General features: G+C 61.7%; 55 protein-coding genes (1 of these 55 cut by a window edge). 29 read left to right on the forward strand and 26 right to left on the reverse strand.

The window, feature by feature from the left end; genetic code table 11:
- Positions 1–47: 47 nt before the first annotated feature.
- Positions 48–533: a GFA family protein gene (locus HYE77_RS27715; RefSeq protein WP_177070006.1), complete on the reverse strand. Its 486-nt coding sequence runs from the start codon at positions 531–533 to the stop codon at positions 48–50.
- 34 nt (positions 534–567) lie between these two features.
- Positions 568–1,479 carry a LysR family transcriptional regulator gene (locus tag HYE77_RS27720; protein WP_177029124.1) on the reverse strand — a complete coding sequence of 304 codons (912 nt, stop codon included), beginning with the start codon at positions 1,477–1,479 and terminating at the stop codon, positions 568–570.
- Positions 1,480–1,681: 202 nt separating this feature from the next.
- On the opposite strand from HYE77_RS27720, the gene HYE77_RS27725 reads away from it, so the two are divergent.
- The 8 genes from HYE77_RS27725 (at position 1,682) to dctM (ending at position 10,385) form a co-directional block, all read left to right on the forward strand.
- Positions 1,682–2,500 carry a MaoC family dehydratase N-terminal domain-containing protein gene (locus HYE77_RS27725; protein ID WP_177070008.1) on the forward strand — a complete coding sequence of 273 codons (819 nt, stop codon included), beginning with the start codon at positions 1,682–1,684 and terminating at the stop codon, positions 2,498–2,500.
- A gap of 31 nt (positions 2,501–2,531) precedes the next feature.
- Entirely contained in the window at positions 2,532–3,695 is a 1,164-nt protein-coding gene (locus HYE77_RS27730; protein WP_177042153.1) for an acyl-CoA dehydrogenase family protein, read from the forward strand.
- A 10-nt stretch (positions 3,696–3,705) separates the two neighbouring features.
- Positions 3,706–5,055, forward strand: a complete 1,350-nt coding sequence (locus tag HYE77_RS27735) for an MmgE/PrpD family protein (protein WP_177070010.1) — start codon at positions 3,706–3,708, stop codon at positions 5,053–5,055.
- Positions 5,056–5,064: 9 nt separating this feature from the next.
- A complete protein-coding gene (locus HYE77_RS27740) occupies positions 5,065–6,261 on the forward strand; it encodes a CaiB/BaiF CoA-transferase family protein (RefSeq protein WP_177070011.1) in 1,197 nt (398 codons plus the stop codon).
- Positions 6,262–6,275: 14 nt separating this feature from the next.
- Complete coding sequence (locus tag HYE77_RS27745; RefSeq protein WP_003215055.1) at positions 6,276–7,091, forward strand: CoA ester lyase; 816 nt, start codon at positions 6,276–6,278, stop codon at positions 7,089–7,091.
- 222 nt (positions 7,092–7,313) lie between these two features.
- Positions 7,314–8,297, forward strand: coding sequence for a C4-dicarboxylate TRAP substrate-binding protein DctP (dctP, locus tag HYE77_RS27750; RefSeq protein WP_003215057.1), 984 nt, complete (start codon positions 7,314–7,316; stop codon positions 8,295–8,297).
- 175 nt (positions 8,298–8,472) lie between these two features.
- The gene (locus tag HYE77_RS27755; protein WP_003215060.1) at positions 8,473–9,105 is read left to right on the forward strand and encodes a TRAP transporter small permease; all 633 of its coding nucleotides are present in this window, start codon (positions 8,473–8,475) and stop codon (positions 9,103–9,105) included.
- On the forward strand, positions 9,105–10,385 hold the full coding sequence (gene dctM, locus HYE77_RS27760) for a C4-dicarboxylate TRAP transporter large permease protein DctM (RefSeq protein ID WP_003215062.1): 1,281 nt from the start codon (positions 9,105–9,107) through the stop codon (positions 10,383–10,385). Before HYE77_RS27755 ends, dctM begins: the two co-directional genes overlap by 1 nt.
- Before the next feature lie 74 nt (positions 10,386–10,459).
- Here the strand turns inward: dctM and ampC are convergent, their stop codons facing one another.
- Positions 10,460–11,614, reverse strand: a complete 1,155-nt coding sequence (gene ampC, locus HYE77_RS27765) for a class C beta-lactamase (RefSeq protein ID WP_008436247.1) — start codon at positions 11,612–11,614, stop codon at positions 10,460–10,462.
- Positions 11,615–11,747: 133 nt separating this feature from the next.
- On the opposite strand from ampC, the gene HYE77_RS27770 reads away from it, so the two are divergent.
- Together HYE77_RS27770 and HYE77_RS27775 are read left to right on the forward strand one after the other, a co-directional pair.
- Entirely contained in the window at positions 11,748–12,623 is an 876-nt protein-coding gene (locus HYE77_RS27770) for a LysR family transcriptional regulator (RefSeq protein WP_177009468.1), read from the forward strand.
- A 191-nt stretch (positions 12,624–12,814) separates the two neighbouring features.
- Positions 12,815–13,708 carry a LysR family transcriptional regulator gene (locus tag HYE77_RS27775; protein WP_177070013.1) on the forward strand — a complete coding sequence of 298 codons (894 nt, stop codon included), beginning with the start codon at positions 12,815–12,817 and terminating at the stop codon, positions 13,706–13,708.
- Here the strand turns inward: HYE77_RS27775 and HYE77_RS27780 are convergent, their stop codons facing one another.
- The 3 genes from HYE77_RS27780 to HYE77_RS27790 form a co-directional block, all read right to left on the reverse strand.
- Positions 13,709–14,284, reverse strand: coding sequence for a DUF1349 domain-containing protein (locus HYE77_RS27780; RefSeq protein ID WP_177042158.1), 576 nt, complete (start codon positions 14,282–14,284; stop codon positions 13,709–13,711).
- A 72-nt stretch (positions 14,285–14,356) separates the two neighbouring features.
- On the reverse strand, positions 14,357–15,859 hold the full coding sequence (locus HYE77_RS27785) for an APC family permease (protein ID WP_087695002.1): 1,503 nt from the start codon (positions 15,857–15,859) through the stop codon (positions 14,357–14,359).
- A complete protein-coding gene (locus HYE77_RS27790; protein ID WP_087695004.1) occupies positions 15,856–17,118 on the reverse strand; it encodes an aspartate aminotransferase family protein in 1,263 nt (420 codons plus the stop codon). The genes HYE77_RS27785 and HYE77_RS27790 overlap by 4 nt, the downstream gene beginning before the upstream one ends.
- A gap of 224 nt (positions 17,119–17,342) precedes the next feature.
- Between HYE77_RS27790 and HYE77_RS27795 the strand changes: the two genes are divergently transcribed.
- Positions 17,343–18,527: a DUF2252 family protein gene (locus tag HYE77_RS27795; protein WP_102604955.1), complete on the forward strand. Its 1,185-nt coding sequence runs from the start codon at positions 17,343–17,345 to the stop codon at positions 18,525–18,527.
- Positions 18,528–18,667: 140 nt separating this feature from the next.
- Here HYE77_RS27795 and yghX read toward each other — a convergent pair whose 3' ends face one another.
- A complete protein-coding gene (gene yghX / locus HYE77_RS27800; protein WP_063029644.1) occupies positions 18,668–19,555 on the reverse strand; it encodes a YghX family hydrolase in 888 nt (295 codons plus the stop codon).
- Positions 19,556–19,599: 44 nt separating this feature from the next.
- Positions 19,600–20,094, reverse strand: a complete 495-nt coding sequence (locus HYE77_RS27805; protein ID WP_003215081.1) for a PaaI family thioesterase — start codon at positions 20,092–20,094, stop codon at positions 19,600–19,602.
- Between the two features lie 118 nt (positions 20,095–20,212).
- On the opposite strand from HYE77_RS27805, the gene HYE77_RS27810 reads away from it, so the two are divergent.
- The gene (locus HYE77_RS27810) at positions 20,213–20,767 is read left to right on the forward strand and encodes a YceI family protein (protein WP_173883028.1); all 555 of its coding nucleotides are present in this window, start codon (positions 20,213–20,215) and stop codon (positions 20,765–20,767) included.
- Between the two features lie 3 nt (positions 20,768–20,770).
- On the opposite strand, the gene HYE77_RS27815 is transcribed toward HYE77_RS27810, so the two are convergent.
- Positions 20,771–21,661 carry a DMT family transporter gene (locus HYE77_RS27815; RefSeq protein ID WP_134326757.1) on the reverse strand — a complete coding sequence of 297 codons (891 nt, stop codon included), beginning with the start codon at positions 21,659–21,661 and terminating at the stop codon, positions 20,771–20,773.
- Positions 21,662–21,752: 91 nt separating this feature from the next.
- Here HYE77_RS27815 and HYE77_RS27820 point away from each other — a divergent pair, with 91 nt between their 5' ends.
- Positions 21,753–23,081, forward strand: a complete 1,329-nt coding sequence (locus HYE77_RS27820; protein WP_177070121.1) for a PLP-dependent aminotransferase family protein — start codon at positions 21,753–21,755, stop codon at positions 23,079–23,081.
- A 138-nt stretch (positions 23,082–23,219) separates the two neighbouring features.
- Here HYE77_RS27820 and HYE77_RS27825 read toward each other — a convergent pair whose 3' ends face one another.
- On the reverse strand, positions 23,220–23,651 hold the full coding sequence (locus HYE77_RS27825) for a nuclear transport factor 2 family protein (RefSeq protein ID WP_008436281.1): 432 nt from the start codon (positions 23,649–23,651) through the stop codon (positions 23,220–23,222).
- Positions 23,652–23,907: 256 nt separating this feature from the next.
- On the opposite strand from HYE77_RS27825, the gene HYE77_RS27830 reads away from it, so the two are divergent.
- Both HYE77_RS27830 and HYE77_RS27835 read left to right on the forward strand, forming a co-directional pair.
- Positions 23,908–24,378 (forward strand): RidA family protein, encoded by a 471-nt coding sequence (locus HYE77_RS27830; protein WP_177070015.1) that lies wholly within the window; start codon positions 23,908–23,910, stop codon positions 24,376–24,378.
- 6 nt (positions 24,379–24,384) lie between these two features.
- The gene (locus HYE77_RS27835; protein ID WP_177070017.1) at positions 24,385–25,107 is read left to right on the forward strand and encodes a CPBP family intramembrane glutamic endopeptidase; all 723 of its coding nucleotides are present in this window, start codon (positions 24,385–24,387) and stop codon (positions 25,105–25,107) included.
- Between the two features lie 22 nt (positions 25,108–25,129).
- On the opposite strand, the gene HYE77_RS27840 is transcribed toward HYE77_RS27835, so the two are convergent.
- Positions 25,130–25,933 carry a helix-turn-helix domain-containing protein gene (locus HYE77_RS27840; protein ID WP_177070019.1) on the reverse strand — a complete coding sequence of 268 codons (804 nt, stop codon included), beginning with the start codon at positions 25,931–25,933 and terminating at the stop codon, positions 25,130–25,132.
- A 116-nt stretch (positions 25,934–26,049) separates the two neighbouring features.
- Here HYE77_RS27840 and HYE77_RS27845 point away from each other — a divergent pair, with 116 nt between their 5' ends.
- Positions 26,050–26,367, forward strand: coding sequence for a DUF2834 domain-containing protein (locus tag HYE77_RS27845; RefSeq protein ID WP_003215101.1), 318 nt, complete (start codon positions 26,050–26,052; stop codon positions 26,365–26,367).
- On the forward strand, positions 26,367–26,789 hold the full coding sequence (locus HYE77_RS27850; RefSeq protein WP_003215104.1) for an MAPEG family protein: 423 nt from the start codon (positions 26,367–26,369) through the stop codon (positions 26,787–26,789). The genes HYE77_RS27845 and HYE77_RS27850 overlap by 1 nt, the downstream gene beginning before the upstream one ends.
- Here the strand turns inward: HYE77_RS27850 and HYE77_RS27855 are convergent.
- Genes HYE77_RS27855 through HYE77_RS27865 form a run of 3 tightly spaced genes read right to left on the reverse strand, consistent with a single transcriptional unit; the run spans position 26,779 to position 29,738 of the window.
- Positions 26,779–27,702 (reverse strand): substrate-binding domain-containing protein, encoded by a 924-nt coding sequence (locus tag HYE77_RS27855; protein WP_177070021.1) that lies wholly within the window; start codon positions 27,700–27,702, stop codon positions 26,779–26,781. The two genes, HYE77_RS27850 and HYE77_RS27855, sit on opposite strands and share 11 nt — an antisense overlap.
- A 48-nt stretch (positions 27,703–27,750) precedes the next feature.
- Complete coding sequence (locus HYE77_RS27860; RefSeq protein WP_003215107.1) at positions 27,751–28,893, reverse strand: phytanoyl-CoA dioxygenase family protein; 1,143 nt, start codon at positions 28,891–28,893, stop codon at positions 27,751–27,753.
- On the reverse strand, positions 28,893–29,738 hold the full coding sequence (locus HYE77_RS27865) for an SDR family oxidoreductase (protein ID WP_003215109.1): 846 nt from the start codon (positions 29,736–29,738) through the stop codon (positions 28,893–28,895). Before HYE77_RS27865 ends, HYE77_RS27860 begins: the two co-directional genes overlap by 1 nt.
- A gap of 123 nt (positions 29,739–29,861) precedes the next feature.
- Between HYE77_RS27865 and HYE77_RS27870 the strand changes: the two genes are divergently transcribed.
- Both HYE77_RS27870 and iolG read left to right on the forward strand, forming a co-directional pair.
- Positions 29,862–30,887: a LacI family DNA-binding transcriptional regulator gene (locus HYE77_RS27870; RefSeq protein ID WP_003215111.1), complete on the forward strand. Its 1,026-nt coding sequence runs from the start codon at positions 29,862–29,864 to the stop codon at positions 30,885–30,887.
- Between the two features lie 36 nt (positions 30,888–30,923).
- Positions 30,924–31,928: an inositol 2-dehydrogenase gene (gene iolG, locus HYE77_RS27875; protein WP_177050611.1), complete on the forward strand. Its 1,005-nt coding sequence runs from the start codon at positions 30,924–30,926 to the stop codon at positions 31,926–31,928.
- 42 nt (positions 31,929–31,970) lie between these two features.
- Here iolG and HYE77_RS27880 read toward each other — a convergent pair whose 3' ends face one another.
- Together HYE77_RS27880 and HYE77_RS27885 are read right to left on the reverse strand one after the other, a co-directional pair.
- The gene (locus tag HYE77_RS27880; RefSeq protein WP_008436288.1) at positions 31,971–33,137 is read right to left on the reverse strand and encodes a cystathionine gamma-synthase; all 1,167 of its coding nucleotides are present in this window, start codon (positions 33,135–33,137) and stop codon (positions 31,971–31,973) included.
- Positions 33,134–34,510, reverse strand: a complete 1,377-nt coding sequence (locus tag HYE77_RS27885; protein ID WP_177070023.1) for a cystathionine beta-synthase — start codon at positions 34,508–34,510, stop codon at positions 33,134–33,136. Before HYE77_RS27885 ends, HYE77_RS27880 begins: the two co-directional genes overlap by 4 nt.
- 264 nt (positions 34,511–34,774) lie before the next feature.
- Here HYE77_RS27885 and atzF point away from each other — a divergent pair, with 264 nt between their 5' ends.
- Positions 34,775–36,574 (forward strand): allophanate hydrolase, encoded by a 1,800-nt coding sequence (gene atzF / locus HYE77_RS27890; protein WP_177070025.1) that lies wholly within the window; start codon positions 34,775–34,777, stop codon positions 36,572–36,574.
- A gap of 2 nt (positions 36,575–36,576) precedes the next feature.
- Positions 36,577–37,263, forward strand: a complete 687-nt coding sequence (locus tag HYE77_RS27895) for a GntR family transcriptional regulator (RefSeq protein ID WP_003215120.1) — start codon at positions 36,577–36,579, stop codon at positions 37,261–37,263.
- Positions 37,264–37,411: 148 nt separating this feature from the next.
- Here the strand turns inward: HYE77_RS27895 and dapA are convergent, their stop codons facing one another.
- Together dapA and HYE77_RS27905 are read right to left on the reverse strand one after the other, a co-directional pair.
- Positions 37,412–38,275, reverse strand: coding sequence for a 4-hydroxy-tetrahydrodipicolinate synthase (gene dapA / locus HYE77_RS27900; protein WP_177070027.1), 864 nt, complete (start codon positions 38,273–38,275; stop codon positions 37,412–37,414).
- Positions 38,276–38,567: 292 nt separating this feature from the next.
- Positions 38,568–39,536: an alpha/beta hydrolase gene (locus HYE77_RS27905; protein ID WP_177070030.1), complete on the reverse strand. Its 969-nt coding sequence runs from the start codon at positions 39,534–39,536 to the stop codon at positions 38,568–38,570.
- Between the two features lie 96 nt (positions 39,537–39,632).
- On the opposite strand from HYE77_RS27905, the gene HYE77_RS27910 reads away from it, so the two are divergent.
- Positions 39,633–40,112, forward strand: coding sequence for a VOC family protein (locus HYE77_RS27910; RefSeq protein ID WP_177070032.1), 480 nt, complete (start codon positions 39,633–39,635; stop codon positions 40,110–40,112).
- 13 nt (positions 40,113–40,125) lie between these two features.
- Here HYE77_RS27910 and HYE77_RS27915 read toward each other — a convergent pair whose 3' ends face one another.
- Together HYE77_RS27915 and HYE77_RS27920 are read right to left on the reverse strand one after the other, a co-directional pair.
- Complete coding sequence (locus tag HYE77_RS27915) at positions 40,126–41,289, reverse strand: GGDEF domain-containing protein (RefSeq protein WP_008436297.1); 1,164 nt, start codon at positions 41,287–41,289, stop codon at positions 40,126–40,128.
- A gap of 70 nt (positions 41,290–41,359) precedes the next feature.
- On the reverse strand, positions 41,360–41,980 hold the full coding sequence (locus HYE77_RS27920; RefSeq protein WP_177070034.1) for a LysE family translocator: 621 nt from the start codon (positions 41,978–41,980) through the stop codon (positions 41,360–41,362).
- A 240-nt stretch (positions 41,981–42,220) separates the two neighbouring features.
- Between HYE77_RS27920 and HYE77_RS27925 the strand changes: the two genes are divergently transcribed.
- Positions 42,221–42,787, forward strand: coding sequence for a hypothetical protein (locus tag HYE77_RS27925; protein WP_003215135.1), 567 nt, complete (start codon positions 42,221–42,223; stop codon positions 42,785–42,787).
- Positions 42,788–42,962: 175 nt separating this feature from the next.
- Here the strand turns inward: HYE77_RS27925 and HYE77_RS27930 are convergent, their stop codons facing one another.
- Positions 42,963–44,108, reverse strand: a complete 1,146-nt coding sequence (locus tag HYE77_RS27930) for a serine hydrolase domain-containing protein (RefSeq protein ID WP_177050599.1) — start codon at positions 44,106–44,108, stop codon at positions 42,963–42,965.
- A 71-nt stretch (positions 44,109–44,179) separates the two neighbouring features.
- Positions 44,180–45,247, reverse strand: coding sequence for a fatty acid desaturase (locus HYE77_RS27935; protein ID WP_177022601.1), 1,068 nt, complete (start codon positions 45,245–45,247; stop codon positions 44,180–44,182).
- 315 nt (positions 45,248–45,562) lie between these two features.
- Here HYE77_RS27935 and HYE77_RS27940 point away from each other — a divergent pair, with 315 nt between their 5' ends.
- Complete coding sequence (locus HYE77_RS27940) at positions 45,563–46,126, forward strand: recombinase family protein (RefSeq protein WP_177070037.1); 564 nt, start codon at positions 45,563–45,565, stop codon at positions 46,124–46,126.
- Positions 46,127–46,284: 158 nt separating this feature from the next.
- Here the strand turns inward: HYE77_RS27940 and HYE77_RS27945 are convergent, their stop codons facing one another.
- Positions 46,285–46,821, reverse strand: a complete 537-nt coding sequence (locus HYE77_RS27945) for an AAA family ATPase (RefSeq protein WP_134326741.1) — start codon at positions 46,819–46,821, stop codon at positions 46,285–46,287.
- A 121-nt stretch (positions 46,822–46,942) separates the two neighbouring features.
- Between HYE77_RS27945 and HYE77_RS27950 the strand changes: the two genes are divergently transcribed.
- A complete protein-coding gene (locus tag HYE77_RS27950) occupies positions 46,943–47,311 on the forward strand; it encodes a hypothetical protein (protein ID WP_008436319.1) in 369 nt (122 codons plus the stop codon).
- A 16-nt stretch (positions 47,312–47,327) separates the two neighbouring features.
- Here the strand turns inward: HYE77_RS27950 and HYE77_RS27955 are convergent, their stop codons facing one another.
- On the reverse strand, positions 47,328–48,209 hold the full coding sequence (locus tag HYE77_RS27955; RefSeq protein ID WP_177070038.1) for a LysR family transcriptional regulator: 882 nt from the start codon (positions 48,207–48,209) through the stop codon (positions 47,328–47,330).
- A gap of 122 nt (positions 48,210–48,331) precedes the next feature.
- Here HYE77_RS27955 and HYE77_RS27960 point away from each other — a divergent pair, with 122 nt between their 5' ends.
- Positions 48,332–49,462 (forward strand): epoxide hydrolase family protein, encoded by a 1,131-nt coding sequence (locus tag HYE77_RS27960; protein ID WP_177070039.1) that lies wholly within the window; start codon positions 48,332–48,334, stop codon positions 49,460–49,462.
- Here HYE77_RS27960 and argC read toward each other — a convergent pair.
- Positions 49,446–50,378, reverse strand: a complete 933-nt coding sequence (argC, locus tag HYE77_RS27965; RefSeq protein ID WP_177070040.1) for an N-acetyl-gamma-glutamyl-phosphate reductase — start codon at positions 50,376–50,378, stop codon at positions 49,446–49,448. The genes HYE77_RS27960 and argC overlap by 17 nt on opposite strands.
- Positions 50,379–50,490: 112 nt before the next feature.
- Between argC and HYE77_RS27970 the strand changes: the two genes are divergently transcribed.
- From HYE77_RS27970 to HYE77_RS27980, 3 genes are all read left to right on the forward strand, one after another.
- Positions 50,491–51,300, forward strand: coding sequence for a LysR family transcriptional regulator (locus tag HYE77_RS27970; protein ID WP_177070041.1), 810 nt, complete (start codon positions 50,491–50,493; stop codon positions 51,298–51,300).
- Between the two features lie 128 nt (positions 51,301–51,428).
- Positions 51,429–52,223: an alpha/beta fold hydrolase gene (locus HYE77_RS27975; protein ID WP_177070042.1), complete on the forward strand. Its 795-nt coding sequence runs from the start codon at positions 51,429–51,431 to the stop codon at positions 52,221–52,223.
- Positions 52,224–52,324: 101 nt separating this feature from the next.
- Positions 52,325–54,520, forward strand: coding sequence for an OsmC domain/YcaO domain-containing protein (locus HYE77_RS27980; RefSeq protein WP_102369200.1), 2,196 nt, complete (start codon positions 52,325–52,327; stop codon positions 54,518–54,520).
- A gap of 155 nt (positions 54,521–54,675) precedes the next feature.
- On the opposite strand, the gene HYE77_RS27985 is transcribed toward HYE77_RS27980, so the two are convergent.
- Positions 54,676–55,237, reverse strand: the 3' portion of a protein-coding gene (locus HYE77_RS27985) for an efflux transporter outer membrane subunit (protein WP_177070043.1). Its footprint extends 860 nt past the window's final position; 562 of the gene's 1,422 nt are visible here — the last part of the coding sequence; the start codon falls outside the window, past its right edge; the stop codon is at positions 54,676–54,678.

The raw sequence follows: 55,237 nt of genomic DNA on the forward strand, positions 1-55,237 counted from the left end.
CAATCTCAGCCATCACCCAAATAACGGATATTCACTCACTTAATCAATCAACCCAGCCCCAACCGCTCATGCCACTCGGCAATCGACTCCTTTGGATACTCCTCAAACTCCAGGTCCCCCGCGCGAACACTCACCTCAACCCACGGCGCCTTCGACCCCAGCATCAAATGCGTATGCTCCGGTGGCACCGGCAACGGCGTATCAATCGCCGAAGCAAACGGATGAATCAACTCCGGCCACTGCGGACTGAACAACCACAACCCCGACCCACACTGCGAACAAAAATGCCGCTCAGCCGTACTCGCATGCGCCCGGCTATCCCCCGGCTCTTTCATCCGCGCGTGATAAATCGAAATCAACTTGCGCCCCCGCACCTTGAGGCTCCTGGCATCCCCCCCAAGGTTGATCGCATACCCGCCACCCCCCTGGGTCTTGCGACAAATCGAGCAATAACACCGCTGATAAGGGTAGGGATGCGCACTCTCAAGACTGAACGAAACCGCGCCGCAATGGCAGGAACCTTCAAGCTGCATGACCAGATCTCCTTCGCAAAAGGGCAACGTTAGCTTAGGCGCCCGGCAGCCGGGGCGGTTCCATCTCGGGCATCAAGGTCGCGATCAACGCCCGAATCGTCCCCGGCAACGCCTCCAGTTCCCGCACCAGAATACTGCGCTCGCGCACTGCCCAAACTTCATCCAGCTTCACCGTCACCAGTTGCATGGTCCGGCTGTGCCGCACGGCGGCCGACTCGGGAATGATGCCGATCCCCACGCCCGCCTCAACCATCCGGCAGATCGCCTCGAAGCTCGACATTTGAATGCGCAACGACAAGTGCTTGCCCAGCCGCTCCACATGCTCACGCAGGAAACTCAGCAACGTGCTGCCGTCATGCAAGCCGATATGTTGATAAGCCAGGGTTTGCTCCAGCGTCACCGAAGGCAGGCTCGCCAGCGGATGCCCCACCGGTACCGTCAGCACCAGGTGGTCGGTGCTGAAGTGCAGCACCTGCAAACCCGACGCTTCCACAGGCCCGGCGATGATGCCCATGTCGCTGGTGCCATCCAGCACGCCCCGCACGATGTCCCGTGACAGCCGCTCCTGCAGGTCCACCGTCACGCCGGGTCGCTGGGACAGGAAGCCGGCCAGCACCTCCGGGAGAAATTCGGTCACGGCGGTGGTGTTGGCAAAAATGCGGATATGCCCGGCCGAGTCGATGCCGTATTGGGTGAACTCGCTTTTCAGGTAATCCACCTGGCGCATGATCAGCCGCGCATGGTGCAGCAGCCGTTCGCCCGCCGGGGTAATTTCCACACCACGGCTGTCGCGGTACAACAGGCGGGTGTCGAGCTGGCCTTCCAGGGCCTTGATCCGCGCACTGGCGGCGGCCGGTGAAAGGAACGCGCGCTTGGCGCCCTGGGTCAGGCTGGGGGATTCGGCGATATGGATAAACAGGCGTAAGTCAGCCAGATCAAAGTGCATGCAAGGCTCCGGGGCAGCGACGAAGAACCCATGTGGGAGCAGGCAAGCCAGCTCCCTCATTGATCATCCGGGTTCTTGAGATCTTTTTATGGGCGATGGCGTTCAGCATAGCCGAACGCTGCTTTATTGAAATGCAAATTCTCAGAACGGCCAGGGCCCAGCATGATCCGGTTCAGATTCCCTGCCCGAGGACATGCACTTGATGAGCGCCACAGACTGGATCGGCCGTAGCGAAACAGCCCACGACCACTTGAGCCACAACCTGCTCAAACGCATCGCCGCCACCTTTGGCGAAGCGGCACCGGCAGATGGCGAGCCGGTTCCGCCCTTGTGGCAATGGTGCTTTTTCCAGGACCCGCTGCCCGAATCCGCCCTGGGCGGTGACGGTCATCCGGCCCGTGGCGGCTTCCTGCCGCCGGCCGATAATCGCAACCGCATGTGGGCCGGCGGGCGCATCGAGTTCTTCCATGCATTGCGTGCCGGTGAGGCCGCCACCCGCGTTTCGACCATCACCCGGGTGGAAGAAAAAACCGGTCGCACCGGCTCGTTGTTGTTCGTCACCGTGCGCCACGACTATTCCCAGGACGGCCGCCTGGCCCTGCGCGAAGAACAGGACATCGTCTACCGCGAACCCACGCCGCCCAAGCAGGGCAGTGGTGACGTGCTCCCCGAAGGCGCCTGGCGTGAAGCGGTCGACCCGACGCCAACCCTGTTGTTCCGCTACAGCGCCGTGACCTTCAACGGCCACCGCATTCACTACGACTACCCCTATGTCACCGGCACCGAAGGTTATTCGGGGCTGGTGGTGCACGGTCCGCTGATCGCCACCTTGAGCCTGCGCGCATTTTGCCGCGCCAACCCCGCGGCCACGTTGCGCCGTTTCTCGTATCGCGGCGTGCGCCCGTTGATTGCCCCGCAAGCCTTTGAAGTGGGCGGGCACATCACCGCGCCGGGCGTCGCGGAACTGTGGGCGGGCAACGCCGACGGCCTGGCCCAGCGCGCCGAACTGCATTTCGAATAAACCTCCAAGAACAACAGGCGGAGAGCCGTTAATGAACCCGAATGACAACGAAGAACTGAATGCCATCCGCGAAGGCGTGCGCGCACTCTGCGCCGAATTCGACGCTGCCTACTGGCGCAAGGTCGATGAAGAAAAAGGTTTCCCGGAAGCCTTCGTCAAGGCCCTGACCGACGCCGGCTGGCTGTCGGCAATGATCCCGGAAGCCTACGGCGGCTCCGGCCTGGGGCTGGCGGAAGCCTCGGTGATACTGGAGGAAGTGAACCGCTGCGGTGGCAACTCCGGCACCGTCCACGGCCAGATGTACAACATGTTCACCTTGCTGCGTCACGGCAGCGAAGCACAGAAACGCTTCTACCTGCCCAAGCTCGCCAGCGGCGAATTGCGCCTGCAGTCGATGGCCGTGACCGAGCCCACCACCGGCACCGACACCACCAAAATCAAGACCACCGCAGTCAAGCGCGGCGACAAGTACGTGATCAATGGCCAGAAAGTCTGGATCTCGCGGGTGCAGCATTCCGACCTGATGATCCTGCTGGCCCGCACCACGCCGTTGGCCGAGGTGAAGAAAAAATCCGAAGGCATGTCGATCTTCCTGGTGGACTTGCGGGAAGCCATCGGCAACGGCCTGACCGTGCAGCCCATCGCCAACATGGTCAACCACGAGACCAACGAACTGTTCTTCGACAACCTGGAGTTGCCGCTGGACAGCCTGATTGGCGAGGAGGGCAAGGGCTTCCGCTACATCCTCGACGGCTTGAATGCCGAGCGGACGCTGATTGCCGCCGAGTGCATCGGCGATGGCCGCTGGTTTATCGAGAAAGCCAGCGCCTATGCCCGCGACCGCGTGGTATTTGGTCGGCCCATCGGACAGAACCAGGGCGTGCAGTTCCCGATTGCCGAAGCCCATATCGAGATCGAAGCGGCTGACTTGATGCGCTGGCGTGCCTGTGAGGAATACGACAGCGGCGCCAATGCCGGGGCCAGCGCGAACATGGCCAAGTACCTCGCGGCCAAGGCTTCCTGGGAGGCGGCCAACGCCTGCCTGCAAACCCACGGCGGCTTCGGGTTTGCCTGCGAATACGACGTGGAGCGCAAGTTCCGCGAGACCCGCCTGTACCAGGTTGCGCCGATCTCCACCAACCTGATCCTGTCCTACGTGGCCGAGCATCTGCTCGAACTGCCACGCAGCTTCTGAGGGCCCGACCATGAGCCATACCCAAGCGCTGTGCCGGTTCCTCGCCGAGTTGAATTACGCACAATTGCCGGACGCCGTACTCGCCCGCACCGAAGACCTGTTCCTCGACTGGCTCGCCTCGGCGCTGGCCAGCAAGGGCGCGCATCCGATCCCGCTGTTCGAACGTTATGCCCGCAGGATGGGCCCGGCTGATGGCCCGGCGCAGATCATCGTCAACGGCGGCAGCAGCAGTGCCTATTTCGCCGCGCTGGTGAATGGCGCGTCGTCGCACCTGGTGGAGCAGGATGACCTGCACAACAGCTCGGTATTGCACCCGGCGACCGTGGTGTTTCCGGCGGCATTGGCGGCGGCGCAAGACCTCGGCAAGTCCGGTCGCGAACTGCTGCTGGCCTCGGTGGCCGGTTACGAAGCCGGGATTCGCATCGGCGAATTCATGGGCCGTTCCCATTACCGGATCTTCCACACCACGGCCACCGTCGGCACCCTCGCAGCGGCGGTGGCCGTGGGCAAATTGCTCGACTTCAACCAAGAGCAATTCATCAACCTGCTGGGCAGTGCCGGCACTCAGGCGGCCGGGCTGTGGGAGTTCCTGCGGGATGCCGCCGACTCCAAGCAACTGCACACTGCCAAGGCCGCTGCCGATGGTTTGCTGGCGGCGTATCTGACGGCGGACGGGCTGACCGGTGCGCGCAATATTCTGGAAGGTGATCAGGGGATGGCGGCGGGCATGTCCACCGACGCCGACCCAGGCAAATTGGCGGATCGCCTCGGCAGTCGCTGGGCGCTGCTGGAAACGTCGTTCAAGTTCCATGCTTCATGCCGACATACCCATCCGGCCGCCGATGCGCTGCTGGATCTGATGCAGCGCGAAGGGCTCCGCCATGAGCAGATCGCCCATGTGGAAACTCGCGTTCACCAGGGCGCCATCGACGTGTTGGGCCGGGTGACGCTGCCGCAGACCGTGCACCAGGCCAAGTTTTCCATGGGCACCGTGCTGGGGTTGATTGCCGTGCATGGCAAGGCCGGGCTGACCGAGTTTCACGAGCTGGCGCTGAGCGACGGGGACGTGGCGGCGTTTCGCGACAAGGTCTCCATGACCCTCGACGCCGAAGTCGACGGTGCCTATCCGCAGCGCTGGCTGGGCCGGGTCATCGTGACCACCGCCGATGGTCGCACCCTGCACGGCGCCATCGACGAACCCAAGGGCGACCCGGGCAACACCCTGAACCGCTCGGAGCTGGCCGACAAGTTCCAGCGCCTGACTCAATTCAGCGGCGCCCGCACACCCGCGCAAACCACCGGGCTGATCGAAAAAGTCTGGGACCTGCGCAACGCCACGTCCCTGGCTCACTGGCTTTAAGGAACTGTCATGACCGCTAATCAACGACCGCTGGACGGCATCACCGTTGTCAGCCTGGAACACGCGATTGCCGCACCGTTCTGCACCCGCCAGTTGGCCGACCTGGGCGCGCGGGTGATCAAGATCGAACGTCCCGGGGCGGGCGACTTTGCCCGGGGCTATGACGAGCGCGTGCGCGGCCTGGCCTCGCATTTCGTGTGGACCAACCGTTCCAAGGAAAGCCTGACCCTGGACCTCAAGCACGACAATGCCGGGGACATCCTGGAAACCCTGCTGGCCGATGCCGATGTGCTGGTGCAGAACCTCGCACCGGGCGCGGCCGCGCGCATGGGTTTGTCATTCGAGGCGCTGCATGAGCGCTTCCCGCGGCTGATCGTCTGCGACATCTCCGGCTATGGCGAGGGTGGCCCGTATGAAAAGAAAAAGGCCTACGACCTGCTGATCCAGAGCGAAGGCGGCTTTCTCTCGGTCACCGGTGGCCCGGGTGAAGACCAGATGGCCAAGGCCGGCTGCTCCATCGCCGATATCTCCGCCGGTATGTACGCCTACAGCGGCATCCTCTCGGCGCTGCTGCTGCGGGGCAAGACCGGGCAGGGCAGTCGCATCGACGTCAGCATGCTGGAAAGCCTGGTGGAGTGGATGGGCTACCCGATGTATTACGCGTTCGACGGCGCGCCCCAGCCACCGCGCGCGGGTGCGGCGCATTCGACGATCTACCCCTACGGGCCGTTTCCCACCGGCGACGGCGGCACGGTGATGCTCGGGTTGCAGAATGAGCGGGAATGGGCGGCGTTCTGCGACAAGGTGCTGCTTACCCCGGAATTGGCCACCGACGAGCGTTTCTCGGCCAACTTCAAGCGTTCGGAAAACCGCGACGTGCTGCGCCAGATCATCGTCGACCGTTTTGCGCAGATGAGCGCCGAGGGCGTGATCCAGCGCCTGGAAGACGCGCAAATCGCCAGTGCACGAGTCAACGACATGCAAGGCGTGTGGGACCACCCGCAGCTCAAGGCCCGGGACAGTTGGCGTGAAGTCGACAGCCCGGCGGGCAAATTACCGTCGTTGCTGCCACCGGCACGCAATGCCGCGTTCACCCCGCGGATGGATGCGGTGCCGGGGCTGGGGCAGCACAGCCAGGGGATTCTCGACCAACTGGGTTACTCCGCTGAAGCCATCGACGGCCTGCGTATCCGCGGCGTTATCTGACAAGGAATCGAACGATGCCAACCTCTCTTGTGCGCTCTGCGCTGTTTGTACCGGGCAGCCGACCGGAACGTTTTGCCAAGGCCCTGGCCAGTGGCGCCGATGCAGTGATTGTGGATTTTGAAGACGCGGTGGAAGAGCCGCTCAAGCGTCAGGCCCGGGACAACCTCGGGGTGTTTTTGCAGGCGACGCCGGCGGCGCGGGTGTGGGTGCGGATCAACGCGCCGGAGCATCCCGAGCATTTTGCCGATGTGGCGTTCTGTCAGGCCCACGCCGGGGTCGCAGGGGTGTTGCTGCCCAAGGTTGAAAGTGCGGCCCAGGTGGCCGTGGTGGCTGCAACGGGCAAGGCTATCTGGCCGATTATCGAGAGTGCGCGGGGTTTGCTGGCGGTGGCGGAAATCGCCCATGCGCCGCTGGTGGAGCGCCTGTCGTTTGGTGGCCTGGACCTGGCGCTGGACTTGAACCTGAGCAGCGGCTCCCCGGCCGCGCAATTTGCCCTCGACCAGGCTCGCCTTGCCTTGATCGTGCATTCCCGCGCCGCCGGGCTGGTGGCGCCGCTGGACGGCGTGCACCCGGCCATCGACGACCCCGAAGGCCTGCGCCGTTCGATTCGGCATGCCTATGAAATGGGCTTTGCCGGCGCGCTGTGTATCCATCCCAAGCAGGTGGCGGTGATTCACCAGGCGTTGGCACCCAGTGCCGAGGATCTGGCCTGGGCCAAACGGGTGGTGGATGCCGGTGCCCATGGGGCCGGGGCGTATCAGCTGGACGGGCAGATGGTGGATGCACCGGTGTTGTTGCGGGCCCAACGATTATTAGCCGCGCAACCGTAGAAATGTGGGAGCGGGCTTGCTCGCGAAAGCGGTGGGTCAGCCAGTGCATCCGGTGACTGGCACACCGCTTTCGCGAGCAAGCCCGCTCCCACATTGGATCTCTGTCGTTTGCAAAATCGGCGTTCGTCCACGCCGAACGCAGGTATCTAAAATTCGAAATTCTCTATACGCGTGACATCAGGCACCTTGCCCTATAACACAACAATAAGAAGGTGATTTTCCATGCTCAAGCTTTCTCGGGCGCTGTTCTGCGCCGCCACCTTGTTTGCCGCGGGCCTGGCCCAGGCGGCCGACCCCATCGTGATCAAGTTCGCCCACGTGGTCGCGGAAAACACCCCCAAAGGCCAGGGCGCCCTGCTGTTCAAGAAGCTCGCTGAAGAACGCCTGCCCGGCCGGGTGAAAGTCGAGGTGTACCCCAACTCCTCGCTGTTCGGCGACGGCAAGGAAATGGAAGCGCTGCTGCTGGGCGACGTGCAGATGCTGGCGCCGTCCCTGGCCAAGTTTGAGCAGTACACCAAGCAAGTACAGATCTACGACCTGCCGTTCCTGTTCAACGACCTGGCGGCGGTCGACCGTTTCCAGGCGGCCCAGGGCAAGGCGCTGCTGACCTCGATGCAAGACAAGAACATCCTCGGCCTGGCCTATTGGCACAACGGCCTCAAGCAACTGTCGGCGAACAAGGCATTGCGAGAGCCCAAGGATGCCCGTGGCCTGAAATTCCGCGTGCAGGCCTCCAGCGTCCTGGAAGAGCAGTTCAAGGCGATCCGCGCCAACCCGCGCAAGATGAGTTTTGCCGAGGTGTACCAGGGCTTGCAGACCGGCACCGTCAATGGCACCGAGAACACCTGGTCGAACTATGAAAGCCAGAAGGTCAACGAAGTGCAGAAGTACTTCACCGAATCCAACCATGGCCTGATCGACTACATGGTGATCACCAACGCCAAGTTCTGGAACGGCCTGCCGCCGGATGTGCGCACCACCCTGGACCAGGTCATGGTTGAAGTCACCGTCGAGGTGAACAAGCAGGCCGAGGCGCTGAACCAGTCGGCCAAGCAGAAGATCATCGACGCCAAGACCAGCGAAATCATCGAACTGACGCCGGAGCAACGCCAGCTCTGGCGCGAAGCCATGCGCCCGGTGTGGCAGAAGTTCGAAGGTGAAATCGGCGCTGACCTGATCAAGGCGGCCGATGCGTCGAACCAGTAATTTGGAGAGCACCGAGATCAAATGTGGGAGCGGGCTTGCTCGCGAATGCGGTGTATCAGTCACCGAATGCATCAACTGAAAGACTGCATTCGCGAGCAAGCCCGCTCCCACATGTTGATCCGGTTCCCGCCTCCAAGCCTTGCACACACCTATCTCCGCTTCGCGAGGTTTTGCCATGCAAACGCTAAGGCGCGTCTGGGAGCACCTGGAGGAAGGCTTTATCGCCATCCTGCTGGCCGCCATGACCCTGGTGACTTTTGTCTACGTCATGCTCAACAACATCTACACCCTGTTCTTTGCCCTCGCCGACAAGTGGGCGTGGAGCAGCGGTTTCTTCAACGCCCTGGGTGACCACACCATGGGCTGGGCCCAGGACATGACCTGGAGCGTGGCGCTGACCAAGGCCATGTTCGGCTGGCTGATTTTCTTCGGCATCTCCTACGGCGTGCGCACCGCCGGCCACTTGGGCGTGGACGCGCTGGTCAAGCTGACGCCGCGCCGGGTGCAGCGCCTGCTGGGCATGCTGGCTTGCCTGTGCTGCCTGGCCTACGCCGGGTTGTTCATGGTTGCCAGCTACAAATGGCTGAGTGCGGTCACCACCGCGCACATCGGCGCCGAAGACCTCGACAAGTTCGGCATCGACGTCGACGACATCGTGGTGATCGTGCCCATCGGCTTTGCCCTGGTGTTCATCCGCTACCTGGAAATTTTCTACCGCATCTTCACCCACCGCCAAACCGGGCTGGGCCTGGCCGACGAAGCCGGTGAAGCCAGCAAGTTGGCCGGCAGCCATGAGGAGCGTCACTGATGGCCGTTCTGTGTCTGTTTTTGCTGCTGTTCGTGTTCATGTTCCTCGGTGTGCCCATCGCGATTTCCCTGGGGTTGTCGGGCGCGGTGTCGATCCTGATGTTCAGCCCTGACTCGGTGAGTTCCCTGGCGATCAAGCTGTTTGAAACCTCGGACGCCTATACCTTCCTGGCGATTCCGTTCTTCCTGTTGTCGGGTGCGTTCATGACCACCGGTGGCGTGGCGCAGCGGCTGATCGACTTTGCCAACGCCTGCGTCGGGCATATCCGCGGCGGGCTGGCGATTGCGGCGGTGCTGGCATGCATGCTGTTTGCCGCACTGTCGGGCTCCTCGCCCGCGACAGTGGCGGCGGTGGGTTCGATTGCCGTGGCGGGCATGGTGCGCTCGGGCTACCCGAAGGAATTCGGCGCCGGGATCATCTGCAACGCCGGTACCCTGGGCATCCTGATTCCGCCGTCGATCGTGATGGTGGTGTACTCGGCCGCCACGGAAACCTCGGTGGGCAAGCTGTTCATGGCCGGGGTGATTCCGGGCCTGCTGCTGGGCTTGATGTTGATGGTCGCGATCTACATCGTCGCGCGCATCAAGAAACTGCCGGCCCAGCCACGGGCGACCTTTCGCGAGTGGCTGACCTGCGCCCGCCGGGCATTCTGGGGCCTGTTGCTGCTGGTGATCATCCTGGGCGGGATCTACAGCGGCATGTTCACCCCGACCGAAGCGGCGGCGGTGGCGGCGGTGTACTCGGCGTTTGTCGCGCTGTTCATCTACAAGGACATGAAGATCAGGGATTGCCCCAAGGTGCTGCTGGAGTCCGGGCGCCTGGCGATCATGCTGATGTTTATCATCGCCAACGCCATGCTCTTCGCCCACGTGCTGACCACGGAGCAGATTCCCCAGGAAATCACCGCGTGGGTGATCTCCGAGGGCCTGACGCCGATTGGTTTCCTGATCATGGTCAACGTGGTGTTGCTGGTGGCGGGCAGCTTTATGGAGCCGTCGGCGATCGTGCTGATCCTGGCGCCGATCTTTTTCCCGATTGCGATGAAGCTGGGGATCGACCCGATTCACCTGGGAATTGTGATGGTGGTCAACATGGAGATTGGCCTGGTGCATCCGCCGGTGGGGTTGAACCTGTTTGTGACCTCGGCAGTGACCGGGCTGACGCTGGGGCAGACCATCCGCGCGGCGTTGCCGTGGCTGATGATCCTGCTGGTGTTCCTGATCATGGTGACTTACCTGCCGTTCATATCGCTGGCCTTGCCGCATTGGCTGGGGATGTAAACCCAACTTGAATCACGCCACAAAACAATGTGGGAGCGGGCAAGCCCGCTCCCACATTTGAGGTGTGCAGGGATTTATTTATCCATCGCACTCAAGATCGCATGGGCCACTTTTACCCGTTCGGCATTCGGGTAGTTCTTGTTCGCCAGGATCACCACCCCCAGGCCTTTGCTCGGCACGTACGCCACGTAGGCGCCAAAACCACCGGTGGCGCCAGTCTTGTTCACCAGCGTGTCGGCATGGGGCGCTTGCGGTGGTGTCAGCCAGTTGACCTTGTGGGGCTGAAAGGCCATTTGTGCCGAGTTGCCTTCCGTCAATGCATCCAGCGTGATTGGGTAGGGGTACATCTCCCAGCCGAGGCCCTGGGTCATGCCATCCACCGTGTAGTAGCCGGTGTGGGTTGCGGCAATCGCCTGTTGCAGCGGCTTCTCCAGCTTCGCCGGGTGCATGTTCACTTCAACGTACTGAATCAGGTCCGAGGTGCTGGTCTTGATGCCGTAGGCCTCGGCGTCCAGGGCGCCAGGCCCTACACGCACCGGTTTGCCGGCCTTGTCGTAACCCTGGGCGTACAGGTTCATTTGTGACTTGGGTACGCTGATAAAGGTGTGCTTGAGGCCGAGTTTCGGCAGCAGGGTCTGCGCCATCAACCGGTCAAACGGCTGGCCCAGGCTTTGCGCTGCCAGGTGGCCGAACAAGCCGATGCTCGGGTTGGAATACAGGCGTTGCGTGCCGGGAGCGAAGTCCGGTTTCCAGTGCTGGTAGTAGCTGATCATCTTGCCGGCGTTATCGGACTCATCGGGGAATTGCAGGGGCAAGCCACCTGCGGTGTAGGTGCCGAGGTTGAGCAGACTGATGTGGTCAAACGTGTCGCCGCGCAATGCCGGCAGGTATTGGCTGGCCGGGTCCGACAGCTTCAGCTTGCCGTTGGCCAGGGCATAGCCGGCGAGGGTGGCGGTGAAGGTCTTGCTCACCGAGCCGATTTCAAACAGGGTGTTTTCGGTGACGGGCTGCTTGCTCTCCTTGCTGGCAACGCCGTAGTTAAAGTATTGCGCCTTTCCGTTCTGTACGATCGCCACCGACAGGCCGGCGATGTCCTGTTGCTGCATCAGGGGCTGGACCGTACTGTCCACGACCTGGCGCATGTCGGTAGCCGCCATGCAGTTGCCTGCGCCGAGCAATAAGGCGAATATCGCGGTGTTGCGCACGGTTGGAAAAAGGGATGTGTACATGATGACGTGACTTCCATGAAGGTGATCGGGTGAATACCGTTGCCTGCGCAGGCGCCGCAAATCTAGGCAGTTTGTGATCCCGCGGCAAACGATGATATCTCGCAACAGCCATTAGAAAAATTAGGGTCAAGCCATGCTCCGTTCCCATTTGCCACTCAACGCGCTGCGAGCCTTCGAGGCGTCTGCGCGGCATTTGAGTTTTACCCGGGCGGCGATTGAGTTGTGCGTCACCCAGGCGGCGGTCAGTCACCAGGTGAAAAGCCTGGAGGCCCAGCTCAATGTCACGCTGTTCAAACGCCTGCCCCGGGGCCTGATGCTCACCAGCGAGGGCGAGACCCTGCTGCCGGTGTTGCGCGAATCCTTCGACCGGATAGCTCAAACCTTAGGCCAGTTTGAAGGTGGGCATTATCGCGAAGTATTGACGGTAGGCGCGGTGGGCACCTTTGCAGTGGGCTGGCTGTTGCCGCGGCTTGCGGATTTCCAGGCGCGCTACCCGTTTATCGACTTGCGCCTGTCCACCAACAACAACCGCGTCGATGTGGCGGCCGAAGGCCTGGATTACGCAATCCGGTTTGGTTCCGGCGCGTGGCACGGCACCGAGGCGTGCCAATTGCTGGAGGCGCCGCTGACGGTGCTGTGCGTGCCGCAACTTGCCCGGCAATTGCAGACTCCGGCGGACCTGTTGAAGCACACGCTGCTGCGCTCATATCGTGCGGATGAGTGGACGCAATGGTTCCAGGCCGCGGGATTGCCAGCCGACACGCTGGTGCCGCGCAGTATCGTTTTCGACTCGTCCCTGGCGATGATGGAGGCGGCGCTGCAAGGGGCGGGGGTGGCCCTGGCGCCGGCGATGATGTTCAGCCGGCAGTTGGCGACGGACGTGATTCGCCAGCCGTTCGAGATCGGCATCACCACCGGCAGTTATTGGCTGACGCGCTTGCAGTCACGGGCCGAGACGCCGGCGATGCTGGCGTTCAAGACCTGGTTGCGTGAAGTGGTCATGCACTGAGGTTGGGTCGACGCTGTGGCGAGGGAGCTTGCTCCCGCTGGGCTGCGTAGCGGCCCCAAAGAAGCGACGGTGTTAGTTCAGCAAGAACGCGGCGGATGGTTTCAGGGGCGCTGTGCAACCCAGCGGGAGCAAGCTCCCTCGCCACAGGTTATTCTCCCACTCGGTCTGCCCATTGATCATAAGAGGCTGCAATGCAAACTTCCGGCGTAGACATCCGTCAACTCAAGGCCTTCGTGGTGGTGGCCGAGGAGCTCAGCTTCGTGCGCGCCGCGACCCGCCTGCATGTCTCGCAACCGGCGCTGTCCCAGACCATCCGCCAGTTTGAGGCGCTGCTGGACGTACAACTGTTCCAACGCAACACCCGCAACGTAGCACTGACCGAAGCCGGCCTGGCCTTGCTGGTAGAGGCGCGGGAAATCGTCAATGGCGTAAGCCGCCTGGTACGCACCGCCCACGAACATGCACGCGGCGTACGCGGCTCATTGAATATCGGCTTCCTGATCGGCGCGGGTGTGGACTTGATGCCGCAAATCCTCAGCGTGTTCGCCAAGCGCTACCCGGAGATCGAACTGGTGGTGCGCGAGTATGACTTCGGCTCGCCCCATGCCGGGATCGACGAGGGCATGGACGTGTCGGTGCTGCGCCCGCCACTGGGCCTGCCGGACATCGAGTTGCACACCCTGGTGACCGAACCCTGCGTGGCGTGCCTGGCGTCCAGCCACCGGTTGGCCGGGGAGAGCAGCGTGAGCATCTACGACGTACTGGATGAGCGGATCATTGCTGCACCGGGAGTGGGCGTGTGGCGCAGTTTCTGGACCGCCGACGCGTACCGCGATGGCCAGCCGGCGCGGATCGTCCATGAAGCTTCGACGGTGGAGACCGAGTTGCAGGCGGTGGCGTCGGAGCGCGGGATCAGTATCACCGCGCTGTCCACCGCACGTTTTTATGCACGGCCCGGCCTGGCCTTCCCGGTGATCAGCGATATGCCGATGTGTGAAGTGGCGGTCGCCTTGCCGCCACAACCGAGTGTGGCGGCGCGCAACTTTGCCGAGTTGGCAATGGAAGTGGCGAGCAGCCGGGGTTAGTCAGGACAGGTCGTGCAGGGATTTGCCGTTGGGCGCACTTACCTGAAGCTCGGAAAACTCCACCTCCAGCCCGCCACGTTCCGGCGTGCAGCAATAAGGCCCCACCTGATACGACGCAGCCACGGGGAACGGCGCCAGGCGCACCAATGGCCAGCTCACACCATCCACCGACACCTGCACGCGCAGCACGCCCTTGGCCACGGTGGCGCGAATCCAGAACGCCTCGGGATCACCCGGGAACACACCGGTGGCCCAGTCCGACACACCATCGGTCAATACGCTGCTCAACAGCGTCACACCGTCGGACAGTTCCGCACCGATCTTCACCCAATGGGCTTCATCCACCCGCACCATCAACCCGGCCTGGTCATACAGGTGGGTAAACGCACTGTGGATTTTGACTTGGGCGGTAAAGTCGCCGTCGGTTTCAACAAACAGGAAATGCCCGTTGTCGCGCACAAAACCATAGTGGGTTTCTCGCCAGAAATCGGTGCTGGCATCGGTGCGCACCTTGAGGCGCTGGCCTTCTCGGCTCCATTGCTGGGGTTGATTGAGCCAACTGGCCTGTTCAAACATCGGGAAGCTCCTTGAAGGTGACAAGACAAAACCCCGGCGCCCGGGGTTTTGTTGTTTGGCTGCAATCAGCGGCTAGTGGTCGAGCAATTTGCCGCTCGGCCCGGCGGTGCCATTGTTAAGGCGCGTGCGCAGCGAAAACAACCACCACAGCACGCCGACCCCGAGTGTAACCCCGGTGGTGATGGCGCCGGTGTGGCTTTCTTCGGGCACGCTCAGGGTCAGGATCACCGCGATGGCCCACAGGCCGCCGAGGACGATCATCGGCAACAACCACTTGCCCAGGCTGAACACCCCCGCAGGCGCCCCCGGCATCCGGCCATTTTTATAGGCCAGGTACGCGGCAATCAGCGTCAGCAGGTAGGTGCAGTAGTAGGTCAGGCCGACCATCGAGTAGATCGCCGTGACAAACCCGCCGCTCGCCAGGTTCAGCAGCACGGCAATGGCGGTGATCAGCACGATGGCGGCGACCGGCGTACCGAAGTGCGGGTTGATCTTCGCCAGCACCTTGGAGCCCGGCAGCATGTTGTCCCGGGACAGGGCGAAGGTCATACGCGTGGCCACCGCCATGTTGGCGATCAGGCAGGCGAGGATCGAGGCGAAGGCGATCACGATCATGCCCACGCCGGCGGCGTTGCCCAGTTGCAGGCGCACGATATTGATCACCGGGTTTTCGCTGTGGCTGAGCAGCTCGCTGACCGACCCCGGGATCGCAATGCTCAGCAAGGCGAACACCACGAAGCCCAATACACTGGACACCAGCACCGCACGAATCATCGCCCGGGGCGCGGCGCGGCGTGGGTCCTTGGTTTCTTCGGACAAGTCGGCGGCGCCTTCCCAACCCAGCAGCACCGAGACCGGCAGCAAGGTGGCGAGGGCGAGGGTGGTGAAGCTGAGGGTGCCGCCGCTCACCGGTTGTGCCGAGGTCAGGATCGCCACGCCCTGGGTGTGCTCGAAGAAGAAAAACACCCCGAAGAACAACGCAATCGCCAGCAGCACCGTGCCGATGATTTCGATGATCGCGCCGATGTCGTTGATCCGCGTGGCCAGGCGAATCCCGCAGATGTTCAGCAGGCCTACCACCAGCGTGGCACCGATGCTCAGGCCCTGGATCTGGCCCTGTGTCGGGTTGGCCCAGATCTCCGGCGCGAACACCGTGCCGATGGCCGCCGAGGTGGCGGCTGTACCGGCGACAAACGAGGTGAACGCGACCCAGCCGGTAAACCAGCCGAAGTGATTGCCCGCCAACCGGCTGGACCATTGGTAGGCGTAGCCGGTAAGCGGAATGCGCCCGGCCAGGTGGCAGTAGACCATGACGATACAGCACACCAGCGGGATCACCAGCAGCCACAAAAGGATGCCGATACCGCCGACGCGGTTGAACGGGTCGGCGAACAGCGTGACCACCCCGGTGTTGATCGAGACCATGGAAAAGGCCAGGGCAAACGAGGTGAACGAACTCATGGTGCGGTGCATCTTTTGCTCGTAGCCGAGGCTGGCCAGGTCGGCGTCGTCGCTGGACAGCGGGGCCTGGGCATTCGGCGGGGCGGTCACGGTGTTTTCAACGAATGTGCTCATGGCCGTTGCTCCTCGATGATGCCGATCACCTCGTCCAGCACATCGAGGGCCTTGGCCAGCAACGGGCGTTCGATATCCAGCGGAGGCTTGACCTTGATCAGGTTACCCAGCCCGGCGTAGCGGCTTTCGCCAAACAATACGCCGCGCTCCACCCCAAGGCGATACACCTCCTGGGATTCGCGGCAGGCCGGTTCCTTGGTGGTGCGGTCCTTGACCAGCTCGATGGACGCCATCAGCCCGGGGCAGCGCACGTCGCCGATCAGCGGGTGGCGGGTTTGCATGTCCTTGAGGCGTGCGGTGATGTAGTCGCCGGAGTCGCGGGCTTTTTCGCAGAGGTTGTCGGCGACGATCGCTTCCACCGTGGCGTAGCCGGCGGCCAGCGAGACCGGGAAGTGGCCGAAGGTCAGGGCTTCTTCACCTTCGTCGAACCACTTGAGCTTGTCATCGGCGAGGATCCCGGCCAGCGGGAAGCCGCCGCCGACGCCTTTGCCGAACACGATGATGTCGGGCAGCACGTCGTAATAGTCCGCAGCGAACATCGTGCCCATGCGCCCGAAACCGGTCTGCACTTCATCAAAAATCAGCAGCACGCCGAGGCGGTCGCAGATCTCGCGCACGCCTTTGTAGTAGGAGCGGGGGAACTCGATATGCCCGCCATTGCCCTGGATCGGTTCCATCATCACTGCTGCCACGCCACCGTCGACGCCCTTGAGGATGGTTTCTTCCAGCAGGCCAAGGCACAGCTGCGACTCGGTTTCCGGGTCCATGCCCAGGCGCGTGCGGTACGGGTTGGGGTGGGGGACGCGGGTGAAACGTGGCTGGATCGCCAGGAACGGATTGTTCGGGTGCGGCCAACTGGCGCCGAGGGTGGCCAGGGAGCGGCCGTGGTAGCCGTCCTGCAGCACCAGCAGGTTCTGTGCGCCGGGGCGGTTCTTGAAAGCCAGTTTCATCGCCATTTCACCGGCGAGGCTGCCATGCAGGGCAAAGCCCATCTGGTTGAGGGCGCCCGGGGAGACTTCCCGCAGCTTCTTCACCAGCCGGGTGTGGGCCGGTGAGCCAAAGTTGGGGCGGATGTGAGTCATTTCGCGCAATTGCGCAACGGCGGCTTCCACCACCCGGGGGTCATTGGCCCCCAAATTGTTCGACCAGGCCTGGGCGGTACAGTCGATGTATTCCTTGCCCTGATCGTCCCATACCAGCGAGCCTCGGGCCTTGACCAGGTTGATCTTGGCGGGTGCGGTGTTCATCACTTCATTCATCTGCGTTATCTCTTTTGTTAGGGCGGCAGTGTTTGGGGATGTGTGCAGTTAGGGTTGTGACTCGCTGCATCGAGTTGACCCGATGCTAGTCCCGGAGACGGGAGGAATAGAAAGACCGATTGCAGTGGGATTGATTGGCGTGGCTTATTAATAGAATCCTCTGAAACAAAATGAAACATTTGTCGCGGGCCAGCCTCTACCGTATCTCCACGACGAGTACTTCTATGAAAATTCCGCGTCCCTCTTCGCGAATGCCCCACCTCACGCAACTGCGCAACCTGAAGATGGCGCGCTCCGCCCACGCCTATGTGCGGGGCAGTACGGTTCAGTTTTACGAGTGGCTGCACAGCCAGCGCGGCCGGCGCTTGCCCCACGGGCCGGCGATCTGGATCTGCGGCGACTGCCACGCCGGTAACCTTGGGCCCACGGGCGATACCAAGGGCCGGATCGATATGCATATCCGTGACCTTGACCAGGCGGTGATCGGCAATCCGGCCCATGACCTGGTGCGCCTGGCCTTGTCCCTGGCCACCGCTGCGCGGGGTTCGGACCTGCCGGGGGTGACCACCGCGCGCATGCTTGAAGAGATGATGGTGGGCTACGCGCAGGCGTTTAAAGACAAGCCCGACGAGGCACCGCCGCGCCCGTCCCAGGTCAAGGCCGGGATGCGCAGTGCGGTGGAGCGCACCTGGAAGAATCTGGCTCGCGAACGTATTGAAAACACCCGGCCGACGATTCCATTGGGCAAGCATTTCTGGTCGTTGTCGCGGGCAGAAAAGTCCGCCCTTGAAACGTTGTGCGCGTCGGATGAAATCCACCGGCTGGTGACTTCGCTCAAAGGCCGCTCCAACGACGCCGAGGTTGAGCTGCTGGACTCGGCCTATTGGGTCAAGGGTTGCAGCTCCCTTGGGTTGCTGCGGTATGCGGTGTTGCTGGGAGTAGGGGACAAGTCTGATCAGGAATACTGCCTGCTCGACATCAAGGAAGCGGTAGGCGCTGCGGCGCCGCGTGCGGCCCGGGCAAAAATGCCTCGGGATAACGGCCGGCGGGTGGTGGAGGGCGCGCGGCACCTGTCACCGGCGTTGGGGGAGCGAATGTTGGCCACGCGGTTTCTGGATCACGGGTTTTTCATCCGCGAACTGCTGCCCCAGGACATGAAGCTGGAGCTGGATGAGCTGAGCGAGATTGATGCGATGCACGCGGCCGGGTACCTGGCGCGGGTGGTCGGCGTGGCCCATGCGCGGCAGATGGACCGGGATACGCGCAAGGATTGGATGGCGCTGTTGCAAGAGAATCGCTCCAGGCAACTGGATGCGCCTTCGTGGCTGTGGACCAGTGTGGTGCAGTTGGTGGGGAGCCATGAGGAAGGGTATTTGAATCATTGCCGGCGGTATGCGCTGGAGCACTGACCTCAAGAAAGCTGAAAGTCCCCTGTGGGAGCGGGCTTGCTCGCGAAAGCGGTGGATCAGTCAAACATCAGCTGACTGACACACCGCGTTCGCGAGCAAGCCCGCTCCCACATGAGTTGGGTGGTGTTTTGGAGGGCGGGTTACACCAGGTATTTCTTGAACCAGCCCAACGTCCGCTCCCACGCCAGATTCGCCGCCGCCTCGTCATACCTCGGCGTCGAATCGTTGTGGAAGCCGTGATTGGCGCCCTTGTAGATAAACGCCTCATAGGTCGTGCCGGCCGCCTTCAACGCTTTCTCATACGCCGGCCAGCCCTCATTGATCCGCGTATCCAGCTCACCGTAATGCAACATGATCGGTGCCTTGATCCGTGGCACATCCTTGGCTTCCGGCTGGCGCCCATAAAACGACACCGCCGCACCCAGCTCCGGATAAGCCACCGCCGCCGCATTCGTCACGCCGCCGCCATAACAGAACCCGGTAATGCCCACCTTGCCGGTGCTTGCATCGTGGTGCATCAACCATTCGATGGCCGCGAAAAAGTCGTTCATCAGCTTCTCGGGATCGACTTTCTGTTGCAACTCCACACCTTTCTCATCGTTGCCGGGATAGCCGCCCACCGAGGTCAGGCCATCCGGCGCCAGGGCAATGAATCCGGCCTTGGCCAACCGACGGGCGACGTCTTCGATATACGGGTTCAACCCCCGGTTTTCATGCACCACCACCACCGCCGGCACCTTGCCGCTGGCCTTGGCCGGGCGCACCAGGTAGCCGCGCACCGTGCCGTTGCCCTTGGGTGACGGGTAGGTGATGTAGTCGGCGACGATATCCGGGTCGGTGAATTTCACCTGCTCGGCCAGGGCGTAGTTGGGACTCAGGGCGGCGAGCAGGGCGGAGGCCGTCAGCCCGCCGAAGGTGAACAGTGCTGCGCGGTCGAGAAATTCCCGGCGGTTGATCTTGCCGTGGGCGTAGCCGTCGTAAAGCTCCAGCAGTTCAGGGGCGAAGTCTTTGGCGGTCAGACGAGTCATCGGTAGCGTCCTCGATTAGCGGTGGGACTGAATGTAGACCAGTATCAGGCTTCCCGGCCATGGGCCGCGGCGGCCAGTTGCCCGGTGTCGACCCTCACGAAGACCGAATCGCCAATCGCCGTCAGCACGCCATCGGCGTACACCTCGCACACCACGCGGCTTTTGCGCCCCACGTCACCTTCGACTCTTGCGCGCAAGGTCAGCGGCACGCCCATCGGTGTCGGCTTGATGAATTTGATTCCCAGGTTGCCGGTGACGCAGTCGATACGCGGCAGGCTGCCGGGTTCGCGTTGCTCGGACCGGTAGTGGTAGGCCATGGCGGTCCAGTTCGAGTGGCAGTCCACCAGCATCGCGATCAGACCGCCATAGACCAGGTCTGGCCAGCCGCTGTATCGGGCGTCGGGCTGGTGCTCGGCGATCACGTGGATGCCGTCGGCGTCCCAGCGGCTCTTGATGTGCAGCCCGTGGGGGTTGCTGCTGCCGCAGCCATAACAGACGCCTTCGGGGGCGGTGGTGTCTTGCAGGGAAAGCGCGGGCATCGTGGCTCCTTGTTGTTTGGGTTCCGTCGAGGCACGAGCCTAATGCCAGGCGCGTGAATAAATCCAGCGCCTACGCTGTTAGCAGTGCACAGCGTGTTCATTCCCGGTTGAGAATCCCATGAAATCTCGATTGCCAGCGGTCGTCCTTGCCCTCGCCACCTTGTCTAACGCGTACGCCGTGGAATACACCGACGTGAATCCGACGGCCAGCACCATCAGCTTCACCTATGACCAGATGGGCCAAGAGGTGTACGGCACGTTTGGCACCTATTCGGCGACCCTGAATTTCGACACGCAAAACCCGGCCGCCGCCAGCACCGTACTGACCATCCAGCTGCCGAGCATCAATGCCGGCAGCGACGACGCCAACACCGAACTGCCCAAGCCCGGCTGGTTCGACATGACGACCTACCCGGTGGGCACCTTCACCTCGACCCACATCACTGACCTGGGCGACAACCGTTACCTGTTCAGCGGCAACCTGACCCTCAAGGGCCAGACCCGGCCGGTGGAGGTCAAGGTGGCCCTCAAGGAGCAGAGCGGCATTGGCATATTCGACGGCGAATTCGTGCTCAAGCGCGATGACTTCAGGATCGGCGCGGGGGAGTGGGCGGACAGCGTGGTGTCCAATGCGATTGTCATCAAGTTCAAGATGGTTGCGCCTGAACGCTGATGGTCAGCGGGCGAACTTCTTGGCCCCCGCCACGCACGCAATCACCGCGACGGTCACCCCCAGCATGCCCAGGCTCACCTGCTCATGCAGCAGCGTGGCCGCCAGTGCCAGGCCGAAAAACGGTTGCAGCAACTGCAATTGCCCGACGGCGGCAATGCCGCCCTGGGCCAGCCCGCGGTACCAGAACACAAACCCGATCAGCATGCTGAACAGCGACACATAGGCCAGGCTCAGCCAGGCCGGCAGGCTGATGCTCACGAAAGTGCCCGGGGCGAGGATCGCCGTCAGCGGGGCCACAATCGGCAGCGCGATCACCAGCGCCCAGCAGATCACCTGCCAGCCACCCAGGGTGCGTGAGAGCCTGGCCCCTTCGGCATAACCGAGGCCGCACACCAGGATTGCCAACAGCATCAGCAAATCCCCGGCGGGCGCAGCGCTCAGGCCTTGGGCAACCGCGTAGCCCACCACCAGCAGGCTGCCCAGGATCGAAAACAGCCAGAACACCAACTTGGGCCGCTCGCCGCCGCGCCATACGCCGAAGACCGCAGTGGCTAAAGGCAGCAGGCCGACAAATACGATGGAATGGGCACTGGTGACGTACTGCAAGGCCAGTGCGGTGAGCAAAGGAAAGCCGATTACCACGCCCAGCGCGACGATTGCCAGGGGCAGCAACTGACTGCGGGCCGGGGTTTTTTCCTTGAACAGCCACAGCAGGCACAGGCCGAGCAGGGCGGCGATGGTGGCGCGGGCGACGGTCAGGAATACCGGATCGAACTCCAGCACCGCCAGGCGCGTGGCCGGCAGCGAGCCGCTGAAGATCACCACGCCGATCAAACCGTTGATCCAGCCGCTGGCGTTGTTTTCCCGGGTGTTGAGGTGGGTGGTTCGTTCCATGGGTGTAGGGCTCGATAGGGATAAGTTACGTCCTGCGCATCCTATGATTCACTATCAAGACAATCAAAGAATTGTCATGGATACATCGCCTATGCCCCGCGCCCGCTACAAGACATTGGTGGACACCTTCGCCAGGGATATCCGTTCGGGCGCGCTGGCGGCGGGCACCCGGTTGCCGACGCACCGCCAGTTGGCCGCCAGCCATGGCCTGGCGCTGGTCACGGCCAGCCGGGTGTACACCGAGCTTGAGGCCATGGGCCTGGTCAGTGGTGAAACCGGGCGCGGAACCTTTGTGCGGGAAATCGCGTTGTCGCCAGGGCAGGGCATAGGGCAGATCGCGGTGGCGGCGGGCATGATCGATCTCAACTTCAACTACCCGTCGCTGCCGGGCCAGACCGACCTGCTGCGCACCGCATTGCGCCAGTTGGCGTTGTCCGGCGACCTGGCGGCGCTGCTGCGCTATCAGCCTCACGCCGGTCGGCTGCATGAGCGGGCAGCGGTGGCGCGTCATCTGCTGAGTCGTGGGTTGACGGTGCAGGCCGAGCAGGTGCTGATCGTCAGCGGTGCCCAGCATGGGCTGGCGGTGACCATGATGTCGCTGCTCAAGCCCGGCGATGTGGTGGCGGTGGATGCGCTGACCTATTCCGGGTTCAAGGTACTGGCCGAGACGCTGCACCTGGAAATCGTCGCGATCCCGGTGACCGCGACGGGCCCCGACTTGGCCTTTCTTGAACAACTCTGCGCCCGGCGCCCGGTACGCGCCGTGTACAGCATGCCGACCCTGCATAACCCGTTGGGCTGGGTGATGAGCATGGCGCAGCGCGAGCACCTGGTGGCGATTGCCCGTGGGCATGACCTGATCCTGATCGAGGATGCTGCCTACGCGTTTTTGGCCGAGGACGCGCCACCGCCCGTGGCCGAACTGGCGCCGGAACGCACGGTTTATGTGTCGGGGCTGTCCAAGAGCGTCGCCACCGGCCTGCGGGTGGGTTTTGTCGCCGCTCCGCAGCAGTGGATGGCGGCGCTGGAACGTACGGTCATGGCCACCACCTGGAACACCCCGGGGGTGATGACTGCGGTGGCTGCCGCGTGGATCGACGACGGCACGGTGCTGCAGCTTGAAGCGCAAAAACGTAAGGACGCCCAGGCGCGCCAGGCGGTGGCCGATGAGGTGTTGGCGGGCTTGAATGTTATCCGCCATCCGTCTTCGTATTTCTTGTGGTTGCCGTTGCCGGAAGATGCCCGCGCCGATCAGATCACCATGGCGCTGGCACGGGAAAATATCTCGGTGTCCACGGCCGAGCCGTTTGCCGTCTCGGCCCACGTGCCCCATGCCTTGCGAGTGGCGCTGGGGTCGGTAGACCGGGAGGTGCTGCGCGAGGCGTTGGTGAAAGTGCGCTGGGCGGTGAAGGCGTACTAGGGGGCCGGATCGTTCCCACGCTCTGCGTGGGAACGCCGCCTTGGACGCTCCGCGTCCCGCCGTAGATTTGCGCGATAGTGACGCAGAGCGTCACCGGATGCATTCCCACGCAGAGCGTGGGAACGATCCAGGCGGGACTCAGAACTTGTAGGCCTGGCGCCCGATCAGCAGCCACTTGCCTTTCTGCTTCTGCCAGACCTGGAAGTTTTCAATTTCGGTGGGCACCTCGACGCCACTGTTCACCGCCTGCGCGGAAAAGTGGTTGCGCACCAGGGCGGTGTCGCCATTGAGGGTGATGGTCTGTTTCTGCATTTCCAGGGTCTTGAAACCACTTCTGCCGGTTTCAATGTCGGCGATAAATTCCTGCTTGTTCTGGACCTTGCCGCTGGAATGGCCGTAGGTGAGGTTGTTCGCGGTGAGGGCCTGCAGTTGCGGGATGTCCTTGTGCAGCATGGCCTGGGTCAGATGATCGACCGCTGTGGCTACATCCTTGTCACTTGCGGCGGGCGCGGCGGCCGCGTAGCCGCTGAACAGGCACAGAAAACCAATCAGAACCTTGACGTTTTGCATGGGTGTTTCCTTGTTGTTGTGGGTACCGGGACGACTCGGGCTGTGTTTTTAAGTCGTCGTACAACCATGCCGTATTTACCGGGATCAAGGAAAGTGAAATTTGTTCTTGGCTAGAAGATAAGCGCTGTTTGCCAGTATTGGTCGTCGTATCACTTGCGAAATAACGCTCGGCGCTTCCCGTGGAAATGGCACATGGCTATGCTGTGGCCGGCGACTTCATTGTGTGGATTCGCAACAGCCAGTGAGGACAACAAACATGACACCGGATCAAAAATACGCGGCGGCCATGGTGCGCCTGGGTTACCAACTCAACGAGTTCAAGATCGGCGGCAACTACACGCCGCTGCTCAGGGATGGCAATCACGTTTACATCAGCGGCCAGATCCCGCGAGTAGGCGACACGATCGTGCTGCCCGGCAAGGTCGGCGAAAGCCTCAGCCTGGCCGACGCACAGATTGCCGCGGGCGTCAGCGCACTGCGTTGCCTGGGCTTGCTCAAGCAGGCACTGGGTTCGCTGGACCAGGTCAAGGCGATCCTCAAGATCAATGTGTACGTGCGCAGCGCGGATGACTTCGACCAGCAAAGCGAAGTGGCCAACGGTGCGTCGGACCTGTTGAACGAGATCCTGGGGGCCGCAGGATCCCATACGCGCACCTCGGTGGGCGTGCTGCAATTGCCCAAGGGCGCGGCCGTGGAAATCGACATGATCGCCGTGGCACGGGACTGAAACCGGGTGATCGCCGAGGCGTTTGCGGTACTGGTCCACTATGGAATCTACCTGCTCCCGGGACTGATCCTGTTTGGCCTGTGGTTTGGTCTCACGCCGAAAACATTGCCGGGCTTGCGCATCGTTATCCTGCTGCTGGCCTTTGTGCTGATGCGCGATGCGATGACGCCGCTGGGCATGTGGTCGCTGAGCCGCGAGGTGCAGATCGAGTTCACGGCCAACCCGTGGGTGCTGGCCGCGCTGGGCGGGTTATCCCTTGGGCTGATTGCCCTGCTCGCGCGCCTGGCACCGGAGTTGTGGCAACTGACGGTGCTGTTCAAGGGCAATCGTTGGGCGGGCCTGGCGGTGGGACTCGGGGCCGGGTGTCTGATCGGCCTGCCATTGCGGCTGTATCAAGGCATTGAGCCGGCTTACTGGGCCTGGCTGATGGGCATGCTGGTGCTTGCCTACTGCGCCAATGCGCTGGAAGAGGTATTGTTTCGCGGCTTCTTGCAGGGTTATCTCGAACAGCACGTTACGCCGCTGCGTGCGGCGTTGCTCAGCGGGTTGGCGTTCGCCGCGTGCCATTCATTTCTGGCGTTGAGCGTGACGCAACTGGGCTGGCCAGTGTTGGCCTTTACCCTGATTGAAGGCGTGGCCTGCGGGCTGGTGCGGATGCGCTACGGTGTGGTGGCGGCGACGGCCACCCATGGCACGGCGATCTTGCTGATTGCCGTGCCGATGGCGTAAGCCGGACCCGGCGAGGCATTGCCTATTTCGACCGCTCATACGCCGCAGTCATCACCTGCCACGTCTGCGCATCCGCCGGAATCAAATGCTCGATGCGCAACGACGTCACGGTGATGTCCTGTGGCATGCCAAAGGTGGTGAAGGTCGACATGAAGTTCAGCTCGCCTTCACGCGAGTTGACGCGTGTCAGCAGCAGCGGCGGCAGCTCATTGGTCAATGCCTCGGTGCTCTGCGGCGCCGGCAGGCTGTCCAGAGTCCTGGCAAGTTGCGGATTGCCCAACGCCTCGCGGGATGCCCGTTGCCAGGCGACGGTTCGGATTTCTTCAGCGTTGATCAAGTGATCACCCAGCCCACCAGGCTGCAGCAGGGTGACCAGCAAATTCAGCTCTTCAGCCGCTTCCGGCTTGATCCCCACCAGATCGAACAGCACGTGGGTACTGGCATTGGCGGCGAGCACTTCCCAATGGCTGCCCAGCACGATTGCCGGTGCAGGATTATTGGCGTGCAGCACATGGTTGATGGCCTCGCGAATAGCCTCCATGGAGGGCGAGGAGAGCGGGGTTGCCTCATAGCGCGGGGCGAAGCCGGCAGCGAGGAACACGCTGTTGCATTGCTCCAGCGGAACCTCCAGCGCCATCAGCAAATTATGCAAGGTGCCCGGGCTCGGCTTGGCGCGCCCGGTCTCGATGCAGCTCAGGTGGCGTTGGGAAACCCCGGTGATCAGCGCCAGTTCCAGCTGGCTCAATCTGGCGTGCCGACGCAGCACGCGCAGTTGCGTGCCGGCGGTAGTGTCGGGGTTGGCGCGGGGGAAAGGTTGGCTGCTCATGGGTTGACTCTGGCCGTGCGGGTCGGTGGTGTCGATGACCTTCGAGGTCATTGAGAGGGGAACGACGTTATCACTAATGTGCAGCTTCCCGAACCGTTGTCTCCAAGGAGGAGAACATGCGCAGACCCTGGATTGCCCTGGCCGGGCTGTTGGCTTTTGCCCTGTACACATTGATCACGATGCTGATCGCCGAACAATCGCTCATGGCGTTCGGACGTGAATTGATATCGAGGCCGGATACTGCCCAGGTGGTGATTGATTTGTATCTGATGGCGGCCTTGGCGGGCGTATGGATGTACCGGGATGCGCGGGCCAGGGGCAAATCCCTGGCGTCGGTGTTGCCCTATTTACTGGTAACGGCGGTTTTCGTATCCATCGGTCCGTTGCTGTATATCGTGGTCAACGGGTTCCGCGAACCTTCAGGGGGCCGGTGATGGAGGTTTATGCGTTGTGCGTACTGGTGCTGTTCTTGAAGATGCTGGCGATCTCCTGTTACCAGGGTTTCTTTCGACTCAGATTCCGTGCATTCACTAACCACGAGGATGCAGCTTTCTTCCATCGCGATGCGAATCCCCAGGAGTTACCGCAAGTCTCCCGGGCCGAAAAGGCTTGGGCCAATGATCTGGAAAATATTCCGTTGTTCTTCATTTTGGGTGGCCTGTGCCTGGCGATGGAAACGCCAGGCACCGCTACCGCGGGGTTGTTCTGTCTGTTCACCGCTGCCCGTGTGATGCATACGGTGATGTATCTGAGCGGCCGCCAGCCCTGGCGCACCCTCGCTTATGGAGTGGGAGTGCTCTGTTTGTCGGGGCTGGCCGGTCTGCTTGGCGCTGGGCTGATAACAATCAAGGGGTGAGAAAGGCCTGATAGTTGTCCTTGGTGATCTGTTGATAGGGAATGGTCAGCTCCGCCGTGTAGGGCTGCTTCCTGATCATCTTCAGCGCCAGGTCAATCGAGCCGACGGCCTGGCCCTTGTTGTCCTGATAGGCCGTGACTACCAATAGATCTTTCTTGATCGCATCCAGGCCGGCGGGGCCGCCGTCGCTGCCGCCCACCAGGATGTCCTTGCCAGGGTGCATGCCGGCCTGGGTAATCGCCATCGCGGCACCGATAGCCATTTCATCGGCATTGGCCGCCACGGCGTCGATTTTCTTGCCCGAGACGATCCAGTTGTTCATCAGGTCCATGGCCTTGCTGCGTTGCCAGTCGGCGCTTTGTTCTTCGACGATATGGATGTCGGGGTAATCCTTCAGTACGTTTTTCACGCCCTGTGTGCGGTTGTGGGTGGCGTTGTTGGAGAGCAAGCCGAGCATGATTGCGAGGTTGCCCTTGCCGTTCATTTTTTCCGCGAGGTAGCGCATCTGAATCTCGCCCGCTTTGATCTCGTCCGAGCCGACATAACCCACCCCGGCTGGCAGGACCGGGATGTCCGGGCGACGGTTGACGTACACCAGCGGGATACCCGCCTGCTGGGCATTCACAGTCATTTTCTGGGTAGCGGCGGTGTCGACCGCGTTGACGATAATCGCGTCCATGCCTTGGGCAGAAAAGCTCTGCACCTGGTTCAGTTGGCGCACCACATCGCCTTGGGCGTCTTCGAATTGCAGGGTCACGTCGGTGAGGTCCCTGGCGTGGGCCGCCATGTAGTCACGCATCTGGGCGAGGAACACGTCGTCCACCTGGGCGATGCTGACACCGATGCGTGTCTCGGCGAGGGCTAGCGGGGTAACGATGAGGGTCAGGAGCAAGGTCAGCAGCTGTTTTTTCATGGTGTCAGTCCGTTTTTTTGTTGTTTTGAAAGACGTTGAAAACATTCCTCAGCCTTGGCGTTTGGCGTGTAGTTGCGCAACGCGTTCGGCAAAGGTCTCGCAGGGCCAGCGTTCGTTCAGTGCCTGCAACATCAGTTGCTGCCCGGTTTGCGGAGCCAGGCCCTGTAAGGGTGGGTCGGTATCCAGGTTGGTGGGAAAGGAATAGCCATCGGCGGTGCAGGCGATCACCGCGTGCAGCGCCTCGCCATCCATGACGTTGTCCGCCAGGCGCTCCAACAGGCAGGGGTACAGCGCCAGCATCATCCGGTCGCGGTCCACAGCCTCCATCGTTTTGCCGAACGCCGAGGAGATTTGCAGCAGGTTGGCCATGCGCTGGCGGTCCGGTGTGCGATTGGTGCCAGCGGCGTGAAACAGGGCCGGGTTGAAGAACAGCAGGTCACCTTTGTTCAGCGGCAATTGCACGGCATGCTGCTGGAAGTACTCGATGAATTCAGTGCGCCTCCAGGCCAGGTAGCCCAGTGGGTATTGCTGGGAAAACGGCAGCAGTTGGGTCGGGCCGGTTTCCAGGGGCATGTCGCTGTGGGCCACGGCCCCTTGCAGCGTGAGGTATTGGGACAGCGTGTGCAGGGGCAACGGAAAGCGCTCCACCACGTCGATGGTCTGGAACCCGAGGTGATAATCACGGTGCGGTTGCTGGGCTTGGCCACCGGGGTGCACCACGTTGACCTGGGCCGTGACTTGGTAGCCCGGGCCGAGCCAGGCTTGTGCGATCAACCCCAGCAGTGGGTTGGCGTAATATTCGACAAAGGATGCCGGCGACTGCAGTGCGGCCTTCTGTAATGAGTTCCAGATACGTCCGTTACTGCCGGCCTTGGCGAAGTGGTCGGCGGCCACACCTTGCGCAGCCTCTTGGGCAAAGATCGCTTCGAATACCTGGCTGTGACGGTCGACCACGTCCAGGTCGGCGTAGCCCTGGCGCACCACCATCACTCCCGGCCCCTGGCTGAACAGGCGATGCAGTTCGTCCAGCACGGCGTGACGATCGCCGTTGCGCAGTGCCTGGGCCTGATAGATCGGGATGTTGCTGCACACTTCGGCGCAGTGCGGGTAGTCCTCGGCAGCCGCCTGCTGGGCACAGATCGAGTGAAAATCTTCCAGTTGCACCGCATCGGCGCTGACAAAGGCAGGCATCACGCACCCTCCACCAGGCTCAAGGCCTGATCGGGGCGTGGGGTGCCGCCGTCGCCACAGCCGATGACGCCTTGCTCCAGGTCGATCACCGTGCCGGTCATCATTCCCGACTCGCGTGACAATAGAAATGCCACGCTCCGGGCCACCTCTTCAGGTTTGAGCAGGCGGCCGAAGGGCTGTGCGGCTTCGGCGGCTTCCAACCAGGCATCCCCGGCACCGTGGTAGTGCCGCTGGATTTCATCCTCGTGCGGTGTGTCCATCCAGCCGATGTTCAAGCCGTTGACCCGAATCCGGTTGCGCAGGGCGCTGAACGCCACGTTTTTGGTCAGAATCGCGAGAGCGCCCTTGGACGCCGCGTAGGCACTCAAGAACGATTGCCCGCCGTGGCCGGTGACACTCTGGATATTGACCACTGCACCTTCAACCCTCTGGCTGATCATCAGCTTCAAGGCTTCCTGCATCAGGAAAAACGGCGCCCTCACATTGACCGCAAACAGTCGGTCAAACAGTTCGGGGGAGGTGTCGAGAATGGTGCCGCGATCCGACATCCCGGCGCAGTTGATCAGCCCGTGGAGGGTGCCGAAGTGGGCACGGGCCGCCTCGATCACGGCGCGGCAGTCGCCAATCTGTTCCAGGTCCGCCTGGACAAACACCGCGCGGCAATCGAGCGCTGCCAACTGCCGTACTTGCTCCTGGCCCTGGTCCGGACGGCGTCCGCAGATGATCAGGCCGGCAGCACCGCGCCGCGCCAGGGTATGGGCGACGGCAGCCCCCAATCCCTGGGTGCTGCCGGTGACGACAAAGTATTGGCCTTTGAAGGTATGGCTGAGGTCGGTTGAAGGCATCGGGGTCTCCTGGGTTTTTGTTGTTTTGAAGGCCGGGCTCGACGCCGGGCAAAACTGAGACTAGCATTGCGGTCACCTCAATGAGTCTCAAAAAGACCTCAAAAAAACCTCAGGCTCAACGGCATGCTCGAACGCGCTAAACACTTTTCCATCAAGCAACTGGCCACCCAGGCGGGCGTCAGCAAGGCGACGGTCGATCGCGTCTTGCATGAGCGCGGCAGCGTGCACGCCCAAACCCGGCGGCGTATCGAACAGGCTCTGGATGAGCTGGAATCCCAGGAAAAAAATGGCTTGGCAGTAGGCCGGACCTTTCATGTCGATGTGATCATGCACACGCCCAAGCGCTTCAGTGCGGCGGTGCAGGCCGCCATCACCGCCCAACTGGGCAGCCTGGCACCGTTTCGTATCGCCCCGCGGTTTCATGTGTTCGAAGAGATCGAGCCTCAGGCGATGCACGACCAATTGCTGCGCTGCCTCGAGACCGGCAGCCAGGGTGTGGTGCTCAAGGCCGCGGACGAGCCGGCGGTGAATCTGGCGGTCAAGCACCTGGCGGCCGCAGGTATTCCGGTGGTGACCCTGGTCACCGATCTGCCCCACAGCGAGCGCATCGGCTACGTAGGCATGGATAACCGCACCGCCGGACAAACCGCCGCGTACCTCCTGTCCCGCTGGCTGTCACCCCAACCCCAGGAAGTGGCGGTGGTGATTGGCAGTGAATTGTTCCGGGGCGAGGAAGAACGCGAAATGGGTTTTCGCATGTGGCTGCGCGGCCGTGCGACGCACCTGCGGGTACTGGATATCAGCGGTGGGTACGGCGTGTATGACCGAACGTTTGCCCGGGTCACCGATGCGTTGAAGCAGCATCCGGAACTGAAGGCGGTGTACAGCGTCGGCGGTGGCAACCGCGCAATTGTCGACGCCTTCGCGGCTCTGGATCGCCCGTTGGACGTGTTTATTGCTCACGACCTCGACGAAGAGAATCGCCAGCTGTTGGCTGAAGAAAAAGTCGCCGCGATTATCGATCACAACCTGCAGATCGATGCGCGCCATGTGTTCCTGCACATCCTGCAATTTCATCGGCTGTGGAAGGCTGGGCCGATTGCGCCGTCACAGGTACAGATCGTCACACCGTTCAACCTGCCGGACTGAATCTCCACACCCAATAACAATCCCAGGAGTTCGACCATGCTACGTATCGCTGTCCTTGGTGCAGGGCGCATCGCCAACATTCACGCGGCCAATGTCGCGGCCCATCCTGATGCCACTCTGGTGGTGGTCGCCGACCCCTGGCGGGAGGGCGTCGATGGCTTGGCTGCGCAGCTGGGTTGCGAGGCGGCCTATGACTGCGCAGCAGTGCTAAGTCGGGACGATATCGACGCGGTGGTGATTGGCACACCCACCGACACTCATATCGATTTGCTGCTGGCGGCCGTGTCCCAGGGCAAGGCCGTGCTGTGCGAGAAGCCCATTGACCTGAATTTCGCCAAGGCGCGGGCGGCGGCGCAAGCTGTGGAGCGCGAGGGCGGCAAAGTCATGCTGGGCTTCAACCGCCGCTTCGATCCCGACACGCTGCGCCTGCGCCAGGCCATCGACGCGGGGCAAATTGGTGCTGTGCGGCAGGTGATCATCACCAGCCGTGACCCGGGGTTGGCGCCACGGGATTACCTGGCACATTCCGGCGGCATCCTGCGGGACATGACCATTCATGACTTCGACATGGCGCGGCACCTGCTGGGTGAAGAGCCCATCGAAGTCAGCGCGATAGCCAGCCGGCTGGTAGACCCGAGCCTGGCGCAGATTGACGACTTCGACAGCGTGATGGTGCTGCTGCGCACCGCATCCGGGAAACAGTGCCATATCAACTGCTGTCGGGAGGCGGTCTACGGGTATGACCAGCGACTTGAGGTATCCGGGGCCAAGGGGGTGCTGCTCACGGATAACCATCGACCCAGCACCTTGCGCCATTGGAACCACGAGCACACCGAGGCGTTGGAGCCGTTGCAGCATTTCTTCCTGGAGCGTTATGCGGATGCCTACCGCAATGAGTTGGGGCAGTTTATCCAGGCACTGAGCGCGGGGCGCGCGCTGCCCACCAACATGCGCGATGGGCTGTATGCGTTGCACTTGGCGGACTGTGCGCTGGAGTCCATCAAGACCGGGCGAATGGTTGAGGTCAATTACGCTATTTAAGGTGTTGCCGGAGCGGGCATGCTCGCTCCGGCAGATTGCGCGTTAGATTTTTGCCAACGCCTGCGCCAGATCCGCCCGCAGGTCTTCCACATCCTCAACCCCCACCGACAACCGCACCAACCCATCACCAATCCCCAGCTGCGCCCGGGTCGCTGCCGGGATGCTCGCATGGGTCATGATCGCCGGGTGCTCGATCAGACTTTCAACGCCCCCCAGGCTTTCAGCCAACGCAAAGATCTTCACGTTTTCCAGGAAGCGTGTCGCTCCTGCCAGGTCGCTTTTCAGGTCCACCGAAATCATCCCGCCAAACCCGCGCATCTGCCGGCGTGCCAGCTCATGCTGCGGGTGTGATGCCAGGCCTGGGTAATAAACCCGCGCCACTTGCGGCTGTTGCTCCAGCCACGTCGCCAGTTCCAGCGCATTGCTGCAATGGCGCTCCATGCGCAGCGCCAGGGTCTTCACCCCGCGCAAGGTCAGGAATGCGTCGAACGGCCCGGCAATTGCGCCCACGGAGTTTTGCAGGAAGCCCAGGCGCTCGGCCAGTTCAGGATTCTGGCCGACCACCGCAATGCCGCCGATCACATCGGAGTGGCCGTTGAGGTACTTGGTGGTGGAGTGCACCACGATGTCGAAACCCAGCTCCAGCGGGCGCTGGATCCAGGGGCTGGCGAAGGTGTTGTCGGCCACGCAGATGATGCCCCGGGCCTTGCAGATGCGGGAGATGGCACTGAGATCGGTCAGGCTCAGCAGCGGGTTGCTCGGGGTTTCGACCCAGACCATCCGCGTGTCGTCCTGCAGCGCGGCTTCGAAGGCCGACAGGTCGGTCAGGTCGACGAAGCTGAAGCGATGCCCGGCGCTGCGCTGGCGCACTTTGTCGAACAGGCGGAAGGTGCCGCCGTACAAGTCATTGCCGGAAACCACATGGGAACCGGCGTCGAGCAGTTCCAGCACGGTGGAAATCGCCGCCAGCCCGGAGGCGAACGCGAACGCCTGGGTGCCGCCTTCCAGGTCGGCCACGCAGCGTTCCAGGGCAAAGCGCGTCGGGTTGTGGGAGCGCCCGTAGTCAAAGCCCTTGTGAACGCCGGGGCTGTCTTGCAGGTAGGTGGAGTTGGCGTAGATCGGCGGCATCAGCGCCCCGGTGGTCGGGTCCGGGGATTGCCCGGCATGGATCACGCGGGTGGCGAAGGCGCTTTTATCGTGCTGGGTCATGCAAGGGATCTCCGTAGGTGATTGAGCAGGTCGACGCGGGTGATCAGGCCGTGAAAGCCCGAGGCGTCGGCAATGATTGCCACCAGCCCGCGATCCAGCTCGGCCTGCAATTGCGCAAGGCTGGCGCTGGGTGCGAGGGTGTGAAGGGCGTTGGTCATGGCGCTGCCCACGGTCATGGAAAAGTGCGCGGCGTTCTGATGCAGGCCGAGCAATACATCCGACTCGTCGAGCACCCCCACCAGTTGCTTGCCGTCCACCAGCACCGGCAGCTGTGAGACGTCGGCCAGGCGCATGCGCTGGAAGGCGGTGAGCAGGCTGTCGTCGGGGCCGACGCTGATCACCCGGCCGTCCTCGAAACGACGGGCGATCAGGTCGCGCAGGTCGCCGTAGTGTTTGTATTGCAGCAGGCCGGCGTCGTTCATCCATTGGTCGTTGTAGACCTTCGACAGGTAGCGCGTGCCGGTGTCGCAGACGAAGGTGACCACGCGCTTGGGCTCGGTCTGTTCGCGGCAATAACGCAGGGCTGCGGCCAGCAGGGTGCCGGTGGAGGAGCCACCGAGAATGCCTTCGGCCCGCAGCAGTTGGCGGGCGTGGTCGAAGCTTTCTTCGTCGCTGATGGAATAGGCGTGGCGCACGCTGGAGAGGTCGGCGATCGAGGGAATGAAGTCTTCGCCGATACCTTCCACGGCCCACGAGCCGGGTTCGGTCATGGTGCCGCTGCGGCTGTATTCGGCCATTACCGAGCCCACCGGGTCGGCCAGCACCATGGCAAGGTCAGGTTGCACGCGCTTGAAGAAGCGCGTCAGGCCGGTGAGGGTGCCGGCCGAGCCAACGCCAACCACGATGGCATCCAGGTCATGTTGGGTCTGGGCCCAGATTTCCGGGGCGGTGCTGGTCTCATGGGCCAGGGGGTTGGCCGGGTTGTTGAACTGGTCGGCGAAGAACGAATCGGGAATGTCCTTGGCCAGTCGCGCCGCCACATCCTGGTAATACTCGGGATGGCCCTTGGCGACATCCGAGCGGGTGATGTGCACCTCGGCGCCCATGGCTTTCAGGTGCAAGACTTTCTCGGTGGACATCTTGTCCGGCACCACCAGTACCACCCGGTAGCCTTTGGCGCGTCCCACCAGGGCCAGGCCGAGGCCGGTATTGCCGGCGGTGGCTTCGATGATGGTGCCGCCGGGGCGCAGGCGGCCATCGCGCTCTGCGGCGTCGATCATTGCCAGGCCAATGCGGTCCTTGATGGAGCCGCCGGGGTTCTGGGATTCAAGCTTGAGGAACAGCGTGCACGGGCCGGTATCGAAGCGGCTGACCCGCACCAGCGGGGTATTGCCAATCAGTTCGAGCACGGCGGGGCGGGAAGCGGTGGGCATGTCGTCACCTGGCTACGGAAGGGCGTATGGGATGGACAGCAGCGTTTACAACATGGTTTCGAACATAGGCCGGTATCGGGCCGCTCGCAACCGCGCGGCCGCCAGAATGTCTTTTTTTGGCGCATTGCTGCTTCATGACGGAGCACGGCTGGAGGCGATCCATCGGTGGGTTTTCTGTCAACCTCACGTATTCATTGGCTTGCAGCTGATTGGCCCAGGGATTGCTAAAAGAAATCCAAACTTGGATACAAGATGGAATCCTCAATGCGCAACGAACAACTCGGCTGGACCCTGGGTGAATGGCAAGCTGCCTACCGCAGCCAGGCGCTGACTCCCGACATCCTGTTGACCCTGGCGAGCACGTTTCCCGCCGAGGACAACGCCTGGATCAGCCAGGTGCAACCGCAGCAGTTGCGTGACCAGTTGGCGCAGTTGGCCGAGCGGCTTGCGGCGGTCGACGGCGATATCGACCAGTTGCCGTTGTATGGCGTGCCGTTTGCCATCAAGGACAACATCGATGCGGCGGGTTGGGAAACCACGGCGGCGTGTCCTGAGTTTGCCTATACCGCCGCGGCGGATGCCTCGGTGGTGGCGCGGTTGCGGGCGGCCGGGGCGATCCTGATGGGCAAGACCAACCTCGATCAGTTCGCTACCGGCCTGGTCGGTACACGCTCGCCCTACGGCGCGGTGAGCAACAGTTTTAACCCGGACTATGTCAGCGGCGGTTCCAGCTCGGGTTCGGCCTCGGTGGTTGCCCGCGGGCTGGTGGCGTTTTCCCTGGGCACCGACACCGCCGGTTCCGGGCGGGTGCCGGCGGGCTTCAACAATATTGTCGGGTTGAAGCCGACCAAGGGGCGCTTGTCCAACACCGGACTGGTGCCGGCCTGTCGTACCGTGGACTGTATTTCGGTGTTTGCTCTGACGGTTGAAGATGCCGAGACGGTTGCGGGCCTCGCTGCTGCTTACGACGCCAGCGACGCCTATTCACGCGTCAATCCCAACACTGCTCCCGTAGCGGTCGGCGCCACGATCAAGCTGGCGGTTCCGGCCAGCCTGGAGTTTTTTGGCGACGCGCAGAACCAGGCCGTATTTGAACAGGCGCTGCTCAGGTTCCAGTCCCTCGGCGCCGAAATCACGGCGGTGGATTTCAGCCCGTTTCAGCAACTCGCCGAGCAGCTCTATTACGGCTCCTGGGTTGCGGAGCGCACGGTGGCACTGGAAGGCATGCTCGCCAGCAACGCCGAAGCGATCAACCCGGTGGTGCGTGGCATCGTGGAAAACGGTCACACGTACAGCGCCTGCGATGCCTATAAAGCCGAATACCTGCGCGCCGAACTGAGCCGCCGCATCAACGACACCCTGGCCGGTTTCGACGCCTTGCTGGTGCCGACATCGCCGACGATCCGCACCCTGGCGGAAATGGCCGTGGAGCCGGTGCTCTACAACTCGCAGTTTGGCTTCTACACCAACTTCACCAACCTGGCCGACCTCTCGGCACTGGCCGTGCCCGCCGGGCTGCGCAGCGACGGCCTGCCGTGCGGCATCACCCTTATCGCGCCGGCCTGGCACGACGCCGCCCTGGCGCATCTGGGCAAGCGTTGGCAGGCCGGCCTTGATCTTCCGCTGGGCGCTACCCAACGCAATCTGCCGCAACCGGCACCGGCGCGACAGGCGCCCGGCAGCGTGCGGGTGGCGGTGGTTGGGGCGCATCTCACCGGGATGCCGCTGAACTTCCAGCTGACCAGCCGCAACGCCGTGCTGGTGGAGCAAACCCTGACAGCGAGCAACTACCGCTTGCATGCACTGCCGGGCACGGTTCCGCCCAAGCCGGGGCTGGCCAGGGATGACTCGGGCCGCTCGATCATCGTCGAGCTGTGGGACATGCCTGTCGCCCGCTTTGGTGAGTTCGTCGCCGAGATCCCTGCGCCGCTGGGCATCGGCAACCTGACCCTGGCGGATGGGCGCAGCGTAAAGGGGTTTATCTGCGAGCCCTGGGCCCTGGCAGGCGCTACTGACATCACCGAATTCGGCGGCTGGCGCGCCTACATGGCGAGCAGGAAATAGCCATGCAGCTCTCGACCATGAGAAAGCCCAGCGAACGGCCGGACAGCCTGGCGGAACGGGTTTACCAGCAGTTGAAGGACGACATCTTCGACTTTCGTTTGTTGCCGGGTGACCGCTTCAGCGAAGGCGACGTGGCCGAGCGCATGCAGGCCAGCCGTACGCCGGTGCGCCAGGCGCTGTATCGGCTGGAGCGGGAAGGGTACCTGGAGGTGTTTTTCAGGAGTGGCTGGCAGGTGCGGCCGTTCGACTTCAACTATTTCGAAGAGCTTTACGACGTAAGAATCGTGCTGGAGTTGGCCGCCGTCAGCCGCTTGTGTGGCATGGCGGAGCAGGGGCTTGAACGGCTTGAAGCGATCTGGCGGGTGGACGAAAGTGCCCGGCTGGATGACGCACAGGTCGTCTGCGCGCTGGATGAGGAGTTCCACTGCGGGTTGGTGCAGGCCACGGGCAACGCTGAAATGGCGCGCATGCATTACGAGATAACCGAGAAAATCCGCATCATTCGGCGGCTGGATTTCACTCAGCAATCACGTATCGCAGCGACCTATGAGGAACACGCAAGCATCCTCGATGCGATCTCGGCACGGCACCGCGATCTGGCGCAGCAACTGCTCAAGACTCACATCGAGGTGAGCAAGCAGGAGGTGCGCAAGATCACGTTGCATCGGTTGGCGGTGGCGAGAGGATAAGCAGCCCGTGCCCTGTGGCGAGGGAGCTTGCTCCCGCTGGGGTGCGAAGCGCCCCCAAAACCGGTCACCCCATTTTACCTGGCGAAAACGCGGTGCCTGAATTGGGGCTGCTGCGCAGCCCAGCGGGAGCAAGCTCCCTCGCCACGGGTCATTGCCGCACGCCTAATACTTGCTGCAACCGATTTGTCACCGTCTCACTCGCCCCCAACATCGGCGCCCGCAACTCACTGCCGATCAAACCCTCCATCGCCAGCGCGGCCTTCACCGGTGCCGGATTGGGCTCCACGAACAGTGTGTGAATCAACGGCAGCAGCCCGAAAAACGTCTCGCGAGCCGCCAGCAACCGGTTGTCGCGAACCTGTCGATGCAGCGCCACAAAATCTGCGGTACGCACATGCGCCGACGCGGCAATCGCGCCGGTCGCTCCCAGGCACAGCGCGTTGAATATCTGCACATCCTCGCCACACAACACATCAACCTTCCCGCTGGCCAACAACGCCAGTGTGTTGGCCAGGTTCCCGCCGCAATCCTTGATCGCGACGATCCGTTCATGGGCGACGATGTTCAGCAACGTCGCCTGTTCGAAGGCGATACCGGTGCGGTAGGGAATGTCATACAGAATGATCGGCATACTGGACGCATCGGCCACGGTGCGGAAGAACGCCTCAAGGCCCGCCTGGGACGGGCGGATGTAGCTCGGCGGCGGTACCAGCAAACCGGCCACCGCGCGTTGCTGGATTTCACTCTGGAACTGCAGCAGCTCAATCTGGTTATACCCCGCCAGGCCCATTACCACCTGCTGCGGCGGTACCAGTTCCAGTACGGCATCCAGCATCGCCAACTGCTCACGGCGGCTCAGTGCTGCGGCTTCGCCGGTGGTGGTACAGACCATGATCCCGGCCACGCCTTGTTCCAGCAGATGGCAGACCAGGCGGCGCAAGCCGATGAAGTCGATGGCGCCGTTATGAAACGGTGTAACGACGGGAACCCAGATACCTTGAAACGATGACATGCGCTTTCTCCTGATGGTTGACCGATTTCGTCACCGTCAGAAGGGCAGAGGGAAGTAAGCAAGAGGAGGGGGCCTTCGCGCTCAATGTCCTGTCAGCTCATCTGACGGGACAGCGCGCCCCGGTCACATGAGCGACTGTTTCTTCGATTTGAGGGCGTGCGCAACGCAACCTTGCGCCTTGGCAATCAAGCCAATGACGGAAAAGTTGAAGGTCGTTGCAGACATTGAGGACACACCCTGAAGAAGGCGCTTATCTTTATGGATTATTACAGGGTGTGTCAACTCACGGCGATCAGTCGCGGTTCAACCAGTGGCGCACGAAACGCACCTGCTCTGCCGACAGTTCTGCGTCTTCCGGCGCGCCCATGAAACCGCCGTGGGGCATTGCTTCAAAGATGTGCAGTTCCACCGGTACCTCGGCCCGGCGCAGCGCCCGGTGCAGGCGTACGGCGTTGGACAGGAACAGGTCGCGGGTGCCGCTTTGCACGAACGTCGGCGGGAAGCCTGGTGCGAAATCCCCGAACAGCGGCGACAGGTACGGGTGAGACAAATCCGCGCCAGCGGCGTACAGCAGGTTGGTGCTCATCAGCGGGTTGGGCAACACCACGTCGACGGTGCGGTTGACCTGGAAGCTGTCGCCCGATTCGGTCAGGTCCACTTCGGGTGACAGCAATACCAGCGCGGCCGGCAGCGGCAAGCCTTCGTCGCGGGCGCGCAGCACCATGGCAGCGGCGAGGTTGCCTCCGGCCGAGCGTCCGCCGATCACGATCTTGTCCGGGGTGTGGTGCTTCAGCACATGCCGGTAGGTGGCCATACAGTCATCGAGTGCCGCCGGGTACGGATGGTCAGGCGGCATGCGGTAGTCCACGCCGTAGCAGGTCAGGTTGTGCAGGTCGGCGTGCTTGCCGGCGGCGAGGCGGGCGTTTTCGCCGCCGCCGAACACCAGGGCACCGCCGTGCAGGTCGATATAGGCGAACTCGGCCCCGTATGCCGGCGTCGCCCGGTACACGGTGGCGTCTTCCACGGTGAATGTCTCAACGTGGTCTGCCGTCTGTCCCGCCTGGGACGCCGCGTACTGTTGGGCAACTGCGGCCTGCATGCGGCGCCAGCCAGCGTGGTCATCGGGTGCGGGCAGGGTGTACAGGCTGTTCAGCGGCACGCCATCGGCGTTCACCATGCGTTGCAGCATCGCCTGGGCATCGGGGCTGATGGACCGCGGAACCGGGATGATTCGCGGGTCGATCCTTACACCATTACTCATTCTCTGCACCGTTTGGGTTCATGTCAGGACGCGAACGCATTCTTGTCGGTAGCGGTACTACACTGCAAGTCCGAACCTCCACGCTGGAGAACACTCATGCTCAACAAAAACACGGTGTGCCTTTGGTACGACGGCAGCGCACTGGACGCTGCCAACTTCTATGCCGGGACCTTCCCGGACAGCGCAGTGACCGCGGTCCATCACGCCCCCGGGGATTATCCGGCGGGCAAACAGGGCGATGTGTTGACCGTGGAATTCACCGTCATGGGTATTCCTTGCCTGGGGCTGAACGGCGGCTCCGGCGTGCAGCACAACGAGGCGTTTTCGTTCCAGGTGGCCACCGACGACCAGGCGGAAACCGACCGCTTGTGGCACGCGATTGTCAGCCATGGCGGCCAGGAAAACGTCTGCGGCTGGTGCCAGGATAAATGGGGGGTGAGATGGCAGATTACCCCGCGTGTACTGAGTGCGGCGATCACCCACCCCGACCCGGCAGCGGCCAAGCGGGCGTTTGATGCGATGATGGGGATGACCAGGATTGATATTGCGGGGATTGAGGCGGCGCTCAAAGGTTGATGCACCGATTGAGTCAATCGGCGCCCACCGCAGTCCGGTCCACCAGACGAATCCGGTTGCGTCCACCGCGCTTGGATTCATACAGCGCCGCGTCGCCTTGTTCGATCAAGGCCGCGAGGCTGGCGGGCGGCGTGTCGAACAGGCTGGCGCCGATGCTCAATGTCACCGCCTCGGGCGTGGCGAACGCCTGCGAGGCAGCCTGATGAAACTGTTCGCGCAGGGCGCTGCCCAGCGCGACAATGCGCGCGTTCGAGGTGTCATTAAGCAGGATCACGAACTCGTCGCCACCCAACCGCGCCGCCAGCGAATCATCGGGCAACTGCGCGCGAATCATCTCGCTCAGGGCCACCAGCAGCCGGTCGCCCGCGGTATGGCCGTACAGGTCGTTGATCAGCTTGAAATTGTCGATGTCGATCAACAGCAGGGCACCCGGCCGGGCCTGCGAGACCTCGCTCAGCAGGCTCGGCGCGCGCATTTCAAGGGCGCGGCGGTTGTACAGCGCGGTCAACGGGTCGCGGGCGGCCAACCGTGCAATCTGTTCCTCACGGCGGTAGCGCTCGGTGCCGGTCATCGACAATGCAATCAGCATGATCGCCATGGCGCCTTCCACCAGCGACACCTGAATGATCTCGCCACGAAACGCCGTCAGGTCGATCAGTGTCCCCGGCACGATCGCCACCAGCGACTTGGCCAGATAGAACAGCCCGTGGGCCAGCAGCACATAGCGCAGTTGCACCGCGCCCACGCTGAGTGATCGGCCATGGGGGCGCAACAGGAAACTGGCCCGCAGGGTCGGCAGGGCAACCAGCAGCGAGTTGGCCAGCAGCATGGCCCTGGACCACGACTGTCCTTCCGGCAACAGCAGCATGGCAAACCAGGCCACGAACATCAGGTACCAGGCGCGAGACAGGCGCACCTGGGTGAAACGCGCAACGCCCAGCAGGAACAGCCAGTGGGCGGTGATCAGCAATCCGTTGGCGAACCAGATGCCGATCAACAGCAGGCCGCTGGCCCGCAACAGCGCCAGGGTGCTGCCCACGCTGATGATGGCGAAACCGGCAGTCCAGTACAGCAGCGATGGCTCGCGGACATTGCGCCACTCGACGGCCAGGTACAGCGCGGCGGCGCCTGCCAATGCGATGGTGAGGACCAGTATGGTGATGGGGTCGAGCGCCATGGGCGAACTGGCCTGCCTGAGTTGCGGTGAGACGGCGATTGTAAGCGTTTTCGCCGGTTTTTCGCAGTGCTCAGGCCCTGCGCGCCATCAGCAATACCGTCGCGGCGGCCGACAACAACCCCGCACAGCAGCGGTTGAAAATCCGTTTGCCCCGAGGCTGCGCGAACCAGCGGCGCATATGCAAACCCATATAGGCGTAGGCGCTGATGGCGAACCATTCCAGCGCCAGGAACATCGCTCCCAGCAGGGCAAATTGCGGCGTGATCGGATGTGCCGGGTCGACGAATTGCGGCAGGAAGGCGGTAAAAATCAGGATTGCCTTGGGATTGCCGGCGGCCACCAGGAACTCCTGTCGCGCCAAGGCCCACAAGCCCGCCTTGGGCGCCGTCGACTCAGCCTCCGCGTGCGGATTGGACCGCCACAGTTGATACGCCAGATAAAATAGATACGCCGCCCCCAGGATCTTGATCCCGTAGAACAACAACTCCGAGGTTTGCAGCACCACCGCCAGCCCGGCGGACGCGAGGGCGATCATCCCGGCAAAGGCCAGCAGTCGCCCGATGCCTGCCAGGCACGAAGTGCGGTAGCCGTAGCGGGTGGAGTTGCTCACGGACAGCAGGTTGTTCGGGCCTGGCGCCATGTTCAGGGCGAAGCAGGCCGGGAGGAAGAGGGTGAGGGTGGCGAGGTCCATGGGGGGCTCCGGCGGGCGCTGGCAGGTAAGGCCACGAGGATAAGGGATGTGAGGCGGTTGAACAATTTGCGCTAATGGGTAGAACCGATGGCGCTCTGGCCATGTCTGTGAGTCGTGGGTAAATAGATCGGTCACCATGACGCTCATTCGTTAATATGCCCGGCATGCCAATCGGGTAAAGGAAGTTGGCGTGAAGCACGAAGCGCTTTTCCCGGGAATTAAAAATAGAGTAGGCAGGGAATGGAATATCCTTCATTTGAAAACAAATCAAAGAAAAGAACCTTGTTGTTGGTGGTGTGTCTGTTATTTGGAGCATGGATTGCTTATACGCTCTGGGCCGGTCGCATTGTAATGCGAACGGTTTTAATGCCATCGATTCCCGAGTGGACGACCTATATAGTCATTGGTTGTCTGGTTGGACTCTTTTTTGCTGCAAGGGCCACCTACTATCGTCCGGCTGTAAGAAACCCGAACCGTGTTGGAGAATCTTTTTTTGGTGGTTTTTGCCTGGGTCTGATTTTGTCCTTGCACAGTTATGACGTCGTTACGTACCTTTTGCCCGGCGACATTGTTCAGTATGCGTCACCTTACGAGCTGGTGACTCCGGGGCCCTACGTTGGAAAGTTCAGTCGTTGTGAGGCGGGTCTGCGGATTAAGGATTTAAAGACTGAGCGCTGGGTTGCGCTTTGTACCACTCAGTCGGAATTCAACGATCAAAGAAAGACAGGCATGAATGCAGTGTGGGTGACTGCTCATTCAAACGAGATAGGTTCTTATATCGAGGCGTATGAATTTATTTATAAATAAATCATGTCGTCGTTGTACCAGTCTTCGTTCATAAGCCAATGACTCATTGTTGGCCGGGAGGGGAAGGTTTCGGTTTGCCATCAGCCACTTGTGTCTTGCCACAAACTTGCTGCGTTGCATTCGGCAGTAGTGCGCCCCCTTGAAAGCCTCAGATGAACAGATCCGCCCCCTGCCTTCAAAGCGCCGCATAGACAAGGGATGAAAGTCGGCGGGGGCGTGGATCAATCATCGAATGGCTGCCCGAAGTCGTGGTGACAAAACCGAAGCTCACTTGTTTTTCGGGATCAGCGAAACTGATCGGGCCACCAAGCCCGATATGGCCAAAGGTGTTCGGGCCCATTGCATGGGAAGCCGTCGGGTCGCGTTGCTGCTCGAGCATGCAACCCAATCCATAACGCATGGGGCGCATCCATACTCGATCCATGCCATGACTGTGCTCACGGCTGAATTCAGTAAGCAGCTCGGGACCGATAAAGTTTCCTGCCATCAATGCACTGTAGAAACCGGCCAGGCCGTGAGCCGAACCGTGTCCACACACGGCGGGTTGCCGGTAGGCCCACCAGCGAGGGTCACTGGTTCGTCTGGGCACCATTCCGGGGTTGGTGAAGGCGAGCGTCGCGATATGCGACGGCTCGTTTTTCACCACGGTTCGCAACGCCTGCGAGTAAGGGTCACCGACTCGTCCCGTGGCACTGTCGAAACGCGCGATACGGTGAAAGTGTTCTTCGCTCACGCCAAGGTGCACGTCCAACTCATGGGGATCGAGAATCTCTTCGTGGATAAACACACAGGGATCTCGTCCGTCCACCCGGCGAATCAACTCGCCGAGGATCCAGCCAAACGTGGTGGTGCCGTAGCCCAGGTCTGTTCCCGGTTCCCACCACAGCGGCTCGGCCTCCAGCAGTCGCAGCATATGCTCCCAGTCATACATCATTGGGTTGTGGTCGGGCCCCCGCAGCGCCGGCAGGCCTGCGGTATGGTTCATCACCTGGCGCAGGGTGACCTTTGCTTTCCCGCTCCGGGCGAACTCGGGCCAGTAACGGGCCACGGGTGCATCCAGCTCCAGCTTGCCCGCCTCAACCAACATCAGGACGGCCACCGCGACATAGGGTTTTATTACGCAGAAGGTATTGGCCAGCGTATCGCGGGTCCAGGGTTTCGTGCCCGCCTGGTCTGCCATGCCGGCCCACAGGTCGACAACGATCTCTGCGCCTACCTGCACGCACAGGCCGGCCCCACGTTCCTGCGGATCATCGAACATGTCCTCGAAAGCCTGCTTGACCGCTTCAAACTGCTTCGCACATATCCCTTGCGCTTTCATACCTCAACGTCCTCGTATTTGAAGTGCGGCCCTTGATACGTGCCGAACACCGATAATGGTTGTGGAGGAATTCACCCACGAGACCGAGTTTGGGAGTGCTCCATGGAAAAGCGATTGGCTCGTTTGTAGGTGCCGAAGTCATTGAACCTGACACCGGCCTGGGCCATGACTTTATGAGCATAAGGTGCCGTCATCTGACGCAGATAAAACGGGTCTCTCACCACGAAGTGATGGATGCTGTGAGTGCTGCCAAAGTTAAAACAGAACAACTGGAACGGCCACAGCCACCAAGGGTTCATCACCTGGGTTTGTTGTAATGCGTTACGCGGGGCAACATCGCCGTAATAGTGCATATTTGAACTTATAAAGAACAGGCAGAACTGCCGTATCATATTGGGCGCTATAAGAATAACCACTGCACTATTGACGATATCCATTAGTTCCAGCGTCGTAGCAGCGCTGTGAACCTCCATCCCGGTAATTGACCCAAGCCAGACATACAGGTGGTAGCCGAGGAACACATACCAGCACCCCCAATACAGAAGCCCGAATGGTGTATTGAGCCGAATGATCTTGCCTAACAATTTTACCTTTTGCCGCCATCCCGGGGCAAACACCGCATTTAGAAAACCAAATACAAATCCGTCCACCAGTTTGAGTAATCGCAGTATTCCCCAAGGACTGCCGCTCGTGGTGATCCAGGCTTCAACATCAGAATCAGTTCCGGACTCCTTATGGTGATGAAAGTGCAGACTGCGTCTTAGCCACGGGCTGGGCATACCCGGGCGTGCCAGCCAGCAGAAGAGCATCATGGCATTATGGGCCAGCGGCTGTTTTCTAAAATAAAGGCGATGAATCAGGTCATGTTCGATTTCATGAATGAACGAAGTCAGCAGCGCATTGACCAGAATACACATCCATGCGGGGATAAAACCCTTTAGATAGAGCCCTCCCGTAATGACCATCCCTATCAGGGAAAACGCCATGACACTCGCGCCCAGAGCATCCTGGTGCTGCAGGATCGGATAACGCTTTCGCAGGTAGTTCCCATGATCGGTAATACTGCGGGTTACCTTATCAATCTTTTCCTGATCGGTAGTTGGGCGATCAATTTCGATGGCGCCTTCCAAGACATTCATCCATTCATCCTCTGACTGCATCGAGAAATTAACAGCCGCGTCAAGCCGGTCATGTCAATTGTTGGAGCTGTAAAACAGTAGATACTCATATGGGTTGCTTGAATTGCACGGGGCATTCAAGGAATACGAAATCGACTTTTTTGCGAAAAGCTTGTTAGAATTCCATGCTTCAAAATGATAAGGGAAGTTCAACTTTTTGCAACTGTGTATTATGGGTGGGTTCAGTGATACAAGTGCAGTGTAAGGAATTGATGATTTAGTTACAGTTTGTACAAGTATAAAATGACGCTGTACAAGTATTGCCAAGGAGGCACCATGAGATTGCATCGCATCAAATATTTCCGGCGCGCTCTAAAAGAGCCCGAGGGTGGCGTAGAGAAAATAACAAGCGACGATGTATTTGATGCCGTGTTTTGCGATGAGCCGGCAAACAATGCCGCGAATCCTGCAGGCCTGGAAAGGCTACTCCGCTACCTGCAGTGCGGGGATACCGTGGTGGTGGACAGCATGGCAGCGCTGACTTCAAGCACGGAGCAGCTGTGCGCCATCATTCGCCGGTTGATTGAAAAGCAGGTCACGTTGGAGTGTTTGAACGAAAACCTGGTTTTCCGGCATGACTGTCTTGAAGTCGTGGAGTCGATCATTGCGGTAATGGAGCTGATTGCAGAGTTCGAGCGCGCTGCGATGAGGGAAAGACAGGCGGCGGGAATTGCCAGTGCAAAGAATCGTGGGACTTATAGAGGTCGCAAGAAAAAGCTGTCTGACAATCAGGTTGTAAACTTAATTGACCGGGCCACTGCAGGAGAAAGTAGATCCAAATTGGCGCGTGATTTTGAAATCAGTCGGCAGACGCTCTATCGGTACTTGAGATCCAGATAGGGGCTTCTACAGGTCGCACGAGGGAGCGGCTACCAACAAGATCCTACAGTTGAAAAAACCTGTAGGACGGCATGGCGCGAAAGCGGTGGAAGTCTTGCCATCATTGATTTCTTCACTGGCAAGACGACCCACTATCGCGGCCAACGCTCCTGCTCCATTTATTCAAGGCAGCCTTCAGATGCTGCGGGCAAGCGCTCGAAAAACTCGGCGATCTGCCGGCCACCGCGCAGGTGCACCACGGGCACCGACGGGCCTGCCGCCAACCGCACCGCCTCGATACCTGGCCGGTGGCCGCGATCAAACGTCCACACGTACTTCAGGAATGTCAGGAACTCCCGGTCGAGTTTCTCGGTACAGCCGGCGGGAATATCCGGGCGCGGGCGGTTCAGCGCACTGCGCAGGATCACCCGGGTAAAGCAGGTGAGCCGTGGCGTGTCGAGCCAGATGATCAAATCGGCACGGGGCAGGCGCAGGTCGAACGTGCGCCGCGCATAGTTGCCTTCACACACCCAGCCATCGGCGGCAACGGCGTCGCGCACGCGGGTACGGAACTGCTCGGCGTCGGGCTCGACCCAGCCGGGCGACCAGAACAGGGTGTCCAGGTGCACCACGGGCAGGCCCAGGCGTTGTCCGAGGGCGCGGGCGAGGGTGGATTTTCCGCTGCCCGCATTACCGAGAATCACGATGCGTTGCATGAAGGGACGTCCTGTCGCGGGAAAGCCCACAATTGTGCAGGTTTTACATGACCGACAAAAGCCATATGAGGTAGGTTGGGCGCCCCGGAATGGACCCTCTCGACCAAGGAAGCGCCTGTCAATGCCAAATGCCTTTTGCCAAATCAGCGAACGCCTGGACAACCGCCGGTTTATCGTCGCGGGCAACACCCATGGTGTGTCCGGTACAGGCACCGTGTTTCATTACCACGTCGATGAAAACGCCATATGGGGCACCTACCAGGGCGGCCGGATTCGCATGGGCAATCAAGTCGGGCGCGCCACAGGCCCCGATACCATCGAGTTGCTGTACCAGTGCCTGACCACCGAGGGCGAGATTCTTGCCGGCTGGTCCCGGGGCACGCTAGGCGTGGATGACGCCGGGCGTACCACCCTGGCCTTCGTCTGGGGCTGGTTGTCGGGCGCGACGGGAGGCGGGGAGTCGAGCTACGTCGAACTCGTTGCCGAGTAATCATGCAATTTCGCGCCTACTGGAACCGCTCAACCAGGTAGTCGACAAAACACCGGACCCGCGCCGGCGTGTGGGTACCGCCGAGGAAGACGGCATGGATCTCTTCGCCATCGCCTGGATTGAATGCCTCCAGCAGCGGCACCAGCCGACCCGCCTGAATGGCGTCCGCCACGGTCTCGGCGCAGACCCGCGCGATGCCGATGCCCTCGGCCGCCAATTGGCCCTGGGTGTCACCGTTATTGGTTTCGACATGGCCCTTGATCGTCAGTGAATAGTCGTGGCCATCCTTGCGAAACGGCCAGGTGGGCGCCGCACGCTTGAAGTTGAAACCAATGCAGTCGTGATCCAGCAGGTCTTCCGGCACCTGCGGCGTGCCGCGTCGTGCCAGATAGCTCGGCGCAGCAATGATGACCTTGTGGGTGGCGCCCAGCCGGCGGGACGTCAGGCTGCTGTCGGGCAGCGGGCCCAATCGCACTGCGACGTCGGCTTGCCCGGCGGCGATGTCGACCACGGTGTCGGTCAGGTTGATGTCCACCAGGATGTCCGGGTAACGCTGAATGAACCCGCCCAACAACGGGATCACGAAGGTCCTGCCATACAGCAGCGAACTGCTGACCCGCAGGCGCCCGCGGGGTGAACTCTGGTCGGTAATCTGCTGTTCGGTTTCCCGCAGGTCCGTGAGGATCCGCCGGGCGCACGACAGGTAGGCGGCACCCTCCGGGGTCACGGTCAGTGAGCGCGTGGTTCGCAGCAACAGGCGTACGCCCAGCCGGGCCTCCATGCGGTCCAGTACCCGCGCGATGGAGGAGGGCGCAAGGTTCAAGCGACGCGCGGCCGCCGAGAAACTCGCGGTTTCGGCCACGAGGGTAAAGATTTCCAGTTCGTCCGTTATGTCCACGGGAAACTCACTTGTGCGTTTTTCGCAAAGGCCTTGAGCGGCGTAATGGGGTTCACATCGGTTTTTGTCGGGTTCAGTATTGCGTAAAGCAATGTAATACGGAAACTCACCAGGAGAATCCCATGATCTTGCCCTACACCATCAATATCCCCGACGAACGCCTCGTGGCCATCCGCGACAAAGTCGCCGCCTACGATTGGACCCGGCTTCCCGATTTGGGAGGGTGGAAGTCGGGCGTTGGTGTCCGCGACCTTCAGCGCCTGGTCGCTTACTGGCTGGAATCCTATGATTGGCGCCGGGTCGAAAAACACCTCAACCAACTGCCCAACTTCATCACCGAGATTGAGGGCGAGCACCTGCACTTCGTCCATGTGCGGGGCGACGGTTCCAGGCCGCCGATCCTGCTGCTCCATGGCTGGCCAGGTTCGTACCTGGAATTCGAGGCGCTGCTGGAACCGCTGGCGGCTGACGGACACGATGTGATCGTGCCGTCGCTTCCGGGGTTTGCATTCTCCAGGCCGATCACCGGAGTGATTGGCCCACGTCGGGCGGGCGAACTCATGCATGGGCTGATGGCCCGGCTGTTCGGGCCAACCCGCTTCATCGTTCAGGGCGGTGACTGGGGTTCGGGCATCGCCGGTTGGATGGCCCACGATCGGCCCGAGGCGTTACTGGGGATTCACCTGAACATGGCCGACCTGCTGGCCCAGGGCACCGTTGCGACCACGCCGGAGGAGGAGGCTTTCGTCGCCCGGCGTGACGTGCTGATCGACTGGGAAACCGGCTACAACCACCAGCAGGAAACCCGCCCGCAGACCCTGGGTGTCGCGCTGGCCGACAGCCCGGTGGGGGCCGCGGGATGGATCCTCGAAAAAATCGGCACATGGGCCGATCTGCCCACTACCGCCGATGGCAGCCCGGATCTCTGGGGCACCTTTACCGAGGAGCAACTGCTGACCAACATCATGTTGTATCTCGCTCCATCTTCCATGGTCACCGCGACGTGGATGTATCACGGCAAGCGCCTTGAGGGATCGTCAAAATTCCCGGTCGGCACCCGCATCCAGGTGCCGACCGGATTTGCCGCCTTTCGTGATCCGGTGTTCGTGCCGCCGCCGCGCTCATTTGCCGAAAAGACCTTCAACATCGTGCACTGGAGCGAGATGCCCGCCGGTGGTCACTTCGCGGCCTGGGAGCAGCCGGCGTTGATGCTGGCGGACCTGCGCGCCTTTATCGCTACGGTCTCGGCTTGATCATCAAATCCAGGTTCTGCACGGCGGCACCTGCGGCGCCCTTGCCGAGGTTGTCGAATATCGCCGCCAGCAGGACCTGGCCCGTCTCGTGGTTTTCACACACGATCAGGCGTACATCGTCCGTGCCGTTCAGCGCTTGAGGGTCAAGGTAGGTCAGCTCCTTGGCGGCCTGCATCGACAGCACCTGGACGTGATTCGTATCGCGGTAGTGCTGAGTCAAACAGTCATGCAACCGCGAGCCATTCACATCCGGCGCCAATAACCGAAGTTGCAGGGGGATGGTCAATACGATCCCCTGGCGAAAAGCCCCGTAGGCCGGCACAAAGGTCGGCCTTTCCGTCAGCCCGCTTTGCTGCTGAATCTCCGGCACATGCTTGTGTGCCAGTCCCAGCCCATACACCAGGAACGCGGGCGCCTGTGAGGCGTCGGCGCCCTCATGCTCCTGCACCCCGGCGCGGCCCTTGCCGGAATAGCCCGAGACCGCATGAATGGTCGTCGGGTAGTCCCCGGGCAGCAGCCCGGCCTCAAGCAACGGGCGCAACAGACCAATCGCGCCGGTGGGATAGCAACCGGGATTGCTCACTCGCTGCGCCGTGGCAATGCGTTGCGCCTGTTGCGGGTTCATCTCGGCGAAACCGTAGGTCCAGTCGGGATGAGTGCGGTGTGCCGAACTCGCGTCGATCACCCGCACGGCCGGATTGTGGATGCTGGCGACGGCGTCCCGTGCGGCGTCGTCGGGCAGGCAGAGAATCGCGATATCGCAGGCGTTGATCATCTCGGCGCGCTGCTGCGGGTCCTTGCGGTGTTCAGGGCTGAGGGTGATCAGTTGCAGATCGGTGCGGTCGCGCAGGCGTTGATGGATCTGTAGCCCGGTGGTGCCTTGGTCGCCGTCGATGAATACAAGAGGATTTGCCATGGGATGCACTCGGATAGGAAATCAGGTGTTCCAATCTTCGGCCAGCCGCTAGGATAGGAAAAGTTGAATTTCCAAACGATGAAGTTCAGTTTTTATGAACGAGGATTGACCCATGCGCGAAATCAGCCTGGACCGCCTGCGTACGTTGGTGGCGATTGCCGACCTCGGTTCGTTCGCCGAAGCAGCCCGCATGCTCAACCTGGCGCCACCCACCGTCAGCCTGCATATCGCCGACCTGGAGGCGCGAGTGGGCGGCAAGCTGCTATCGCGTACCCGTGGGCGGGTGCAGCCTTCAGCGATTGGCGAAACCCTGGTGGAGCGCGCGCGCCTGGGAGCCTCAACCGGGGCCATCGCACAGTTGCTGCCGCAAGCCCTGGAAACCTTGAGCCAACATCATCCCGCCATTGATGTGCAGGTGGCGGTGCTCACGTCGCAGGACACATTGAAGAAGCTGGCCGAGGGCGCCCTGGAGATCGGCCTGGTGGCGCTGCCCCAGGCACCGGTGAAGGGCTTGCGGATCGAGCCCTGGCGGCGCGACCCGGTCATGGCATTTTTGCCGGCGCGCCGGGAATGCCCCGAGGTGGTAACACCCGCCTGGCTGGCTGCCCAGCCGTTAATCCTGAATGACAACACCACCCGGCTTTCGCGCCTGACCTCGGAGTGGTTTGCCAATGACGGCTACCAGCCGACGGCGCGTATTCAGCTGAATTACAACGACGCAATCAAAAGCCTGGTGGCCGCCGGTTACGGGGCCACGTTGTTGCCCCATGAAGCGTCCACGCCCTTGCACGACACCCTGATTGCGATGCGGCCGTTGCAACCGTTGCTGTGGCGCCAACTGGGGATCGCCCATCGCGCCGGGGAGGTTGAGCGGCCTACGCAACATGTGTTGGACGTGTTGTGGGGATTGAGTGCGGGGTAGGGCGTTATGGAACGACTCATACGATCAGCCTATGAATACCTTCCCGAATCAGGAATTTACAGAAACCTGAATACCGTTGAAATTAACGGCTTTTGAGCCGCCAATCGGTTTTTCAGGGAGTCTTCACCATGCCATTCACCCACACACAACTCCCCATCGTCGTCGCCGATGTGCCGTTGAACATCGCCGCGATCCACCGCGCGGGTACCCTGGCGCCAATCGTGTTCCTGCATGGCTTTGGCTCGACCAAGGAAGACTACGCCGACATCGTCCAGCAACCTGCCTTCGACGGTCATCCATTTTTGGCTTATGACGCCCCGGGTTGCGGTGAGAGCCATTGCGATGACCTGCCGAAGATCTCCATCCCGTTCCTGCTGCAAACCGCCTTGCAGGTGCTCGAGCATTTCAACATCGAGCGCTTCCATCTGGTAGGCCACTCCATGGGCGGGCTTACCGCGCTGATGTTGGCGCACCAGTTCCCGGGCCGGGTGCTGAGCTTTGTCGATATCGAAGGCAATATCGCCCCGGAAGACTGCTTTCTCAGCCGGCAGATCGTCGACTACCCGGCGGACGATCCCGAGGCGTTTTTCAGCGCCTTTATCGAGCGCACCCGGCAGGCACCGGCATACGCCAGCGCGCTGTATTCGGCGAGCCTGCGGCACAAGGTGCGTGCCGGGGCGGTGCGGGGGATCTTCCAGTCGATGGTCGAACTGTCGGATAACGCCGACTTGATGGGCAAGTTCCTCGGCCTGGAATGCCCGCGCATGTTCATGTACGGCGAGCAGAATGCCCATTTGTCGTACCTGGCGCATATCCAGGCGCAAGGCGTGCGGTTGGCGCCGATTGCCCGGTGCGGGCACTTCCCGATGTACTCCAACCCGATCGCGATGTGGCAGCAGATTGCGGACTTTCAACACGGCTGATACCCATCGCCAACGATCGCCCAGGCCCGAAAGCACAAGACTTACGCCTCGAAACCCGGATAATGGCGGCCATATTTTGCTCGCTATTCTGGTAATCCCGCATGGAAATCAAGGTCAATTTTCTCGACAACCTTCGACTTGAAGCCAAGTTCGACGACTTCACCGTGGTGGCCGACCAGCCTATTCGCTACAAGGGCGATGGCTCGGCCCCCGGTCCGTTCGATTACTTCCTGGCGTCGTCGGCGTTGTGTGCGGCTTACTTTGTGAAGTTGTACTGCGAAACCCGCAACATCCCTACCGACAATATTCGCCTGTCCCAGAACAACATTGTCGACCCGGAAAACCGCTACAACCAGATCTTCAAGATCCAGGTGGAGTTGCCGGCGGACATCTCCGATAAAGACCGCCAGGGCATCCTGCGTTCCATCGACCGCTGCACCGTGAAAAAAGTCGTGCAGGCCGGGCCGGAGTTTGTCATCGAGGAAGTGGAAAACCTGGATGCCGATGCCCAGGCATTGCTGATGCCGAGCGCGGCGTCCGACGCGGGCACCTACATCGCGGGCAAGGACCTGCCGCTGGAAACAACCATCGCCAACATGTCGGCCATTCTGGCGGGCCTGGGCATGAAGATCGAGATCGCTTCGTGGCGCAATATCGTGCCCAACGTGTGGTCGCTGCATATCCGCGATGCGCACTCGCCAATGTGCTTTACCAACGGCAAGGGCGCGACCAAGGAAGGCGCGTTGGCGTCGGCATTGGGCGAGTTTATCGAACGGCTGAACTGCAACTTCTTCTACAACGACCAGTTCTGGGGCGAAGACATCGCCAATGCGGCGTTTGTGCATTACCCGGACGAGCGCTGGTTCAAGCCGGGCCGCAAGGACGAACTGCCACCGGAGATACTCGACGCGCATTGCCTGCACATCTACAACCGTGACGGCGAGCTGCGCGGCTCACACCTCTACGACACCAACTCCGGCAACGAAGAGCGCGGCATTGTTTCGCTGCCGTTCGTGCGCCAGTCCGATGGCGAGGTGGTGTATTTCCCGTCCAACCTGATTGAGAACCTGTACCTCAGCAACGGCATGAGTGCCGGTAACACCCTGGCCGAAGCGCAAGTGCAGTGCCTGTCGGAAATCTTCGAACGCGCGGTAAAACGCGAAATCATCGAAGGTGAATTCGCGCTGCCGGATGTACCACAGGAAGTGCTGGCGAAATTCCCCGGTATCCTGGCCGGTATCCAGGGCCTGGAAGCCCAGGGCTTTCCGGTACTGGTGAAGGATGCGTCCCTGGGCGGTGAATTCCCGGTGATGTGCGTGACGTTGATGAACCCGCGCACCGGCGGCGTATTCGCCTCGTTCGGCGCGCACCCAAGCCTGGAAGTGGCGTTGGAACGCAGCCTCACCGAACTGCTGCAAGGCCGCAGCTTTGAAGGCCTGAACGATCTGCCGCAGCCGACGTTTGAAGGCCATGCGGTGACCGAACCGAACAACTTTGTCGAGCACTTCATCGACTCCAGCGGTGTGGTGTCGTGGCGCTTCTTCAGCTCGAAGTCGGATTACGAGTTCGTCGAATGGGACTTCTCCGGCCAGGGTGAAAACTCCAATGCCGAGGAAGCCTCCACGTTGTTCGGCATCCTCGAAGGCATGGGCAAGGAAGTCTACATGGCGGTGTACGAGCACATCGGCGCGACCGCCTGCCGCATCCTGGTGCCCGACTATTCGGAGATCTACCCGATCGACGACCTGATCTGGGACAACACCAACAAGGCGCTGTTTTTCCGCGAGGACATCCTGAACCTGCATCGCCTCGACGAAGCGGAATTGAAGGGGTTGGTTGAGCGCCTGGTGGAAAGCGAACTGGACGACTACACCGACATCACCACCTTGATCGGCATCGAGTTCGATGACAATACGGCGTGGGGTCAACTGACCATCCTGGAACTGAAGCTGCTGATTTATCTGGCCCTGCAGCAGTTTGAAGAAGCCAAGGAACTGGTGGAGATGTTCCAGCAGTACAACGACAACACCGTCGAGCGCGGCTTGTTCTATCAGGCCGTGAATGCGGTGCTGGAGATGGAGCTGGACGAAGACCTGGAACTGGCGGACTACGAAGTGAATTTCCGCCGGATGTTTGGCAACGAGCGGATGGACGCGGCGATTGGGTCGGTGAATGGCAGTGTGCGGTTCTATGGTTTGACGCCGACGAGCATGAAGCTGGAAGGGCTGGACCGGCACCTGCGGTTGATCGACAGCTACAAGAAGCTGCACGCGGCGCGGGCCAATACGGCCAATTAAAAGCTGACACCGTACCTGTGGTGAGAGGGCTTGTTGTGGCGAGGGGGCTTGTCCCCCGTTGGACTGCGTAGCAGTCCCTCTTTTTTGGGGCCGCTGCGCAGCCCAACGGGGGACAAGCCCCCTCGCCACAGGTCAGTGGTCACTCGGGTTATTTGTCACAACGTCCATCCCAACCCCAGCGCCTTGTGCAATGACGCAAAGTCCTTGAGCAACAGCGCATCCCCGGAAATCCGGCTTTCCTGCGCCTGGTACCGCGTACGTTCCGCGTCCAGCCAATCCAGCGTGCTCGCCGTACCTGCCTTATAACGCTGGCGCGTCAGGTCCGCAGCCCGTACCGCCGAAGATTCCACGTTACGCAGCAGCACCACGTTCTGCCGCTGGTTGCCATACCGCGCCAGGGCCACATCCGCATCACGCAACGCACTCAACACCACGCTTTTGTAATGGGCCAGGGCCTCGTCGCGCCCGGCTTGCGCACCTTTGACACTGGCCGCCACCCGGCCGAAATCCAATGCGTTCCAGGTCAGCCGCGGCAACAGCAGCCAGGTGCCGCTGTCCTTGCGCGCCAGGTGCCCGGGATCGGCCGCCGAGAACGACAAGTCGCCCATCAGGCTGAGCTTGGGAAACCAGTCGGCGGTTTTCTCGCCGATCTGCGCGTTGCTGGAAGCCAGTTGGCGCTCTGCCACCCGGATATCCGGGCGTGCTTTCAGGATCGCC

Source organism: Pseudomonas sp. IPO3774 (assembly GCF_013386835.1).
In the GTDB taxonomy this organism is placed as follows: Bacteria; Pseudomonadota; Gammaproteobacteria; order Pseudomonadales; family Pseudomonadaceae; genus Aquipseudomonas.

What these genes read in the sequence shown, in the direction of transcription:
- HYE77_RS27790 (WP_087695004.1), bottom strand. Translation starts at nt 17,118, where the DNA reads ATGAATGAAGTGATGAACACCGCACCCGCCAAGATCAACCTGGTCAAG.
- HYE77_RS27910 (WP_177070032.1), top strand. Translation starts at nt 39,633, where the DNA reads ATGCTCAACAAAAACACGGTGTGCCTTTGGTACGACGGCAGCGCACTG.
- HYE77_RS27975 (WP_177070042.1), top strand. Translation starts at nt 51,429, where the DNA reads ATGCCATTCACCCACACACAACTCCCCATCGTCGTCGCCGATGTGCCG.
- HYE77_RS27930 (WP_177050599.1), bottom strand. Translation starts at nt 44,108, where the DNA reads ATGAAAGCGCAAGGGATATGTGCGAAGCAGTTTGAAGCGGTCAAGCAG.
- HYE77_RS27735 (WP_177070010.1), top strand. Translation starts at nt 3,706, where the DNA reads ATGAGCCATACCCAAGCGCTGTGCCGGTTCCTCGCCGAGTTGAATTAC.
- ampC (WP_008436247.1), bottom strand. Translation starts at nt 11,614, where the DNA reads ATGTACACATCCCTTTTTCCAACCGTGCGCAACACCGCGATATTCGCC.
- HYE77_RS27715 (WP_177070006.1), bottom strand. Translation starts at nt 533, where the DNA reads ATGCAGCTTGAAGGTTCCTGCCATTGCGGCGCGGTTTCGTTCAGTCTT.
- yghX (WP_063029644.1), bottom strand. Translation starts at nt 19,555, where the DNA reads ATGACTCGTCTGACCGCCAAAGACTTCGCCCCTGAACTGCTGGAGCTT.
- HYE77_RS27755 (WP_003215060.1), top strand. Translation starts at nt 8,473, where the DNA reads ATGCAAACGCTAAGGCGCGTCTGGGAGCACCTGGAGGAAGGCTTTATC.
- HYE77_RS27745 (WP_003215055.1), top strand. Translation starts at nt 6,276, where the DNA reads ATGCCAACCTCTCTTGTGCGCTCTGCGCTGTTTGTACCGGGCAGCCGA.
- HYE77_RS27740 (WP_177070011.1), top strand. Translation starts at nt 5,065, where the DNA reads ATGACCGCTAATCAACGACCGCTGGACGGCATCACCGTTGTCAGCCTG.
- HYE77_RS27830 (WP_177070015.1), top strand. Translation starts at nt 23,908, where the DNA reads ATGACACCGGATCAAAAATACGCGGCGGCCATGGTGCGCCTGGGTTAC.
- HYE77_RS27780 (WP_177042158.1), bottom strand. Translation starts at nt 14,284, where the DNA reads ATGTTTGAACAGGCCAGTTGGCTCAATCAACCCCAGCAATGGAGCCGA.
- HYE77_RS27845 (WP_003215101.1), top strand. Translation starts at nt 26,050, where the DNA reads ATGCGCAGACCCTGGATTGCCCTGGCCGGGCTGTTGGCTTTTGCCCTG.
- HYE77_RS27925 (WP_003215135.1), top strand. Translation starts at nt 42,221, where the DNA reads ATGGAATATCCTTCATTTGAAAACAAATCAAAGAAAAGAACCTTGTTG.
- HYE77_RS27950 (WP_008436319.1), top strand. Translation starts at nt 46,943, where the DNA reads ATGCCAAATGCCTTTTGCCAAATCAGCGAACGCCTGGACAACCGCCGG.
- HYE77_RS27940 (WP_177070037.1), top strand. Translation starts at nt 45,563, where the DNA reads ATGAGATTGCATCGCATCAAATATTTCCGGCGCGCTCTAAAAGAGCCC.
- HYE77_RS27850 (WP_003215104.1), top strand. Translation starts at nt 26,367, where the DNA reads ATGGAGGTTTATGCGTTGTGCGTACTGGTGCTGTTCTTGAAGATGCTG.
- HYE77_RS27785 (WP_087695002.1), bottom strand. Translation starts at nt 15,859, where the DNA reads ATGAGCACATTCGTTGAAAACACCGTGACCGCCCCGCCGAATGCCCAG.
- dctM (WP_003215062.1), top strand. Translation starts at nt 9,105, where the DNA reads ATGGCCGTTCTGTGTCTGTTTTTGCTGCTGTTCGTGTTCATGTTCCTC.
- HYE77_RS27915 (WP_008436297.1), bottom strand. Translation starts at nt 41,289, where the DNA reads ATGGCGCTCGACCCCATCACCATACTGGTCCTCACCATCGCATTGGCA.
- HYE77_RS27730 (WP_177042153.1), top strand. Translation starts at nt 2,532, where the DNA reads ATGAACCCGAATGACAACGAAGAACTGAATGCCATCCGCGAAGGCGTG.
- HYE77_RS27865 (WP_003215109.1), bottom strand. Translation starts at nt 29,738, where the DNA reads ATGCCTTCAACCGACCTCAGCCATACCTTCAAAGGCCAATACTTTGTC.
- HYE77_RS27855 (WP_177070021.1), bottom strand. Translation starts at nt 27,702, where the DNA reads ATGAAAAAACAGCTGCTGACCTTGCTCCTGACCCTCATCGTTACCCCG.
- HYE77_RS27885 (WP_177070023.1), bottom strand. Translation starts at nt 34,510, where the DNA reads ATGCCCACCGCTTCCCGCCCCGCCGTGCTCGAACTGATTGGCAATACC.
- HYE77_RS27825 (WP_008436281.1), bottom strand. Translation starts at nt 23,651, where the DNA reads ATGCAAAACGTCAAGGTTCTGATTGGTTTTCTGTGCCTGTTCAGCGGC.
- HYE77_RS27810 (WP_173883028.1), top strand. Translation starts at nt 20,213, where the DNA reads ATGAAATCTCGATTGCCAGCGGTCGTCCTTGCCCTCGCCACCTTGTCT.
- HYE77_RS27945 (WP_134326741.1), bottom strand. Translation starts at nt 46,821, where the DNA reads ATGCAACGCATCGTGATTCTCGGTAATGCGGGCAGCGGAAAATCCACC.
- HYE77_RS27895 (WP_003215120.1), top strand. Translation starts at nt 36,577, where the DNA reads ATGCAGCTCTCGACCATGAGAAAGCCCAGCGAACGGCCGGACAGCCTG.
- HYE77_RS27775 (WP_177070013.1), top strand. Translation starts at nt 12,815, where the DNA reads ATGCAAACTTCCGGCGTAGACATCCGTCAACTCAAGGCCTTCGTGGTG.
- HYE77_RS27905 (WP_177070030.1), bottom strand. Translation starts at nt 39,536, where the DNA reads ATGAGTAATGGTGTAAGGATCGACCCGCGAATCATCCCGGTTCCGCGG.
- HYE77_RS27860 (WP_003215107.1), bottom strand. Translation starts at nt 28,893, where the DNA reads ATGCCTGCCTTTGTCAGCGCCGATGCGGTGCAACTGGAAGATTTTCAC.
- HYE77_RS27960 (WP_177070039.1), top strand. Translation starts at nt 48,332, where the DNA reads ATGATCTTGCCCTACACCATCAATATCCCCGACGAACGCCTCGTGGCC.
- HYE77_RS27920 (WP_177070034.1), bottom strand. Translation starts at nt 41,980, where the DNA reads ATGGACCTCGCCACCCTCACCCTCTTCCTCCCGGCCTGCTTCGCCCTG.
- HYE77_RS27770 (WP_177009468.1), top strand. Translation starts at nt 11,748, where the DNA reads ATGCTCCGTTCCCATTTGCCACTCAACGCGCTGCGAGCCTTCGAGGCG.
- dapA (WP_177070027.1), bottom strand. Translation starts at nt 38,275, where the DNA reads ATGTCATCGTTTCAAGGTATCTGGGTTCCCGTCGTTACACCGTTTCAT.
- HYE77_RS27935 (WP_177022601.1), bottom strand. Translation starts at nt 45,247, where the DNA reads ATGAATGTCTTGGAAGGCGCCATCGAAATTGATCGCCCAACTACCGAT.
- dctP (WP_003215057.1), top strand. Translation starts at nt 7,314, where the DNA reads ATGCTCAAGCTTTCTCGGGCGCTGTTCTGCGCCGCCACCTTGTTTGCC.
- HYE77_RS27805 (WP_003215081.1), bottom strand. Translation starts at nt 20,094, where the DNA reads ATGCCCGCGCTTTCCCTGCAAGACACCACCGCCCCCGAAGGCGTCTGT.
- HYE77_RS27840 (WP_177070019.1), bottom strand. Translation starts at nt 25,933, where the DNA reads ATGAGCAGCCAACCTTTCCCCCGCGCCAACCCCGACACTACCGCCGGC.
- HYE77_RS27725 (WP_177070008.1), top strand. Translation starts at nt 1,682, where the DNA reads ATGAGCGCCACAGACTGGATCGGCCGTAGCGAAACAGCCCACGACCAC.
- HYE77_RS27820 (WP_177070121.1), top strand. Translation starts at nt 21,753, where the DNA reads ATGCCCCGCGCCCGCTACAAGACATTGGTGGACACCTTCGCCAGGGAT.
- HYE77_RS27980 (WP_102369200.1), top strand. Translation starts at nt 52,325, where the DNA reads ATGGAAATCAAGGTCAATTTTCTCGACAACCTTCGACTTGAAGCCAAG.
- argC (WP_177070040.1), bottom strand. Translation starts at nt 50,378, where the DNA reads ATGGCAAATCCTCTTGTATTCATCGACGGCGACCAAGGCACCACCGGG.
- HYE77_RS27880 (WP_008436288.1), bottom strand. Translation starts at nt 33,137, where the DNA reads ATGACCCAGCACGATAAAAGCGCCTTCGCCACCCGCGTGATCCATGCC.
- HYE77_RS27970 (WP_177070041.1), top strand. Translation starts at nt 50,491, where the DNA reads ATGCGCGAAATCAGCCTGGACCGCCTGCGTACGTTGGTGGCGATTGCC.
- iolG (WP_177050611.1), top strand. Translation starts at nt 30,924, where the DNA reads ATGCTACGTATCGCTGTCCTTGGTGCAGGGCGCATCGCCAACATTCAC.
- HYE77_RS27720 (WP_177029124.1), bottom strand. Translation starts at nt 1,479, where the DNA reads ATGCACTTTGATCTGGCTGACTTACGCCTGTTTATCCATATCGCCGAA.
- HYE77_RS27815 (WP_134326757.1), bottom strand. Translation starts at nt 21,661, where the DNA reads ATGGAACGAACCACCCACCTCAACACCCGGGAAAACAACGCCAGCGGC.
- atzF (WP_177070025.1), top strand. Translation starts at nt 34,775, where the DNA reads ATGCGCAACGAACAACTCGGCTGGACCCTGGGTGAATGGCAAGCTGCC.
- HYE77_RS27870 (WP_003215111.1), top strand. Translation starts at nt 29,862, where the DNA reads ATGCTCGAACGCGCTAAACACTTTTCCATCAAGCAACTGGCCACCCAG.
- HYE77_RS27795 (WP_102604955.1), top strand. Translation starts at nt 17,343, where the DNA reads ATGAAAATTCCGCGTCCCTCTTCGCGAATGCCCCACCTCACGCAACTG.